The organism is Rhizobium leguminosarum (genome assembly GCF_010668065.1).
Lineage (GTDB): Bacteria > Pseudomonadota > Alphaproteobacteria > Rhizobiales > Rhizobiaceae > Rhizobium > Rhizobium leguminosarum_S.
In genome coordinates this window covers 1-55,634 of record NZ_WUEN01000006.1, presented here as the reverse complement: position 1 = coordinate 55,634, position 55,634 = coordinate 1, and the positions used below count along the sequence as shown (strand labels likewise).

Below are 55,634 nucleotides of genomic sequence, written 5' to 3'. Positions count from 1 at the left end.
CGCGATATGTAACGCGCGTCGACAACCGTCACGATCGCATCGAGCTCAAGCCTTGCCGATAGAACCTCGTCGAGAATGAACGACTGTATGACCGGGGCGGGGTCGGCGAGCCCCGACGTCTCGATTATGAAACGGTCGATTGGTCGTCCAGATGCGAGCAGGCTGCGGATGGCGGCGATAAGATCGTCACGGACCGTGCAGCAAATGCAACCATTGTTGAGCTCGACGATTTCATCCTTCGTCTGAACGACGAGCTGTCCATCTATCCCGACCTCCCCATACTCGTTGACGATGACGGCGACACGCTCAGTGCTTCCCAAAGTCAAGATCCGGTTCAGCAGGGTTGTCTTTCCCGCGCCCAGAAACCCCGTCAGGATTGTCGTTTTCAACTTCGACATTGCCGCTTGCTCCGTGTTTGCATAGCTTCGCCGTCCCGCTTAACGCGAGTTCGATCTCAGCCAATTCTCAATTTTGAGGTCCTATTACTTGCGAGCCGCTACGCTTGCTTAAGCCGCATTACAGGTAAAACCCGCCAATTGCGCAATAGGGCCAAGGCATGCATTTCCGGCCAAAATAGCAGCAGAAACCGCCAAAATTTCGCACTTTACCGCGGCTGCTGCTTAAATAAACCGCATGCTTAAAACGTAGGCAGTGTATGATTTTATTGTAGTCAATTTCAATGAGCTCCCGTTTTTATCCAGGAATGGTCCCCAGATTCGCAAAATTCCATTTACCCGCTTTAGCAGACCGTTGGCGCAACAGGCCGGGGTCCTGGTGTGGCGCGTGTGGCCAAGCCTAAACGTGTCGCCCGATCATCGGCCCGTAGATCTCGGGCGCACTTGCGATGCACGGGGGCGATCTCAGCGGTTCAGCTTGTCCTGATGATGATAATCTGTAAGCTACGATTTCTTCGGGCTGTCATGCCCGTCCAGTGATAGAAAAGTCCGGACAAGTGCCCGGACTTTCGATGCGGTTTTCAAGGCAGTGGGGCGGGAGCCATATTCACCGCAGTCCCCTGCGCGGGGCGCCCCTAGGTGTAAACATTATGTGTTCAGATCGCGCCCCCGCGTTTCCGGAAGGAGAAGTGCGCCAATCACTGCCGTCAAACCGGCAAAGGCTACCGTGTACCAGAGACCGCCGAAGATATTTCCTGTCGTGAGCACAACTGCCGTTGCCACGAAAGGCGCAAATCCACCGATCCATCCATTGCCGAGTTGCAGGGCAACCGAAACACCGCTGTACCGTATCCGAACGGGAAAGAGTTCGACCAGAAGCGCCCCGAGCGGTCCGTAGACCATTGTCGCCAGGAAGACCAAGGCAAAAAGCACGAGGACGACCATGGGACCATTCGGCTGGACCGGGGCATTTGCCGCCGGCATCCCCACTCCCGTCAGGGTGGCAACGAGATCGCCCTCATTCAGGGTTTTAGCCTCGCCACCGTTGATCTGGATTCGGAGAGGTTCTGCGTCGACCTTCACGGTGTAAGGAACGGCACGCCCAGTCAGCAGCGCCTTCACCTTCTGGCATTCCGTCGTTGCCTGCGGCCGGAACAATTGTCCGATAAAGGACTGGTCGTGGTTGCAGTCATTGCCCACCAGTACCACGGACGTTTTGGCGCGGAACTCTGTCAGCACAGGATTGCCATAGGTCGCCAGTGCTTGGAAAAGCGGCATGATCAGCAGGGCCGACAAGGCGCATCCCGTCACGACGATCCACTTGCGTCCGATCCTGTCGGAAAGCCAACCGAAGAACAGAAAGAACGGGGTGCCGAGCGTAAGGGCAACGAGCATGTAGAAGTTTGCCTGATCCTGGGTCAGCTTTAGTATGGTCGTCATGAAATACAGGCTGTAGAAATGGCCCGTGTACCAGATGACCGCCTGCCCCGCGACGACGCCGAAGATTGCCACCAGCACAAGGCGCAGGTTCTTGCGGTCACCCAAGGTCTCGGCGATCGGGTTCTTCGAACCTTTCCCCTGCGCCTTCATTTCCTGGAAGACCGGCGACTCGTGCAGCTTCAGGCGGATATAGAGCGACAGGATCAAAAGCAGGATTGAACCAATGAAGGGTATCCGCCATCCCCAACTCGCAAAATCCTCCGCCGACAACGAGGACCGGCAAAGAACGATCACGATCAGCGACAAGAATAAACCAAGCGTTGCGGTGATCTGAATCCAGCTTGTCGTGAGCCCCCGCCGATCGCGGTCGGAATGCTCCGCAACGTAGGTCACCGCGCCCCCAAACTCGCCGCCAACCGCCAAACCCTGCAGCAGGCGCAGCCCGACCAGCAAAGCCGGTGCCGCCCAGCCAATGGAATCGTATGTCGGCAGCAGACCGATGGCCGCCGTGGCAAGACCCATGACCAGCATGGTTACAAGGAAGGTTTTCTTCCGGCCAACAAGGTCACCGAGCCTGCCAAAGACGATTGCACCAAAAGGCCGAAGGACGAAGCCCGCGCCGAAGGTCGCCAGCGCTGCGAGCAAGGCGGCCGTCTCGTTGCCCTTCGGGAAGAACAGCGTACTGAAGAAGGCGGCAAGGGAGCCGTAGATAAAGAAGTCGTACCATTCGAAAACGGTTCCGAGCGCGGCCGCAAAAACGGTCCGTTTCGTGTTGCGGTCCAGATCGTGCGCTTTTGGCTTGATCTGTGAAGTCATCTCTTGAACAGACATGTGAGCCTCCCACTCAAACGGTTTGACGCGAGAGGCCTGTGCCGCTCGACCGAGAAAAACGACTATCGCAGTCCTTGAGAAAGCTCTCGAGGACATGGTTGAAGACCTGCGGCTGCTCGAGCATCGGGAAATGACCCGCGTCCGCTATAACCTCAAGCCGGCTTTCCGGAATACCCTCTGCGAGAACAACGGATTCTCCGGGTGGCGTGATGATGTCCTCAGTGCCGACCACGACCAGCGTGGGGACGCCGATATCGTGAAGATTGGCCCGGCTGTCCGACGCATTGAGTGAGGCGATCGCCTCCCGTGCAACAAAAGCCGGCGTTTGGGCAACCTCTTGTCTGGCAAATTCGACAAGGTCTCTGCCGGCTGTACGGCCGAACGAGCGCTCGATGACATTCTGGCTCGCCTGGACAACGCCGAGGTCATCGATGGCCTTGAGAACATTGTCGACATTGACATCCGCGCCAAGTCCGTGGGGCGTTGCCCCGACAAGCACAAGCGCGAGGACACGCTCGGGGTGGGACAGGGTAAAGGTCTGCGCCACCGTTCCTCCCATTGAGAGGCCGACGAGAATGGCTTCGTCGATTTCGAGTGCACGATAGACCGCCAGGATATCATTTGCGAAGGCCGCGATTGTGTAGCTGCGTCCCTCCGGTCGTGGCGATACACCGTGTCCTGGAAGATCGATGCGGATGACCCTGTAACGGGACGAGAACGCCTCAATTTGCTCCCGCCAGAATTGGGCTGTGGTCGTGAACCCGTGCACGAACACAAGCGGCAAACCGGCGCCCGACACGTGCACAACCGTATCGCCGATTGTCATGGTTTCGATATGCATTATTTCTGCTCCCCTTTAGGTTTTTACACCGTAAGCATCGCAAGGGGCGGGCCAGTTGGCGGTTTTGGAGGGTCGCCATTGCTCAACGAGCTGGAAACATGAGCAAATTTCGAAGGTTCCTCGCCGCTCGACAAACACTTGCCCGTCAGTCTCTCGCATATACCGTCACCTAATAGAGACACATATTGTCTCGCTTTAGAGACGATTAGTCGGTAGAGTGATCGCGACGTAATTTCATCGGGGTTCCAACCAGGTCAGGCTGAGATGACGCTTCCGGAGTGGTTCGCAGGTTCATCGGAAGAAGCCGGGTTTCTCCGTCTCGTGCTCGATCATGTCTCAGACTGCCTCGTCGCCGTCGATACAGCCGGGACAATCGTCCTGATCAATGAGCCCTACTGCAAGCTGCTCGGGGGTGAGGCCGATGACTTCCTCGGGCGCCACATAACCGATGTGGTTGGGCCACAGACCAAGCTTCATTTCGTTGCACGCGGGATCGGCACCCATGTCGGTTATCCGCTCGAGGTTCGTGGCCATAAACTGGTAACGAAGCAAGTTCCCGTGCACCGGGACGGCAAGATCATCGGCGCGGTCGGGCTTGCCCTCTTCTCTGACTATGATGCCTTGAAGAAGACCTACAGCCGCATATCGAAAGCAGAACTCGCCATTCCGCAACGTCCCAGAGCGTGGCAATCGAAGTTCAGGCTGAATGACATCATCGGCATGGGCGAGTTGATGGATTCCTATCGTGACGCCATCAAGGTTGCCGCTGCGTATGATTTGCCTGTGATGATTTGTGGCGAGACCGGCGCGGGCAAGGAACTGGCCGCGCATGCCCTTCATGCACTGTCGGACAGGCGTAGTGGACCCTTTGTGTGGGTCAACTGCGCGTCCATTCCCAGCGAGCTGATTGAAGCCGAGCTCTTTGGATACGAAGGCGGTGCTTTCACGGGCGCTCGCAGCCAGGGCAAACCGGGCAAGTTTGAGCTTGCCACAGGCGGCGTGCTTTTCCTGGACGAGATCGGCGACATGCCGCTCGCCCTTCAGGGCAGTTTGCTGCGCGTTCTGCAGATGAACGAAATCGTACGTGTCGGCGGTACCAATCCGGTCAGTATCGACTTGGGTATCGTCTGCGCGACCAATAAAGCTCTTCTTGACCTGGTGAAGGTGGGCCGCTTTCGTGAGGACCTGTATCACCGGCTGAATGTTTTGCCGATCACCGTCCCTCCCCTGCGGCATAGGGGCGATATCCCACACCTTGCCGAGTGCTTGCTTGCGCGCATCGCAGGTCGGCTGGGTAAGTCCACACCAAACCTGACCGATCACGATCGCAATCTGTTGATCGGATACGCGTGGCCGGGAAACGTGCGCGAGCTCGAAAACGCGCTGACGCGAATGATCATTACCGGGACACTCGCCATTTCTGTCCAGGAGGTTTCCTCAACCCCGGCTGAGCCAGACGCGACGCAGCCACTCAAAGACAGGATACGATCCCAAACGGACGCGGAGATCCGTGCCGCTCTGAAACAAACGCGCGGTAACAGGAGCCGTGCGGCTGAATTGCTCGGTATCAGCCGGGCCCACCTCTATCGCCTTCTCAAGGAGCCGGACGTAAAATAGCTTGCCTTCAAGGAAGTCGCCCCGTTTTCAGCTGCAAACAATTCCCCCCGCTTTGGCTCGCGTGGTTGGGCAAGACAAACGCTCAGCCGAAATCCAGAGCCTCCAGGATGTCTTCGATAAGATCCTCGGCATCCTCCAGGCCGACGGAGCAGCGGATGACGTCATCTCCAAGCGCGTCGCAAAGGCCGCCTCCTGAAAGGGACAGGTGGCGGGTGCTGGTGAGGCGGGCCGAATGGCATATGAGGCTGCCGACCTCTGCCAGATTGACGCCCGACTGTATAAGCCGCAGTCTGCTGATCATCGCCGTGGCACCATCCCTGCCCGCACCAAGGCCGAAAGCCAAGATTCCCGAGCCACCTGACATCTGCCTGCGAGCGATGGAATGGTTCGGGTGAGATGGAAGAAAGGGATATCTTACCCACGCCACTGCCGGATGGGTTTCCAATGTCAGTGCGATCGCATGGGCGGCGGAACTGTGCCGGTCCATCCTGAGAGCAAGTGTTTTCACGCCACGAAGGATGAGGAACGAAGCCTGCGGTGAGATCACGGTCGCCTCAGGAAAACGAAGGCTGGTTTCCCGCAGTTTTTGAACGGGTGCGGTGTCTCCCAGCAGGGCGCCGCCGAGTGTGTCGCCATGACCGTTGATGTATTTGGTAAGCGATTGCAGGACAATATCGGCGCCGTGCTCAATCGGGCGCTGCAAGGCTGGCGAAGCGAATGTGCTGTCAACGACGATCTTGAGGCCGCAGGAGCGACCGCATTTTGCGATTGCAGCAATGTCGAGAATGTCGCCGAGAGGATTTGTCGGCGTATCAAAATAAATGAGACGCGTTCGAGGTGTCACCGCACGGTAGATGTTTGCCGGAAGCGACAGATCAACCGGGACCATTGTGATGCCGGCCCGCGTTAGCGTCTTCTCCATCAGAGCGGCCATATCGGTACAAACTTGCCTGTGGACAATCATCTCGTCGCCTTCGGAGAGAAGCGCCAGTGCGAGCATATTGAAGGCGGCCAACCCTGATGAAAGCACCAAGCCGGCCTCGGCTCCTTCGAGGCGAGCCAATGTCTTCTCGAGCATGTCCGTCGCAGAGTGGGCGTTGTTGTCTGCACCGCTGATTTCTCTGACCAATTGAGCGGGACGGTTAAATGACAGGTCGACTGGTTGGTGGATAGCACGCGTCGAGAATCCGAGTTCGTCGAACTCCGGATCGGCCGCATCTAACTCATCGCGATCTCGCATGAACTTGTACCTCATCGGTGGACTAGACCAATCAATCTCTGTTCCAGACGGTGTTCGAATATCGGCTGCTGCGGCCATCCGGTCGGCGCGCATTGGGGTGCGCCAGTGGAGATGAGCGTGACCATCCATGTGGCGTTAGGCTCACGGCGTTCGACTTCAGGAGACGGCCGGTGCATGCGGCAACGTTTTTGCTCCGCCAACCCAAAAGTGCTTCGGTCCGACCTCAAGCAGCAGCAGTTGTCTTTACAGGCCCGTTCTCACGCGCGGACGCTGCAGCTCCGCGACAGTCATTACAAAGCGGAGCTCCTCCTTGCCACAATTCATGTAAGCATGTTTGTCCTCCGTCCGTGCCAAAACCGAAGAGCCCGCTTTAACGAGGTGCTCGCTATCAGCCAGTTTCAAGGTAAGCGCGCCGGTTTCCACATTCAGCAGTTCGAGTGTTCCGGCCGAATGGCCGGGCGATTCGAAAACCTCACCGGGAAACAGCGTCCAGCGCCAAAGCTCGATTTCATCCGGCCCGTGGGTTCCAACCAGAAGAGTGGCACTCCCGCCCTTCGGACCACGCCAGAGGATCGAGGCATCCTCGGGTGGAACGATGCGCACAGGCACGTTAACTGCGACCCCGACGAAATCGGCGACAGAAACGCCCAATGCGGTCGCTGCCCGGCAGAGCGTCGCAATGCTCGGGTTTGCGCTGCCCTTTTCGATTTCGACCAGCATGCCTTTGCTGACACCGGATTTGCGCGACAATTCATCGAGTGTCAGGCCATTCTGTTTCCTGAACAATTTGAGGTTCTGGGACACGGTTGCACTGACGCGCTCGACGTCGGTGACCGCTTCGGTCGATATATTGACTTTCTTTTCCATGGTCGGTATTATAGACTAAATTGGTCAATGGGAGCTAGAGGGCATGTTGGAATTTCCGGTCATCGACAAAGAAATCGCAAACATCGCACCAGACTTTCGCGCGATCAGCGTCTTCGTTGATATCAAGGATGACACGCGCGGCACCATAGCCAGAAATGTGCTGGAAGAGGCTTGTGATTTTGTCCGAGCTGGAGGGCCAGCCTGGAGTGAAGCACATCTGGCAAGTTGGGCCGAGGCATATAGCCGGTTTGGAGCAAAACCAAATCGCACACCCTGTTCTGCGCAGGCGCTGAAGAAGCGGGTGGAGAAAGACGGCAGTATCCCTTCGATCAACCCGATCGTCGATCTCTACAACGCAGTCAGCTTGCGTTTTGCCATACCGGTCGGTGGAGAAAACTTCGACGCCTATGTCGGCAAGCCACGGCTGTCTTTTGCAGACGGAACCGAAGTGTTCGACACGGTTATGAACGGAGAGGCGGTCATCGAAAACCCTACCAAGGGTGAAGTCATCTGGCGCGACGATATCGGTGTCACGTGCCGGCGCTGGAACTGGCGGCAAGGTACCCGGACCCGACTGGAGACGCTGGGTGGCCGGATGTGGTTCATTTTGGAAAGTTTGGCGACAATGCCTGAGGAGGCGCTAGAGGAGGCGGCCAACATGCTGGTGAACGGTTTAAGGCAGCTGGCACCAGGCTGTGAGGTCTACAGACACAAGATTATGGCCGGCTAACGCGCCGGCGGTAAATCCGAGACAATGGCAGGTGAGGAACGTGCGCCGTTTAGGCGGCGCGTGCCGACGTTCGCGTCCATTTTTTACACTCGCAACCACGAATGATGGCGCTGTCAGATACGGCGATGGCGAAGCTTTGCCCGCGGAGGAGTGGGCCAACCCTCGCAAGTCAATGGAGGTGAAATGTACATCGAAACAGTCAAGCCAGCTTTGCTAGTGAGCGACGTTCACAAGAGCTACGGCGCACACAAGGTGCTGAAGGGCATCTCCCTTTCAGCGGAGAAGGGCGACGTGGTCTCGATCATCGGATCTTCGGGCTCAGGAAAGAGCACGTTCCTGCGCTGCATCAACTTCCTCGAAATTCCGGACCAAGGAACCTTCCAGATCAACGGCGAAGACGTGATCTTCCGCAAGGGCCGTGACGGCAAATGCCACCCCGCCAACTGGCGGCAGATCGAGAGGCTGAGGAGTGGCCTCGGCATGGTCTTCCAGAGCTTCAATCTCTGGCCGCACATGACCATTCTCCAGAACGTCATCGAGGCCCCGATCCACATCCTGCGTATCGAGCGTAAAGCGGCGATCGAAAAGGCCGAGGCGCTACTGGCCAAAGTCGGTCTTTACGACAAGAAGGACACCTACCCCGCCTTCCTTTCCGGCGGCCAGCAGCAACGTGCGTCGATTGCCCGCGCGCTCTGCGTCGATCCGGCGGTGATGCTGTTTGATGAACCGACCTCGGCACTCGATCCGGAACTCGTCGGCGAAGTGCTCAAGGTCATCCGTGGGCTGGCCGAGGAAGGTCGCACCATGGTGATGGTCACCCACGAGATGAAGTTCGCACGCGACGTTTCCACCCGCGTCATGTTTTTGCACCAGGGCCAGGTCGAGGAACTCGGCCCTCCGGCCCAGGTCATTGGTGCACCCACCAGCGCACGCTGCAAGGAGTTTGTTGCAGCCGGTTCGCACTAACCACCACCATCCCAACAGAAAAAGGGGAACCCTAAGATGAAGCATTTGGGAAAAGCTCTAGCTGTCGCAGCATTCATGCTGGCGACGAGCGCCCAAGCGGAAATCCGCTTCGGCGTCGTCAATGAGGCCTATGCGCCCTACACGACAAAGGACGCTTCGGGAAAAGCGATTGGCTGGGAGATCGATCTGATGGATGCGATCTGCAAAGAGCTTAAGGAGAAGTGCACGATCGTCGACGTTGCCTGGGACGGCCTCATTCCGGCTCTGGAGAGCAAGAAGATCGACGTAATCTGGTCTTCGATGTCGATCACCGACGAGCGCAAGAAGCGCATCGATTTCACGGACAAATATTACTCGGCTCTCGCCGGCATGATTGGCGCCAAGGATGGCGTCATGGGCGCGACCACCGAGCAGCTGAAAGGAAAGACCGTCGGCATCGCCGTGTCGACGACCCAGTCGGCTTACTTCAAGAAGCATTTCGCCGAAATTGCGACCGAGAAAAGTTATGCGACCGTCGATGAATCATTCCAGGACCTCGCGTCGGGCCGCGTCGACTACATCTTTGCCGACACGGGACCGCTGAAGGAACTCCTGAAAGCCGACCTCGGCAAGGAATGCTGCGAATACAAGGGCAGTGTCGAGGCAGATGATGCGGTTCTTGGGGCTGGCGTCGGCGGCGGTATCCGCAAGGGCGACGACGAGCTTCGCGAAAAGCTGAATGGCGCGATCAAAGCTGTCAGGGCGAACGGCACCTATGCCGAGTTCAGCAAGAAGTATTTCGACTACGACCCCTATTGAGTCCACGGGCGAGGCGGATTTGTCACCAGCCGTTGGTGGCAAATCTGCCGGTCCTGTTCTGGAAGGCTTCCCATGAGTTCCTCAAGTTCCATTTTGGACATGCTGTCGATTTCCCCTCCCGGCTGGGGCGGCGTATTGATCACCGGCGCGTTCGCGACCCTGTTTATCTCGTTTGGTGCCTATCTGTTTGGAATGGTGCTGGGCTTGTTCGGCGCACTCGGCAAGTTGAGTGGGTTTGCCCCACTGCAATATGCTCTCAATGTCTATACGACGATCGTCCGTGCCGTGCCGGAGCTCATCCTGATCGTCTCGCTCTACTATGCGGGAACGGATGGGCTGAACCGGATTCTTGCGATGGCGGACCTTGGCCCAGTCGAGGTCAATGGCCTGGTCGCGGCAATCGCGGTGCTGGGCTTTGTTCAGGGGGCCTACATGACCGAGGTTTTGCGGGGCGCGATCCTCGCCATTCCTGTTGGACAGCTTGAAGCCGCCAAGGCCTTTGGGATGCGGCCAGGCTTACGCTTCCGCCGCATCGTCTTACCGGCTCTCATCCCCAATGCACTGCCCGGCTTTGCCAACCTGTGGATGTCCGTGATCAAGGACAGCGCCCTGATTGCCGTCGTTGGCTATCAGGAACTGGCTCTTGCGGCACGCGTCGCCGCGAGCAACACCAAGCAGTACATGGTCTTCTTCCTGGCTGCGGCGGCACTTTATCTCGTCATCACGATTCTATCGAACCTGCTGTTCTCTGCGCTCGAAGCCTACTTTCGTCGCGGCCAACGACCTGTAGCGTAGGAGGCGGACATGGATTTCGGTTGGATATTCGAGTACCAGGACTTGCTGCTCTATGGCGCCTTCCTGACATGCCTGCTGCTGACGATTTCGGTCACGCTGGGATTTGCGCTCGCCATCCTCCTGGCGATTGCCCAGGTCGGCCGTGGTTCCATCGCCCGTTGGCTCTCCAAGTCGTACTGCACATTCTTTCGCGGAACGCCTTTGCTCATCCAGCTTTGGCTCATCTACTACGGTCTGGGCTCGTATCTGCCGCATATCCCTGGATTGCGGAGCAGCTTTCTTTGGCCGGTCTTGCGAGAGGGGCTATTTTTTGCGGCGCTGGCCCTGACGCTCAACTTCGCTGCTTACCAGGGGGAGATTCTTCGGGGAGCCATGCTGGCGGTCCCGAAAGGCGAACTTGAGGCTGCACGCGCCGTTGGCATGTCACCCTGGATGATCCTGCGCCGGATCTGGTTGCCGAGAGCGATCCGGATTGGACTGCCAACATTTGCTGGCGAGGTCGTCCTGCAACTCAAGGCAACGCCGATCGTATTCTCTGTAACTGTGATGGATCTCTACGGTGCTGCCTACAAAATCCGCCAGGATACGCTCCTTGTCTACGAGCCACTCCTCCTCGTCACTGTCTTTTACGTCAGCCTGACTTTCCTGATCACACAAGGGTTCCAGAAGCTGGAAACCGCCATCCCGGTCAGGCGCTGAGGCACTCCCCAACCACTCACTTCAACAAAGAGGCCAATTATGTCGAGACCAGACAAACACGACCTATCGACGCTCTCCTTCAATACGCTGTCGGTGCACGGCGGTAACGAAATCGACAAGACATCGGGCGCTATTCGCACACCGATCGTGATGGCGAATTCGTACGAACTTCCCTACGACCCTTCTACAATGGACTGGTCGGACACCGAGAGCCCCTCCTATACGCGCAATTCCGGCCACAATCAGATCGGCCTGCAGCGCAAGCTCGCGGCCATAGAGGGCGGCGAGGATGCAGCCGTCTTCGCAACGGGCGTTGCGGCGCTTCATGCCGTGTTCTTTACGTTTTTGAAGAGCGGCGACCACGTGATTGTCGGTGACGTCACCTATGAGGCCGTGTGGCGACTGTTTTCAGAGCTTTTGCCGCAGCGTTACAATATCGAAGCCACCTTCGTTGATATGGGCAACATGGATGCCGTCCGAGCCGCCGTGCGCCCGAACACCAAGCTGATCCATACAGAGACAATCGCCAATCCAACGACCAAGGTTGCCGATATCGCGACGCTGGCCTCAATCGCAAAACAAGCGGGCGCGCTCCTGTCGGTGGACTCGACCTTCACCCCTCCCCCGTTCTTCCGCCCGCTCGCACTTGGTGCAGATCTCGTCATCCATTCGCTGACGAAATACATCAACGGTCATGGCGACGCGATGGGCGGGGTCGTCATCGGCTCGAAGCCGCTTATCCATCACATCAAGGCAGACGCGCTCGTCGATCTCGGCGGCACGATTTCCCCGTTCAACGCCTGGCTGATCATGCGAGGCTCAGTGACTTTGCCGCTGCGCCTGAAGCAGCAGTTTTCATCGGCAGAGATCGTCGCCCGGTCCCTCGCAGCCGACAAGCGCGTCGCCTATGTCACCTATCCCGGTCTAGACAGCCATGACCAGCACGCGCTTGCCAGAACGCAGTTTGCTGGCAAGGGCTATGGAGCGGTCATGGCTTTTGCCGTCGATGGCGATCCAGATGCGCAGAACCGGTTCGTCGCACATCTCAAGGTCATCACGTCCGCCGTCTCGCTTGGTCACGACGAGAGCCTGATCGTCCATGTCGGCGGCAGTGGCCGAGGCGGTTCCGATCGTTATCCGCCGAACTTCCAGAAATACGGGCATCTGCGGCTTTCGATCGGTCTGGAAGACACCGAGGATCTGATTGCCGACATCAATAACGCCCTCGACGAGACGTTCGGGCAAAGCTGAACACGAAGTCGAGTTGGATATGAATTGCCGCTCGCCGGGCAATTCATGTCGCTGTCAAAGCCTGATGCGCGGCAGACCCGGAGGTCCGCCAGGAAGGATGTTATGTACTGGATAATCCTGTTCGTCGCCGGCCTGCTTGAGGTCGTCTGGGCGTTCTACATGAAGAGATCCGTCGGTTTCACGCTGCTCATCCCGTCGGCAATCACCGTCATTGCGATGATTGCCAGCGGCGTGCTGCTGTCCTTTTCGATGAAGGTGCTGCCGCTCGGCACCGCCTACACGGTTTGGACAGGGATCGGTGCGGTTGGCTCCTTTCTGCTCGGAATGGCGATCCTTGGAGAGCCCGCGTCACCCATGCGTCTGGCAGCGGGCGCCTTGATCGTGTCGGGGATTCTCATGATGAAGCTCGCCAGCACCTGATCTACGTCCGGCAGCAGATTGAGCAAAGTGCGCTGCTCTTTGGTCCGTTTGCCTGGTTCCTGCAGAGCAATCCGCATCCCATGCTTACCCTCATAGACTTCACTGGAGGATCGTTATGACAGTTTACAATATTGCTCTCATCGGATTTGGCGGCGTCAATCGCGCCCTGGCCGAACTCATTGCCGCCAAGAACCAGCTCTGGGAGCGCGATCTTGGATTCCGCCTGAATATTGTCGCTGTGAGCGATCTCTATCTTGGCTCCGTGATTTCGCCGAACGGTCTTGATGCGAGGACCCTGGTCGAGGCGAAGTTCGAAAAGGGCGGCTTTGGACAGCTTTCCGGGGGAAGTGCCGAAGCCGACAACGAGACCATTATCAAGACCGCACCCGCAGACATTGTCGTCGAGGCAACGTTCACCAATCCCAAGGACGGCGAACCTGCTGTCTCGCATTGCCGCTGGGCGCTTGAGACTGGCAAACACGTGGTTACCACCAACAAGGGCCCGGTCGCCATTGAGGCCCAGGCGCTCAAGGCGCTGGCAAAGGCCAACGGTGTACGCTTCGAGTACGAGGGCGCCGTGATGAGCGGTACTCCGGTCATTCGCATGGCTGAGAAGACGCTTGCCGGCGCCGAATTGAAGGGCTTCGAAGGAATTTTGAACGGCACATCCAACTTCGTCCTCGGTCGCATGGAAGCGGGTTTGGATTTCGCATCCGCTGTGAAGGAAGCCCAAGAACTCGGCTATGCCGAGGCCGATCCCACCGCCGATGTCGAAGGTTTCGACGTGCGTCTGAAGGTCGTCATCCTGGCAAACGAACTGCTTGGTGCAAATCTCAAGCCCGAGGATGTAAGCTGCAAGGGTATCTCCGGTCTTTCACCTTCCGACATCGAGGATGCAGCACAGGCAAACAGCCGCTGGAAGCTGGTTGGATCGGCTGTCCGCAATGACGATGGCAGCGTGACCGGCAGTGTTGCACCGAGGCGGATTAGCCTCGATCATCCCCTCGCAGGCGTCAATGGTGCCACCAATGCGGTGTCGCTCGACACCGAACTGCTGGGCGCCGTGACGATCACCGGACCTGGCGCCGGCCGCATCGAAACCGCCTATGCGCTTCTTTCCGATATCGTCGCCATTCATTCCGCCGGCGCCTCGGCCATCGTTAAGGAGGCTGCATGATGCACAACCTTGCACTCACCCAAACGAACGCTCCTGCAGAAATTGCTGTTACCAGCCCGTTCGACGGTACGCTGGTCGGAACGGTCGTGGAAACCTGTGCTACAAGCGTGAACGTGGCTCTGGAGCGGGCAAGGCGCGGGGCGCAGATTGCCCGAACGCTGCCGCGTCACAAGCGAGCGGTGATCCTTGAAAAGGCCGCTGCGGCCATCGAAGCCGCGCGCGAGGACTTCGCGCTTCTCATCGTCAAGGAGGCGGGCAAGACGATTACGCAGGCCCGCAAAGAGACAACCCGGTGCGTCAATACGCTCAAGCTGTCTGCGGACGAGGCCAAACGCAATGCGGGCGAAGTCATCCCGTTCGACGCCTACGCAGGCTCGGAGTCTCGCCAAGGTTGGTACACGAGAGAACCGCTAGGCATCATTGCCGCCATCACGCCCTACAACGACCCGCTCAACCTTGTTGCCCACAAGCTTGGTCCGGCAATTGCCGGCGGCAATGCAGTGCTTTTGAAGCCGTCCGAACTTACCCCTCTCTCTGCCATCAAGCTCGTCGAGGTCCTGGTCGAATGCGGTCTACCCGAGGAAATCATAACGGTCGCGATTGGCGGCCCTGAGCTTGGAAAGGCTCTGGTTGCAGCGAGAGACGTTCGCATGATCTCCTTCACCGGTGGCTTTGCCACCGGCGAGGCGATTGCCAAAACAGCAGGCCTCAAGAAGCTTGCCATGGACCTCGGCGGCAATGCTCCTGTCATCGTCATGGAGAATTGCAACTTCGATGCCGCCGTCGAGGCCTGCGTATCTGGAGCCTACTGGGCGGCCGGTCAGAACTGTATTGGCACGCAGCGAATTTTGATCCAGCGGCCGATCTATGAGCAATTCAAGGCGACGTTCGTCGCAGAAACCAGGAAGCTCAAGACCGGCAATCCTTTGGAAGCCGACACTGATGTCGGCCCGATGATCTCGCAAAAGGCGGTCGAAAGAGCGGCCGCAATGGTCGAACGGGCGCTCGCTGCCGGTGCGACATTGCTTTGGGGCCATAAGCCGACTGGCAACCTCTATCCGCCGACGGTCCTGGAGAATGTTCCAGCCTCCTGTGACGCCTGGGGCGAGGAAGTGTTCGCGCCAATCGTCATTCTTCAACCCTTCGATGGGCTGGCGGATGCGATCGATCTGGCAAACAGCCCCGAATACAGCCTTCACGCCGGCATTTTTACAAACGACCTGGAAGGGGCGCTTGAGGCTGCAAGCAAGCTCGAGGCTGGAGGCGTCATGATCAACGACTCGTCCGACTACCGATTCGATGCAATGCCGTTTGGCGGCTTCAAATATGGAAGCATGGGCCGCGAGGGCGTCCGGTTTGCCTATGAGGACATGACCCAGCCGAAAGTCGTGTGCATCAACCGGCTGAAGATGTAACGCCAGGCCGGCTCAAATCCATCGGCAACTCAGGGAGTAAAAATGTTCAAGGGTTCTATTACCGCGCTTGTCACGCCTTTTGCTGATGGTCGTGTCGATGAGGTTGCATTGCGCGACCTCGTCGAGTGGCAGATCGAAGAAGGATCCTTCGGTCTCGTTCCATGCGGGACAACGGGGGAAAGTCCGACGCTCAGCCATTCCGAGCATAAGCAGGTGGTCGAGATCACGATCGCGGCCGCCAAGGGCCGTGTGCCCGTCATCGCGGGCGCCGGATCAAACAGCACGGCCGAAGCAATCGACTTCGTTCGCCATGCGCAGGACGCCCGCGCCGACGGTGTGCTGATTGTCGCGCCCTATTACAACAAGCCAACCCAGGAAGGGATCTACCAGCATTTCAAGGCGATCGATGCTGCGGCCACCGTTCCGATTATCGTCTACAATATCCCCGGCCGCAGCGTCATCGATATTCAGGTCGAAACGTTGGCCCGGATATTTGAAGACTGCCCAAACGTGAAGGGCGTCAAGGATGCGACGGGAAACCTGTTGCGCCCGTCCCTCGAGCGTATGGCCTGCGGGCACTCGTTCAATCTCCTGACCGGTGAAGACGGCACGGCGCTCGGCTACATGGCGCATGGTGGACATGGCTGCATCTCGGTCACGGCGAATGTCGCACCCGGCCTTTGCGCTGACTTCCAGCAGGCCTGCCTGAACGGCGACTTCGCCGCCGCCTTGAAGCTTCAGGACCGTCTGATGCCCCTGCACCGGGCGCTTTTTCTCGAAACCAACCCTGCTGGGCCGAAATATGCCTTGCAGCGTCTCGGTCGCATACGTGGGGATCTGCGGCTACCACTCGTTACGATCAGTCCTTCCGTTCAAGAAGAGATCGATAGCGCCATGCGCCATGCGGGGATCCTGGTTTGATGGACAAGACAAAGCTTGCTGAGCGTATCGAGTCAGATCTTATCGGGCCGCTCGCTATTCCCCGACACGTCCTTTACGGCGTCCATACACGGCGCGCGGAACAGAATTTTGACGTATCGGGCCTGCGCCTGAGGGATTTTCCTGAGCTCATCCAGTCGATGGCGATGGTGAAAAAGGCTTCTGCTCTCGCCAACATGGAGCTCGGGCTTCTTTCTGCCGAAAAGGCCGAAGCGATCTCTCAAGCATCCGACGAACTCATCGCGCTCAATGATATCGATGAGAACTTTCCCGTCGACATGATGCAGGGAGGGGCCGGCACCTCGACCAACATGAACGTGAACGAGGTTCTGACAAACCTCGCTCTTTTGAAGATGGGCGCCGACGTCGGTGAGTATTCGAGGCTGCACCCAAATGACGACGTCAATCTGTCCCAGTCGACGAACGACGTCTACCCAACAGCTATCCGGCTGACGATCTTGCGAGCGTGCGAAGGGCTTATCGCAGCTGAGGTCGCGCTTCGCGACGCCTTTCGCGGCAAGGCCATGCAATATGCAAGCGCTCTAAAGGTCGGTCGGACACAGTTGCAAGATGCCGTGCCGATGACCGCAGGGCAGGAATTTGAAGCCTTCGCTGAACTCATTGACGAGGATATCGTCCAGGTCCAGTACGCCTCTAAGCTTCTCAAAGAGATAAACCTCGGCGGCTCGGCGATCGGCACGGCAATCAACGTACCCTCAGGCTTCGCGCAGTTGGCCTGCAGTCACCTGTCCCGAATATCTAGCTATCCGTTAGTCCCTGCCCGCAACTTCATCGAAGCGACATCGGACACAGGCGGTTTCGTCTCCTTTTCAGGCGTGCTCAAGCGAATTGCGGTTAAACTGAGCAAGATCTGCAATGACCTCCGGCTCCTGAGCAGTGGACCCCGCGGCGGTCTGGGTGAGATCCGCTTGCCGCCTGTTCAAGCCGGCTCGTCCATCATGCCTGGCAAGGTCAATCCCGTCATCCCGGAGATGATGAACCAGATCAGCTTTCAGGTCATCGGCAATGATCTGACGGTGACGCTCGCCGCAAGTGCCGGCCAGCTACAGCTGAATGCCATGGAACCCGTCATCGTTTTGAACATCCTTCAATCGATGCGCATGCTGACCAGAGGCATGGTGGTCTTGAAGGAACGCTGCATCGATGGCATCGAAGTCGACGTCGATCGTTGCAAGGCGTTGCTCGACCAATCTCTCGTTCTTGCCACGCCATTGGCGACGCTGATCGGATACAGCAAAGCGGCATACCTCTCCAAGAAGGCGCTGGTCGAGAAGAGAAACTTGCGAGATGTCGTCGAAGAAGAAAGCGTTCTGACCGAAAGTCAGGCTCATCAGATTTTTGGAGACGCCGCGGAATTTGCCAATGTTTCGAAGATTATGCGCGGTTGAACGGAGGAAAGAATGGCCGTTTTCACGGAAATATCCGACGAGGACCGAAACTCGATCGCGGCGGCCTATGGCATGACCTCCCTGTCATCGGTGATCGGTATTGCCGACGGCGACAGGGAAACAACCTATCTTTTCCGGACGGCGGAGGGTGAGTTCATCGTCACACTGTTCGAAAACGGCGCCGAGCCGCTGGATCTCGAGCGGGCGTTCGCAACGATGGAGACGCTGAACAACAGCGGTATTCCCTGCCCGAAACCAACGCGCACGATTGATGGCGATGCGACCTTCCGGGCGGCCGGCCGTCTCGTTGCCGTCGTGAGTTTCGTATCAGGTTCGTCGACAAACGATCCAACGCCAGGAAAGTGTAAAAGCCTTGGCAGCCTGATGGCGCGGATCCACATGACCCTGCAAGGAGGCAAAAAGCGTTCTCTAAATGAGCTGCCGGCCGGTCCTCTGCATGGAGCCTTGATACCTTCCAACGTCTTCTTCCTTGGAGACGACGTCAGTGGGGTTATCAACTTTCGGCTTCGGCACGATGATGTGCTGATTTCAGAGATTGCCGACGTTCTCGTCGGCTGGGCGAGCCTGCCGAGCGGAGCGTTGGAGGAACAAAAAGCTCGGGCCATTCTGGCCGGCTATGAAAGTGTGAGGCTGCTAACTGAGGCAGAGACAGCGGCTCTTCCCGCCTTTGTCCTGGCGTCCGCCGCCAGTCGCTATGCCCGTGCAAACGACAAGACTTACCTCCTTGATGCTGCGATTCGCGCCTTTGAATCTGTGATTGGTGCAGTTGTCGGGAAAACGGAGCCCTCCCCGGCATGAAGTATCTTCTCGACCGCGTCGATGAACAAATCCTATGCGCCTTGAAATCGAACGGGCGTGCTTCTCATGCCGAGCTGTCCGGTCAGGTCAATTTGTCGCGCAATGCTGTTCGCGTTCGAATAGAACGGCTTGAACGCGAAGGCTTTATCAAGGGCTATACAATTGTCACTGGCGAAGGCGGGAACGACAGTCCCATCACCACCGCATTGATGTTTGTCTACCGCCAGGACCGAATGAGGGGCGGCGAGGTCATTCACGCTTTGCGGAAAATTCCGGAGGTCGTCGCTTGCGATGTGATGACGGGCGATTTTGATCTGCTGGTACGGGTCGAATCCGTGGAAGCCGATCGCATACGCCAAATCTGGCAACAAATTTCAGCCCTTCCCGGCGTAAGGGATACCCTCACGGCATTTGCACTCTCCTCTGTCATTCGGAAGTGAGCTGTCGGTTCCGAACTCATCATGTGTGGACAGCACTGTTTCTCCAGTGCTCCTAGCCATCACGGAGCGATGCAGCGAATACAAGCGTGGATCGGCGGGCTGGAAGACATCGACGATTGCCCGGAGCCTCACGTAAAGGCAGCCCGCAAATGGTTGAGAGCATGTACAACATCCGGTACTGCGGAGTCCGGTATCGGCCTCACTGGCCGCGGCGGCTCGAAATCTCCGATGCCAAGAAGCGCCACGAGCCTGTACATCACTCTGAAACTGCCAAACCGCTTGAACAACGACCAGAGGGGCTCGAACGCTTTTTCCAATCTCTCGACCTCCTCGGCATTGCCGGCCCGCGCCGCCGTCGCAAGCGCGAGCGCTTCAGCGGGAAGCACCCCCGCGACGACGCTATACCAGGCATCGGCGCCAGCAAGCAAAGCGGAGGAAGCTCCCCAGTCACCGCTATATCCGATCGAAAACCCGGTCGGTGACTTGCCGCGCAGATCTGCAAGTTCGGTCTTGAAGTCCTCGTTCGCCGGCAACGGCATCTTGATCGCGGCGATGTTTGGAACTGTGGCGAGCCTGGCGATCAGTGCACTGCTGAACGTAAACCTGGTCGTGCTCGGATTGTTGTAGATGCAAAGCGGAAGACCGCCACTCTCGGTGACGGCTGCGAAATGCTCAAATACCTCGTCATCCTTCAGCGGAACATACGAGACGGGCGCCAGAAGAAGGCCATCTGCCCCCGCCCCCTTCGCATCGCGTGCCAGAGCCTGCGCCTCGTCAGTGCGAAGCGCACCAACACCGACGATTACCGGAATTCGCCCACCGACGGTTTTGACAGCTGTTTCAACGGCACGCCTGCGCTCATCGCGCGTCAGGAAGGCATAGGCGCCCGTGCTTCCGAGAAGGCCGATGGACTGAGCACCCGCATCAACTATGCGCTGCAAGAGCGCCGCAAGCACGGCTGGATCAACGCGCCCGGACGCGTCGGCCGGAGTAATTGGAAAAGCAGATAGGCCTTCGAAGAGAGACATGAATGTTGCCTTGGTTATGTGCGGGAAAGCAGGAGACGGATGCCGGCTGCGCCGAAGAAGATCGCAAGCGTCCCCTCGATCCAGCAGCGAGCCCGGCTGTAGAAGCGCACCATAGGCGCTGTTGAAAAGACTATAGCATAACCACAAAAGATCGTTACGCTCAGGACAGCACATCCAAAGAGGATTGCTGCCACGGTGTAGGAGGACGCACCCGGGCCAAGGCCAAGCGCCACCAGGGCGATCCAGGCGAGAATTGATTTCGGGTTGGTCAGATGCATCAGCAAGCCGCGTCGGTAGAGTGACGAAGTCGTCTCGGGGGTGTTCGTTCCTGCTGTCTCGACCGGTTTTTCGCCAGCGGTGAGAGCGGCTTTGGCTGCCCTGAACGCCAGGTATAGAAGATAGAGCCCGCCGAAGATTTTCAGGATGATCAGGGCTTCGGCATACCGGGTCAGGATTGCGGAGATTCCGGTGGCAGCCATCGCGCCCCAGAAGATCGAGCCGCTTACGACACCGGCAGCCAGCACGAGCGCTGCGCGCCGTCCTTGGTCCATCGCCACGCCCATGATGCGCATGTTGCTTGGACCGGGACTTCCAGCCGCTATCACATAGGCTGTGTAAACGAGAAGAAGGTGCTGAAACTCCGGGCCCATGCGCATGTCCTTTGTTGATCCAGGGTCCGACCGATGCGCAACCGCCAATTGGGGCGACCATTCTGATTTCGATGGACAATCCGAAGACCGCGCGATTGCGATCGTCAATCAGAGCCCGCGATGGAGTTAGGAAATGCAAGCCGTTCGATCAGGCACTATCAAAAAGCTGAGGCTTAGGCTAATTAAAGAAACTTACCTCTCTTAAGGCAAACTTACATGCTCGACTACTCCGCATTGCGGGCCTTGGCGGCCGTCGTGCAGACTGGAAGCTTTGAAAAAGCGGCAGGCACGCTCAACGTCACACCATCCGCAATTTCGCAGCGCGTCAAAAACCTCGAAGAGCGAATGGGGATCGCGCTGGTCGTCAGAGGAAATCCGTGCGTTGCTACGGAGCAGGGTCAGTGGGTATGTAGGCACTTGGAAAATGTTGGGCTGCTTGAACGAGACCTCTACGAGCACCTACCGTCGCTCGCGCCGGCCACCGAGTTCATTGAACGGGTGACTGTGCACCTCGCAACAAATGCCGATAGTCTCGCAACTTGGTTTCTCGGGCCCTTTCGGCATTCGCCAAGTCCTCAAATTATCTCCTGGACGTTGTTATTGATGACGAAGGCGACACGGCGGATTGGTTAGAGCGCGGGCGGGTGATTGCAGCTGTGACAGGCAGCGAAAGGCTGGTTCCTGGATGCCGGCGCACCGCCCTCGGTTCGCTGCGTTACCGTGCTACGGCAAGCCCGGAGTTTGTAGAACGCCATTTTTCAGGAGGCGTTAGCGCCGAGGCGTTGCGGACTGCACCGGCCCTAACGTTCAACCAGAAAGACAAGCTTCAGGACCGTTGGATTGCCCAGATACTCGGTGAAGAGATTGCTTGTCCGACGCATTTTCTCCCCTCGACACAGGCTTTCATTGACGCAAGCGTCGAAGGCATGGGGTGGGGCATGAACCCGGAGCATCTTGCCCGCCCTCATCTACAGAAGGGAAGGCTGGTGGAGCTAATCCCTAATAAGGCTCTCGACGTCTCACTTTTCTGGCAGGTCAACAAACTTGCTGCAGAACGGTTTGCGACGCTCACCGACCTTGTCATGGCAGCCGCCAAGCAGCACCTCGTCGATTGAACAGAGCTCAACGTTAGGCGCGCATTCCCAGACATAATGCTCGAGAGAGCTTTGCGCGTCCTTGCCTGGGACGATTGCCTCCTCAGGATATTGGTAGGTCAGTTCCTCGAGCGAGAACTGGCAGCGATCGGCGATTTCCATCGTCCGGGCCAATGCGTCCGGGTAACGGGGAAACAGCCGCTGCATCTCCTCGGGGCGGCTTGAGGAATCTATCCGCATGACCGGCGGCCGAACGACCAGATGCGGCTACACGAGTTGTCGAACATGGCCACACACTTCAAGGTGAAGACCGTTGTGACGAATGACGTTCTTTTCCACGAACCGTCGCGCCGTCAGCTGCGGGACGTCGTCACCTGTATTCGCACCAGAACCACGATCGATCACGTCGGTTTCGAGAGGGAGCGGTGCACGACATTGCCGTGGTCGGATGTTCAGTGGCAACAGCACCAATATCAACATTCTGTTGCAATCAAAACATTATGTTGATATCCAATAAGTGTTTGAAGACCTCATCCGGAGGGGGAGTGAATATGAAGTTCTCGATCATGGGCTTCGTGGCCGCGGCCTTCATGGCCAGCGCCGGCATGGCGAAGGCGCAGGAAACGGTACCGCTGACATCGAAGACGCTCGACGCCGTCAAGGTGCGGGGTCAGTTGTCCTGTGGCGTCATCGGCGTTAGCCCGGGATTCTCGTTGCCCGACAGCCAGGGCGTGATGCGCGGCATTGATGCCGATCAGTGCAGAGCGGTCGCCGCGGCCACGCTCGGCGATGCCGAGAAGGTCAAATGGGTCGTGCTTACGCCGCAACAGCGTTTCACTGCGCTCCAGTCCGGTGAGGTCGACGTGGTCTATGCGAATGTCACGTGGACGATGACGCGGGAAAGCCAGCTCGGTCTGCAATTCCCCAATATCTATTACTACGATGGCATCGGCTTCATGGTGAAGAAGTCGCTCGGCATCGCCGATGCCTCGGGACTCGATGGCGGCAGCCTCTGCATGCTGACCGGCGGCACGACCGAACTTTCGGTTCAGGAATATTTCTCGCTTCACAAAATGACCTACACGCCCGTCCTTTTCTCGGAAGGCGAGGAGGCTCGCAAGGCGCTGCTCGCCGACCGCTGCGATGCCTACGTCTCGGATGCCTCGGACCTCGCGGCTTCGAAGGCAGCGCGTGGCGAAGCTGGAAACGACCTGCTCATCCTGCCAGAACGCATCACTGCGGAGCCTTTGGGGGGCGTCGTGCGCAAGGGTGACGAGCGCTGGTTCGACATCGTTCGCTGGACGCATTACGCGATGGTGAATGCTGAAGTGCTGGGTATCGACAGCAAGAATCTCGACAAGTCGCTTGCATCGGAAAATCCCGCCGTCCGCCGCTTCCTCGGCCTAGAGGGCGAACTCGGCCAGACCCTCGGCCTGTCGAACGACTTCACCCAGAAGATCATCAAGCAGGTCGGCAATTTCGGTGAGGTTTGGGATCGCAACATCGTGGGCGTCGACCGCGGCATGAACGATGTCTGGACCAAGGGCGGTCTGCAGTACTCCCCGCCGTTCCGTTGAAGCCGAATGGGTGGCGCGGCCTTCGCCGTGCCACCGTCTTCTCCCGATCCACCGAAGCTGGCGACATGAAATACGCAAGCCGTGACGTAGTCAGTTCGATCGTCGTCCAAATGCTCCTGATCCTGGCGGTCGGGGGTATTGGTTGGTTCCTAGTCGCGACAACGCTTGGGAACCTCGAGTCCCGAGGGGTGTCGACCGGGTTCGCCTTCCTCTGGCGCATTGTCAGCATGCCGATCGCCAACAGCTGGATCGAGTTCACGCCGGGCGTGCACACTTATGCCCGTGCGCTGCTGATCGGGCTTCTGAACACGCTGACCGTCTCAGCTGCCGTGATCATCGTGTCCACCGCCGTCGGAACCTTCTTTGGCATCGCGCGTCTGTCGCCCAATCTGCTGCTAGCGAAATCCTGCGGTGCCTATGTCGAGGCCGTGCGTAATGTTCCGGTGCTGCTGCAGCTCGTCTTCTGGTACCAGCTGATCCTGCAACTGCCGGCGCCGCGCGCTGCCTTCAAGCTCGCGGAAGGGTTCTTCATTTCCAACCGAGGCATACGCTATCCCTCGGTTGGAGACGGGACAGCGGTCGGCATCGCCGGGTTGACGCTTCTGGTCGTCATCATCGCCTTCATCTTCGCAGCAGGGCTGCAGCGCAAGGGCAAGATACGGTTCGGTCGATTGCTGTCCCTTCCCATATTCCTGATCCTCGCCATCTGCCTGCCGGTCGCCGCGGTCTTGCTGTCAGGGCAAGTCACCGTGCCCGATGTGCCGGTCCTGAAAGGACTCAATTTCCGGGGCGGCGCAACATTGACGCCGGAATTGTCGGCGCTGGTGATCGGCCTCTCGGTCTATACCTCCGCCTTCGTCGCCGAGATCGTTCGGGCTGGCATTCTCGGCGTTCCCTCCGGCCAGCGCGAGGCTGCAATGGCGCTCGGCCTTGGCCCGATCGTCACGCTGCGCAAGGTCATCATGCCGCAGGCGCTCAGGATTATCATTCCGCCGCTGAGCAGCGAATATCTCGGCGTGATCAAGAACAGCTCGCTTGCCGTGGCGGTTGGCTATCCCGATCTTTTCGCCATCGTGAATTCGATGATCAGCGATACCGGGCAGGCGGTGGAAGGGGTCACCATCATCATCCTGGCCTTCCTGACGATCAGCCTCGCCGTCAGCGCGCTGATGAACTGGTATAACCGCTCCGTCGCCCTGGTGACTCGATGAGCCATTTTATCGTGACCGTCGAGAAGTCCGCTCTACCAAGGCCAGTAGATCCGTCCGACCGCGGCGTTGCCGGCTGGCTGAGACGGCACCTTTTCAGTTCCTGGCTATCGACAGCGATTACCTTGATTATGCTCTTGGTGCTGGGCAAGCTTGCGTGGTTGTTCCTGGACTGGGCCGTGTTCCGTGCGGTCTGGTCGGCGCCGTCTCTTGATACGCAGGCCTGCCGCTCCGCCGATGCCGGAGCGTGCTGGGCGTTGATCCGTGAGAAGTACCGGTTCATCCTGTTCGGCCTCTATCCGCATGCCGAACAATGGCGGGCGGCGCTGAGCGTTCTGATTTTCATCTCGCTTTATCCACTCTCCGCCGACCGTCGACTGTGGGGATGGACGCTTGTCATGCTCTGGGTCGCCGGTTTGGCGACCGTCTTCGTCCTGATGTATGGCGGGGTCATGGGCCTTGCCTATGTCCCCGAGGATCAATGGGGCGGGCTACCGGTCACACTCATGCTCGCGACCTTCGGCATCGCGCTCGCATTGCCCCTTGCGGTCGTCGTGGCGCTGGGGCGCTCCTCGGCCAATCCGACCGTCAGGACGATGTGCGTCATTTATGTCGAGCTGATCCGCGGCATACCACTAATCAGCGTGCTGTTCATGGCCAGCGTCATGTTTCCGCTTTTCCTTCCCGACGGGATGAACTTCTCCAAGCTGTTGCGCGCCCAACTCGGCATCGTCCTCTTCATGGGCGCCTATCTGTCGGAGACGATCCGCGGCGGATTGCAGGCCGTGCCAGCGGGACAATCCGAGGCCGCCCAATCGCTCGGTCTGGGATACTGGAAGACGATGTATTTCGTCGTCATGCCGCAGGCGCTCACGCTCGTCCTGCCGCCGATCATCAGCCTCTGCATCGGCCTGTTCAAGAGCACGTCGCTCGTTATGATCATTGGCATCTTCGATCTCCTCAATGCGGGCAAGCGCGCAATCGCCGAACCCGCATGGCAAGGCTTCGGCGCCGAGGCCTATGTTTTCGTGGGCGCCATCTATTTCGCTTTCTGCTTCTCGATGGCGCGCTTCGGCTCCGGGCTGGAAAAGCGGCTTCGTCGGGACAGATAAGAGCATTTGGCATGGATGAAACGACAATGCTTGATATTGACGCGGTGAGGTCGACTTTCCCCTACCTCCGCCAGCGGGTCTACCTCAACACCGCTGCGACCGGCATCATGCCCCTTAATATCGGCGAGGCTGTCGGGCGCACGCTCGACGGCATGTTCAGCCGTGGCTACGACGCCGCCGAGGAATGGCAGAGCGTGGCTGGTAGCGTGAAAGCGAAACTCGCGCGGCTCATGGGAGTGGAAAGCCAGGATATCGGCTTCGCGTCGAGCACTTCAGAAGTCCTGAACCTCGTCGCATGGTCCGTGCCTGTCCGCGCCAACGATCAGGTCGTCGTCTGCCAGGACGAATTTCCCACGGTGCTCGCCGTGGCCAATACGCTAAGCGGGCGCGGCGCCGAACTCGTGACCGTCGCGGTGGATTCGGAGACCAATCGGACAGCGGCGCTGGCCACCTCGATCAAGCGTGGCGGCGTCGTGCTCGTGTCACATGTCCATTGGGAAACCGGAACCGAAGTCGATCTGCAGGTCCTCTTCGAGGTCTGCCAGGCCAAGAGGGCGTTTCTCGTGGTGGACGGGATTCACGGCCTCGGCGCCGTGCCTGTATCGGCGCGGTTTGCAGATGTTTACGCGGCATCGACATTCAAATGGCTACTCTCCGGCTTTGGCCTAGCGATCTCGGTCACCAGCCTGCGATTCAGGCAATCGCTGGAGCCGGTATTTCGGGGATACTCGAACCCTGCACCGTCTAGGGAACTGCAATACAGCCATTCCAACTATCCCGGGCTCACCACGCTCGATTTCGGACTGGCCTATCTTGAGGGTTTAGGCTGGGACAACATCTTCCGCCGCAATCGATCGCTCTGCAGGCGGCTGGCCGATGGACTAGCAGCACTCGGCGTTCCGCTCGTGAGCCCGGCCGGATCGGCTCCGATCGTGAGCTTTCGTTCCGGGGATGCCGGTCGTCTGGTCGAGGCAATGAATGCGGAGGGCGTGAGCGTGGCCGCCCGAGGCACCAATGTCCGGGCATCCCCGCACTTCTATAATGACGAAGCCGATATCGACGCGTTCATCGATCGTCTCAAAAAATTGGAAAGGAATTGAATTCATGTCCGTCGCAGCACGACTTGCTGAACTCGGGATCACGCTGCCGGATGAATTCGGAGCACTGGCATCCTACGTTCCGTCCCGTCGCTCCGGAAACCTGGTTTTCATTGCCGGGCAGGGGCCGATTGCCGGCGGCAAAGCGGTGATGCGCGGCAAGCTTGGCCGGGAATTCACTGTCGCGGAGGGTATGGAAGCGGCGCGAATGTCCATTGTCAATGGGCTCGCAGTTATCAATCGCGAGATCGGCGATCTCGACAGGGTCACGCAGATCGTAAAACTCAATGGCTATGTCAATTCCACCGACGATTTCGAGGACCAACACCTGGTCATCAATGGTGCGTCGGAATTGCTGGTCGAGATCTTCGGCGAGACCGGTCGGCATGCCCGTGCCGCGGTCGGTACGAATACGCTTCCCTTCGGCGTTCCCGTCGAAATCGAGATGGTGGTAGAAGTAAAGCTGTGACCGTGCCGCGTGCCCACTGAATTGCCGTTGCACGCAGTCAAGAGCTTGCTAGACAGATTTGTGACTTATCGCGGAGAAGATCGAATTCAATGGCAGTTGAACGCATGCGGCCTTCTACCGACGCTGAACGCAGACTCGTGATCGATGCGCTGGCAAGTGTCGTCGCCGGTCTTGCCAAATGTTTCGGGCCAAATACCGAGATCGTACTGCATGATCTCGCCAAGCCCGAGGAGTCCATTGTCGCTATCGCCAATGGCAAGCTGAGCGGCCGGACCGTCGGCAGTTCCATCATCAGCGGCCCCTTCGGCGATGTGGGCCTGAAGAAGCTGATCGCCGGCGATATGAATGAAGTCAATGAACCTCGGACGATCGTCGATGGTTACAAGACCAGGACGCGGACTGGGCTGGAACTCGAATCCACGAGCATCCTTTTGAGAGACAACGAAGGCACGGCCTATGCTGCCATCTGCGTGAATGCAGATCGAAGTAAGATGCGAGAACTCAAAGCGTTGATTCTGGAACTCGCCAACGAACAGCAGCAGGCGGATGATCCTGGCGAGGGCGGCGCGCTTTCGGTCGAGGAGATCGTTACCGAGATCATCGACACCAGCATCAAGGCCACGGGCAAGACCGTCGGCCAGATGCAGAAGGAAGACAAGATGGAAGCGGTCCGCAACATGAGCCTTCGCGGCCTGTTCATGATCCGCTCCAGCGTCGACGTCGCCGCCGCCAGCCTCGGGATTTCGAGGTTCACTGTCTATAGCTATCTCGAGCAGATCAAGTCCGCCTCCAAATAGGTCGAGGCGAGCGTTGGCTCACGCTGAACGTAATCTACCGAAATGGCCCCAGATCGTTGCGGCCGCCCACGACAACGATTTTGCGGAGTGTGCCGTCGGCCTCCGGGCTCCATCTCAGTGCCCTTGCCCGGGGAATGCCGGCGGACCAGATCGCCGAAGTGCCCGCCGTCAGCCGATCACGGCGTCACAGCCCAGATATTGTCTCTGTGAGCCGTGAGCGCAATCCCGCGAGCCGGGCCAATGCTGGGTATGGCGCTCCTCCACGGCCCGCATCGCAGAAGGGGTGCCATCAACCAAATAACCTGAGACCCTGATCTGCGCGGGAACAACACGCGCTCACGACCGCATTCACGTAGCGCCTTCGCGCCCGTTTCTCGCAGAAGGGTCGCGGAGGCCGGTTTTCACATGGCTAGTAGCGCTCATCCAACTTGCTCGACCGTCTTCGAACCTCACGCCTTGACAGGAATCGACCCTGCGAAGCACAGTCCCCGACCAGCGAGTCACTTCAAGGCGATGAACGTCGCAGGGTCGAGCTGGGAAATCCGAACGGCAACTTGTGTGATCGCAGCGTCCCCGACCAATTGCTGGATTTCCCTGGCAAGATCCATGAGTTTCTGACGCGTCCGTTCTGCTTTCGGCAGGAGGAAAAGCTCGAGGTTCACCGCCGGAAGGTTTGCCATCGCGTAGACTGGAATGACAGCAAACTGGCAGGCGTTGATGTTGACGTCCAGCCTTTCGCATAACAATTTACTCAGCGGCACCAGAGCGGCCTCAATCTTCAGATGAAACTGCTCTGGCAGTGATCGATCCACGTAAATCTTCATGTTTGGCATCTCGGCCGCCTCACGGTGGGTTAAGGACAAAATCGAATGGCGAACGCCAGACGGTTTCACCGCCGAGCACACGCTCATACGGCGCGATCAACGTGGCTTTGACACCGAAGACGGCGTCGGATGAAAGATAGTTATCGTCGCCGACGAACGTATGGGTTACCAGTTTCTGGAAGCCGGCGGCCGTGACGATGTAGTGCATATGTGCAGGCCGATAGGGATGCCGGCCAAGATGCTTCAGCATCTGGCCCACAGGCCCATCTGCGGGAATGGGGTATGAGACGGGCTTGATTCCGACGAAGCTATAGCGTCCGTCGGAGCCGGTCACGAAGGTTCCGCGGTTGTTCCATTTAGGCTGGATGTCAGGTTGCTGCACATCGTAAAAGCCCTCGGCATTGTCTGACCAAACATCGATGATTGCACCCTCGATCGGATGTCCGTCCAGATCGACCACAGTGCCTTCGAAGACACAGCTCTCGCCCTTCCCGTCACGCGTGATGCGATCGCCCATCGCAAGACGGGGAGCCCCGGCGACATGGAACGGTCCAAGCACGGTGTTTTCCGTTGCGCCCGGTTGCCTGCGGTTGTTGATCGCATCCACCAACATGGATACGCCTAGCGTGTCGGATAGCAGGATAAATTCCTGGCGTTCTTGCGAACAAATCTTGCCGGTCTCCGTCAGAAACCGAATTGCGGTTTCCCATTCCTGTTGCGAAATCTTCGCCTCCTTGATGAAGGCATGCAGATGCTTCACAAGCAAGGTCATGACCTCCCTCACGCGAGGATCGATGTCGAAGGCCATGCGCCCGTTTACCGCCTCGACGGAAGCTTCTTCGGTGAAATAATTTGTCATACCTGTTCCTTTCGAGTGAGAATTGGCTTGCCTTCATCCCGAAGCCTACCTGCTAAAAAGGCGCGGACCTGGTTCCTGATGTGGATCACTCTGGCCTCCGGGTTCACGACGAAGCCGGCCTCGCCCCTTCCCATGCCATCTGAAGCATCTCTCGGATTGCCGTAGCTTCCAGAGGCCGGGGGTTCCAGTAAGGGTTTCGCATGGCAATATCTGTGGCTTTGTCCAGATCCTCGGCGGCCAGTCCGAAATCTTGGAGCCTGGTCGGGGCGCCTATGCCGAGCGCGAAATCGTAAAGCCCAGGCGCCGCGCGATCCGTCCCCAATAAAGCGGCAACAGGTTCCAGCAGGTGCGGTACCGCCGCCTCCGTATACGCCACTGTATGAGGAAGAAGGATAGCGTGCGTTTCCGAATGCGGCAGGTCGAAGCTGCCGCCCAGCGTGTGGCAGATCTTGTGATGCAGTGCCATTCCGACCGCACCCAAAACAACGCCACAGAGCCAGGAGCCGTAGAGGGCATCGGTGCGGGCCGCGGGATTTCGGGGATCACCCACGATGGCAGGCAGTGCCTCGTGCAAGGCGGCTATGCCCTCCATCGCCATCATTGAGGACACCGGGTTGCGATCCTGGGCGTACAGCCCTTCCACGGCATGGGCCATGGCGTTGAGGCCGCTGCTAACTGTCATTTTGACAGGCAGGTTGTAAGTCAGTTCCGGATCGTAGATCACTGTTTCGGGCAGAATTGATGCATCACGCACAGTGGTCTTGATGCCGTTTTCTGTCTGCCCGAGGATCGGGGTCACTTCCGATCCGGCATAGGTTGTGGCGATGACTAACTGGGGCGTATCAGTCCGGTAGGCGATGGCCTTGCCCAGCCCGATCGTTGAACCTCCGCCCAAGGAAATGACGCAGTCCGCACCGGCGTCAGCAAAGACCCGAAGCGCTTCGATCGTCACGTCGACGGGCGTGTGCATCATGGCACCGCTGAAGACCCCCACACAGACGGATCCCAACTGTTCGACAAGCCTTTGCGCGTCCTTTTCCTGGAACGGTGTCGACAGGACAAGGGCCTTATGCCGACCAAGGCCACGCAATTCTTCGGCCACCTGAGAGATCGCCCCCACACCGAACACGATGCGAGGAATAGTGCCTTTGTAGATAAACGGCTCGCGCATGGTCTTCTCCTCCTGGATGCAAACGGTGCAACTGCCGTCGCTGCCGGGTCAGCCCATGCGCTCGGAGGCATAGCTTCCCGGGCTCGGCGGGAAGACGACGGTGCGATTTCCATTGATAAAGGTCCGATGGTGGATGTGAGCGTGGATGGCGCGGGCGAGCACCTGTGCCTCCACGTCACGACCCAGGGAGACATAGTCTTCGGCCGACTGCGCATGCGTGATGCGCACGATGTCCTGCTCGATGATCGGCCCTTCGTCTAGATCGGCAGTGACGTAATGTGCCGTCGCGCCGATGAGCTTCACGCCGCGCATATAGGCCTGCTTGTAGGGATTGGCGCCCTTGAAGCTCGGCAGAAAGGAATGATGGATATTGATGATCCGCCCGGACATTTTCTGGCACATCTCGTCGGAGAGGATCTGCATGTAACGGGCGAGTACGATCAGCTCAGTGCCGGTGCTCTCGGCCAGCGCCATGATGCGTCCCTCCGCCTCCGCCTTGTTGGCCTTGGTCACTGGAATGTGGTGGAAGGGGATGTCGTGATTGACCACCAGCTTCTGGTAATCGAAATGGTTTGACACCACGCCAACGATGTCGATCGGCAGCGCACCGATCTTCCAGCGATACAGCAGGTCGTTGAGGCAATGGCCGAAACGCGACACCATGAGAAGCACTTTCATGCGCTCCTGCGCATCGAAAATATCCCATTCCATGCCGAATTTGTCCGCTACCGTCATGAAGCCTTCCGACAGCTCGGGCCGCAACACGCCTTCTTCGGAGATGAAGCTGACGCGCATGAAGAACTTGCCGGTGTCCCGGTCATCGAACTGCGAGCTGTCGACGATGTTGCAACCCCTGTCCGCAAGGAAGCCGGAAATCGCCGCGACAACGCCACGTGTGGTTTGGCAGGCAACCGTCAAGACATAGTTCTTCATTCTATCCCCGTATCTGTTAGGGCTCTTCAATAGATGCTCATCGGGCTTTCCCGACAAATGCTTCAGCCCGCTGAGCTCATGGAAGGCCATCGTGCCTAGTCTGCCGTCCGCGCCGGTTATTGGGCGGAAAGACCGATATACCGGTCGAGTTCGGTGCGATTGGCGGCCAGTTTTGTCGCCTCTTCCTCAAAGACGATCTTGCCTTGGTCGAGCGCAATGACGCGCTCTGCAAACTTGAGTGCCAGGCCGACATGCTGTTCCACCAGAACGATCGTGTGGCCCTGATCGGCCAGCTTGTGGAACACTTCCATAAGCATTTCGCAGATAACCGGTGCCAGCCCCTCCAGCGGCTCATCCAGCAAAATGATTTCCGGCTTTCCCAGAAGAGCACGGGCAATCGACAGCATTTGCTGTTCGCCTCCGGAAAGCTGGCGCCCGCCGTTGGAACGACGCTCCTTCAGCCGAGGAAACAGATCGTAAGCCTCTTCCAGAGTCGATCCATTCCGAAGTCCCGCAACCAGGTTCTCCTCGACCGTCAACGATCCGAAAATGTCGCGGGTCTGCGGCACGATGCCAATCCCCAGTCTCGCCCTCTGATGCGAGGCGAGCGTATCGATCGCCGCCCCCCTGAGTTTGATGCTTCCGGCGTGTTGCCGTGTCTGGCCCATGATCGTGGAGAGCAAGGTGGTTTTACCGACGCCGTTTCTCCCAACGATCGCCAGCCACTCGCCTTTTGGAACGCGGATCGAAACATTGCGGATGATATGGGTATCACCATAGCCGGCCACGACACCGTCCAGTTCGAGGAGAATGTCAGACATGGCCCGCTCCCAGGTAGAGTTCGCGAACCTGCTTGTTGGCGACAACCTCGTCGGGCGTTCCCTCCATCAGGATCGCGCCATTCACCAGCACGATGATACGGTCTGCGACCTCGAACACTAACTGCATGTCATGCTCGATGATGAGGACCGACAGATCCTGGGGAAGCCGCTTGATGGCCTCCACGATGAAGTGGCTTTCGGTAGAGGGTACCCCTGCCGCCGGTTCATCGAGAATGAGAACCTTCGGCTTCACCGCCAGCGTCAGCGCCAATTCCACCAGCCGCTGCTGCCCATAAGCCAGTCCACGCACCGGCTTGTCGGCCAGCGACAGGATATTGAGATCCTGCATCAACCGGGCGATCTCAGCCTCGATATCGCTCCACCCGTCCGCCCGACGAAAGAACTGATGCGTGCGGCCTTCCCGCTCCAGTATCGGCAGCCGCAGATTTTCGCGAACGGTCAGGTCGCGAAACAGATTGGTTATCTGGAAGGTTTTCGCGACGCCTGCCCTCACCCGAGCCGATTCGCTCAGGGATCCTATATCCTGGCCGTTCAGCACGATCTTGCCCGATGTCGGCTTCAGGACACCGGTCAGGAGATTTGCGAAAGTCGTCTTGCCGGCACCATTTGGCCCGATCAGTGCGGTGCGCGAGCCTCGCGGCAACGTGAGAGTCAGGTCCCGGGCGACCTGCAGGCCTCCGAAATTTTTCGAAAGCCCAACAATGGAAAGCCCGTCGTTCATGACGTCCTCCTGAGCAATCGCGCCAAGCGACCTGGAAGAGCAACTAGACCCTTTGGGAGCACGAAGACCACGATGAGAAGCATGAAGCCGATCACGAAGAGCCAGTTCAAGGGATCGATGCTTGCCGCGACATGATGGACCACCATGAAGAGCAATGTCCCGATCAGCGCGCCATACAGCCGCCCGGCTCCTCCCAGGATCAGCATCACCATAACGTCGGCAGACAAGGAGAAATTGAACACTTCGATGCCAACCAGGCCTGTCACCTGGGCCGCAAGGGCGCCGGCAATTCCGGCAATAGCGCCAGCGATAACGTAGACCGTCACCTTTCGGCGATAGACCGGCGTACCGATTGCGCGCATCCGGCTGGCGCTGCCTTCAATTCCTCTAAGAGCGAGCCCAAACGGGGAGCCGATCAGAACCTGACAGAGCAGTAAAACGGCCGCAAGAATGGACACGCTGTAGATGAAGGCGACCTGTCCAACAAAATCGAATTCGTACAGCCCCAGCAGCGGTCCAACCGTGATGCCGGCCAGGCCGTCGGCGCCGCCCGTTAGCCAACGTGCCTGGGATGCGGTCTCCTGAAGAACCATGGTCACGGCTATCGAAATCATCAACAGAGTTATGCCGTGGGTGCGAAGCAGGACAAGCCCGGAAATCCACGCCATCACTGCGCCCGCCACGGCACCGACCAGGAGCCCGAGCAGCGGGTCGGGCGACAGGTGAAGCGAAATTAGTCCCGCGGCATAGGCGCCGCATCCATACATGGCCGCGTGACCAAGTGTTGCTATTCCCGCCTGCCCGAGAATGAGGTCGAATGACACGACGAAGATCATCATGATGACGATCCGGGTTAGAAACGACAGGTCGTACGGGAATATCAGAAAGGCAAGGCTCGCACCGACCACGACGGAAATGGACGGGATGAGGAAGCTCAGGGCGGTCGGCGCGCGCCTCGGCGACGTCGAAAGGACGGGGTCCATCATTGCGCTTTCCCCATCAGACCGTTGGGCCGAAGCGCGAGCAACACCACAATCGCCACGAAAAAGAAGATGGTACCAATGCCCGGCAATAGATAGCGACCAGCCGTATCGAGAATCCCAAGGCTAATCGAAGCAAGGAAGGAGCCGGAAATGCTGCCAAGTCCACCCACAGACACAACAATCAGGAATAGCACCATATAACGAAGCGGATAGTAGGCCTCGATCGGAAGCAGTTCCGCACCGAGTATACCTCCTACCGCCGCGAGACCGGCGCCGGTGGCGAATGCAACGAGATAGACGAGCGGCGTGTTGATGCCGAGCGAAGCGGCCGCAATCCTGTTGTCGACAGCTGCGCGCAAGTAGATGCCGAACCTTGTTTTTTCCATCAGCAACCAGAGACCGGCCAGCACAAGCAAACCGGAAATGATAACGACCAGCCGGTGGAACGGTAGCGTCCTGAACCCGAGATCGATCGGTGTCGTGAAAATCGCCGGGGCGCCAAGCGGCAGGATCGTGGAGCCCAGGAACAGATTGACGGTTGCGATCATGATGAAGACGATTCCAATGGTCGCCAACACCTGGCCCAACTCGTTGAAGCCATAGATGTGGCGATAGAGCAGCCGCTCGAGAAGCACGGAAACGAGGACAACCGCGAGAACGGCGACGAGGAACGCCGGAATGAACGCTACGTCCAGACGTGTGGTGAGCAGATGAACGGCTGCGCCGCCAAGCAGGGCAAACCCGCCGTGCGCAAGGTTGATAATGCGCATGAGCCCCATCGTGATCGAAAGCCCGACGGAAATCATGAACAATATCATCCCGTAGGCGACGCCATCGACGACGATACTTAGAATGAGGGACATTCTCTAACCTGAGATTTGCGAGGTCGGGCGTTGCGTGGCGGAAAACTCCCGCCACGCTCACCGTGGATCAGGGATTGAAGCCGAGGTCCGGTACGTTCGGGACAGTCGCGAACTCCCGATTGACCAGTTTGCCGTCCGCGCCTTTTTCAACACGCCGAAGATAGACATTCTGCACCACCGTCCGTGAGACCGGATCCATCTTCACCGGCCCGCGTGGGCTTTCCCATTCCATGCCCTTGGCCGCCTCGATGGCTTTTGTGCCGTCAGACCCTGCAGCCTTGATCATCCGGTAGATCAACTCCACGCCGTCATAGGCGCCGATTGATGCCATGTTGGCGCGCGAGCCCGGATGAAGTTCCTGCAGTTTCGCGACAAAGCTTTTGTTCAGCGCAGAATCGTGGACATCGGAGTAGTGGTATGCGGTCACCAGGCCGATAGCTTGGTCTCCAAGCGCATCAAGTGTGGTCTCGTCGGTCTCGCCACCGCCAAGGAAAGAAACGCCAGCAGCTTTCAGGCCATTTTCATTATAGGCCTTGGTGAAAGCGAACGTCGCTGGGCCCACCGGCAGGAAAGTGAAGACGGTATCGGCACCGGAACTCTTGATACGCTGCATGAATGGCGCGAAATCATTGGTCTGAAGCGGCATTCGGATCTTTTCGAGAACCGCCCCGCCGTCTTTCTCAAAAGAGGCGGAGAAGGCCGTTTCTGCATCAATGCCGGGATTGTAATCCGAAACGGCAGTCACGACTTTCTTGGAGCCATTTTTGGCCGCCCACTCGGCTGCCGGTTGAGCGAGCTGCGTCAACGTAAAACTGGTGCGCAGAAAGAAGTCCGACTGCTTGTTGATCGATGATGTCGCGGCATTGAAAATCACCGCCGGCACCTTTGCCTGCTTTGTCAGGGGAGCGACCGCAACGGCATTGGGGGTGAAGTCAAATCCACCAAGATACTTCACGCCGTCGCGGACAAGAAGTTCCTGGGCCGCTGCCTTGCTGGCGTCGGCGTTGGGTCCGCCAACGTCCTTGTAGATGAACTGAATTTTGTGACCGCCAACCTCGTCTCCGTGCTGCGCGACATAGACATCGATCGCTTCGCGGAATTGCTTGCCCCAGATTGCGTTTGGCCCGGAGAATGTAGCGATAACGCCGACCTTGATTGTCTCGGCCTGAGCGAGCGTGCCGGTCACGAAAAACGCAGCCGATGCGACGAGATACAACGTCGATTTCGAAAATGTCATATTTTTTCCCTCCCAACCGGAAAAGCGTCCGGGCGCCTTGACGCTGAAGCGCCACTTCCTCCGCTAGTATTGGTACGGAAACCGTACTAATACGTCAAGTTTTCTCCGCATTCATGGACCGCCTATCTGTGTTGTCCGAGTCGGAAATGCTCCAGTCTAGTCAGGCGTCCTGACAATCACATCGGCGCCTTAGGAAGGTCGCGTCCGGTACTCTTGCAACCAGTCCACTGTTTTGTGTAGTCCTCCAAACGGATAGAAATGCAGACGAACATCGCCATATTCGGCGTTGCTCAAGCCGGTAGCATACTCATTGACCAGAGCGTCTGGCCCCGCGCTCGACAACAACTGAGTGATCGATAGACCGTACTTCTTGAGGACGGATGTGGATGCGGAAACGCCGCAAACCGCTGCAAATTTCAATAGCGTTCTGACGCTTGCCGGGCCAGGAATACCGATGTGGATCGGGACTTCGATACCCAATCGACGCAGTTCACCTATCCAGGCAAGTACGGGTTCCGATGCGAACGCAAACTGAGTGAAAATCGACCACTCGATATTTGCTGCTTCCATGATCAGTCGCTTTTCCAGCAGCGCACTGGTGAGCATGGCAGCGTTCTGGACCGGGTGTCCTTCCGGATGCCCGGCTATCGAGACATTGCTGATCCCATGCTGTTCGAGGATACCGCTACGTAAGATCGTAGCGGTATCCAAGAACGGGCCCTTGGGAGGGTCGGCATCGCCCGCGACTAGGAGCAATCGGCTCACCTGGGCGTCATTGACAAGCGCCGACAGCATTGCCGATAGCATGGATTCCGACCCCAGACGTCTGGCGGCAATGTGAGGCAAGGGTACGTATCCCGCCTGTCGGACCATTTTGGCCGCCCTAATCCGGTCGGCATCGCTTTCCGTTGACAGAAACGGAATCGAGATGATCGTGCCTTTGGGGATCGCGCCAGACATGGCCGCCAGCTGTGCGGTATCTTTTGTCGTCACTTCCACCGAAAAGTCATCCAGTACATCGCTCTGGTCTCGGAGATGTATTGCTTGCGACATAGCCATAAAAACCCATCCCGCCTGCGAGACAGGCGAATTCTCATTGAGCAAGAAGAATGTGAACGTTCCGAGTAGCAGACCGAAGGGTATCCGTAGCCAGAACAACACCGGTGTTCGCTCTGACGAAGATGCGCTAAGCGAATACCGGCAATAGTCAGCTGATCGCAGCGCGCTTCATCTTTTGAACGGAACTTGCATAGGGAACGGGCGCCACGACCGCTCTGACCTTGAACTGCTCGTGCCGTTCGACATGCGGCTTCCGGGACCCGCCACGAGGCTCTCCCCAGGTGAGCGTCACTTCCGTCCCGGGAGTCGCGTTTTGGACGTCGAGCATGGCGAGAGACAGCATTTCGCCTTCGTTGTTGCTGTAACCGCAATGGCAGGAGTGACCGACGAGCATGCCATCCCGACTCCGCACCTCATCGAACTGGGGCCAGCCATAATAGGCGACCGGCAAGTCTATAGCCTTGTATCGTGGCCCGTCTCCGAGGCAAGACGCAAAGATTGCCGCAACGTCGTCGCGGTTCCATACCAGCGTGACCTTTTGGCGCCGCTCCTCCACGGGCAGGGCTTCCAGGGCTTCGCGCCCAATGAAGTCATGATCGAACTTGAGAATATGGCCGTAGCCGAGATCCCACGGGGTGACGTAGTAATCTTCGATATTATCCGAGACGAAGCTGCCGCCGAGTTGGGCATTCGCTTCCCAACCGTTTCCAGACAGCCATTGGCGAAAATCGCGCAGTTCTTCTCCCGTATAAATGCCCGGCAGGGGGTAAGGCATCCAGCCAAATTCGAAGATCGTACTAAAATAGGTCTTCGTCCCGCCCTGCTTCAGCCCATGCCCCTCACCGGCCCTGATGAGTGCGGCGCGCACCTTTTCCATGTCCTCATACGGTCCGGAAAGTTCTGCCCCGAGATGGCCTGCCATCCCATGCCGCAGGACGAGCACTTCGCATCCGCCGATTTTGACCTTCGCGGTCCTGAAGAATGCAATCTCCGGGGCGCCGCCCTCGACCGCAGCGTTGAAGATCAGGCCGGCATTGGGACCTTCCAACTGGAAACGGTAGAACCAGCGCCTGCCGGTCGGGTTGTAAGGCGTCGGGTCGTCGCGCTCGATCGTCACGTTGTAGCCGCCTTGTTCCGCGTTAAACTGTACCCAGTTCAGGACAGGCATGCCGCTGATCAGCTCGAACGTTTCCTCGGCAAGTCTGTAGACGACGCAGTCGCCGATGACATGGCCGCGTGGCGTGCAAGCGACGAATTGCTTGGCGCGGTCGATCGTAAAATTCGCCAGGCTGTTGATGCCGAGCTTCTCAAGCAGCCGGAACGCATCGGGACCCTTGAGCATCAGTTCCGGCATATGGTGCGACTGGTCGAACAGGATCGCCGTCTCGCGCCAGGCACGCTGCTCGTCTCGCCAGTTTGTGAATTCCGGCGGAATGAACGCAGCGGTGAGCCCGGTACGCGCCCGGTAATGGGGCGCAAGCGTGTCGTTGTAAAAATACTCGACGAGATTGGCTTTCTCGTCGACCAAATCCTGCAGTGATCGCGCGCCGTTTGCCTTTACCATTGCTCGAACATCCTCCTCTTTATGTTCCGCTCTGCTGAGCGATTTGACTATACGTCGACCAGTGGCCTACTAAATCGACTGTTCTTGGTGGCGGCGAGAACCGTGCACGGGATGGTGCAGCGCGTTGGTCCCCATATCGGCCGCAAGAGCCTCTCGTTCATAAAGCCTCCTCCAAGACACCTTATTTAGTACGGTAGCCTGACCATATTTTGTGAAAGCGGCATATGTCAACCAATTTTAGTCGAGGGGCTGGAAAAATACCTGCCACAGGCTTACTCGTGTAAATTGATAGCTTCCGAGGTGGTAAAAAATGATTTTGAAAAATGCGTGGCGCAGGAGCAACATTGGCCGTCGGATGAACGAGGCGGTCAGGATATTCGAGAACAGGATCATCGAAAATCTGAAAGCCAAAGGGCATTCCGAACTTACCGCCGCACATATTAATCTAACCCGAAACCTCGACGAAGACGGGACAAGGCTCACGGAACTGGCGAGACGCGCCTCTCTCACAAAGCAATCGATGAGTGAACTGGTCGATCAGGTGGAACGAACCGGCCTCATTGAAAAACGCCAAGATCCTGACGACGGCAGGGCAAAGCTCGTATGCTTCACAGACAGCGGCTTCGTTTGGCTGGAGGCCTTTCATCAAAGCCTGGAGGTGGCGGAAAGTGAAATGCGTGACCAGCTCGGGCCGGCAATGGTCGATCTCATGGTGGAAGCACTCGGGAAATATGTAGAGTGTCAAATCAACAAAGAGAGTGATCAAGCCGATTGACATTGGTCCGGTTTCCTTACTATTTTCGCGCCAGCGGATTTGGGAGGTTTTGCCGTGACTCACGAAGTTTACGATGTCGCCATCGCGGGCGGTGGTCCGTTCGGACTGATGCTGGCCAACGAACTTGGCCGCCGAGGCGTTTCAACCATTCTTTTTGACGAGAAACCTTCGACGGCTTTCAATCCCCAAGCCAATGCCACTCAGGCAAGGACGATGGAGCATTTTCGCCGCCTGGGATTTGCGGATGAGATCCGTGCACTCGGCATGCCTGAAGATTTTCCAACCGATATCGCATATTTCACGCGATATGCTCACCGTGAATTGGCGCGCTTTCGCCTTCCCTCTGCCAAAGAGGCGCGCGAGAAGATCCTGACAATGACAGGATCCTGGAGCGCGGCCGAATTGCCCCACCGTGTCTCTCAGAAGTTTGTCGAGCGAGTTCTGCGTAAGCATGCCGAAGCCCTATCTATGGTTTCGGTCAACTACGGGTGGCGGATATCCCAGTTCGAAGACGTTGGTGACACCGTGACCATGACCGCAAGTCAGGTCGGCTCCGAGAGCACGCGCTCCGTAACGGCCAAATATCTTATCGGAGGAGACGGGGCGAAAAGCTTCATACGTCGGACACTTGGCATTCGATATCAGGGCGATGGCGGTGCAGTCAGAGATTTCTTCGGCGGGAAAATGTTTGCCCTCTATCTTCGCTGCCCGCAGTTCTATGACGTTGTTCCCTTTGCACCCGCCTGGATGAACGTGGCGTTCAATCCTGAGCGCCGGGCGTTTATGGCAGCCGTCGACGGCAAAGGCGAGTTTGCTTTTCACACCCAACTAAAGGAAGGCGAGAGCGAAGACGATATATCCGACGCGCAAGCGCTGAAGATGTTCCAGACGGTGGTCGGGTATCCCGTTGAGGGGGAAATTCTTTCTCGCGGCACCTGGACGGCCGGGTTTGCCCTGGTCGCCGAGAAGTTTCGGGCTGGGCGGATATTCCTCGGCGGTGACGCGGTTCATCTTTTTACGCCAGCCGGTGGCTTGGGGTACAATACGGCGGTGGATGACGCGGTCAATCTAGGTTGGAAACTCGCTTCTGTTGTGAAAGGAAATGCACCGTCATTCCTTCTCGATACCTATGAACTGGAGCGACGCCCGGTGGCCGTCCGAAACACAGGCTTCGCTCGGGCTTTCGCCGAATCCATCGGAAACTACGTCCCGAACCCCGACATCGAGGCGGACTCGGATCTCGGATCGGATTTGCGACGGGAAGCCGGCTCCTATCTGGAGGCACATGGGCGGTCCGAGTTCAACATACCCGGCGTGACGTTCGGCGCTCGCTACGACCATTCGCCGGTGATCCTCGCCGAAGGGGAAGGACAGGCCCCGGACCTGCCGGATGTCTACGTTCCAAATGCCGCGCCAGGGGGCAGAGCGCCCCATGTTTGGTTGAGCTCTCAAACGTCATTGTTCGACCGATTTGGGTTTGAATGGACCCTCCTGCGGCTTCGCCCCTCCTCCTCGCCAGGAACCGAGTTCGTTGCAGCCGCCAGAATGGCCGGAATGGATCTCACCGTCGTCGATATAGAAGAGGATCAACTCCCAGCAATTTATCGCGAGCCGCTTGTGCTCATTCGGCCAGACCAGGTCATCGCTTGGCGCGGAGATGGCGATGGCGACGCTGTTCATATCATCGAGACTGTCCTGGGCCATATCCCAGCAAAGCGATGAAGAGGCGTAACCGCGGCGGTGATTGCAGTTCACCGACCTTAGTTCTCTTTGGGTACTGGTTGAGGTGATCAGTCGATGCGCCATGCCTGCTCTTGAAAGGATCAGAACGCCCGACCCGCTATTTCGGCTCCGTGGGATAACGTTGATTTATGGAAATCAAGGTTATCGTGTCGGTACGTGCAGCGATCATCGCCCGGCAACAATGAAGCCCGGTACCGGGCGCCTTTGAAGCGATGTTCGGCGGTTGTTGATAGGCAGGGTTGTAGTATCCGGCCCGGGCCGCGGCTACTCCCTGAGGTTGATGTCGAAGTAGCAAGCTGTCTTGGTTGATCTCCTCAAGTGGAACACCGTCCGCTAATTCGATCAAAGCCATCCTTGGCTCTCCATGACGAGCGAGTGTGAAGGCACCGAGATCGGTTATGACGAGGTCGGCAATGCGTTTACCGGTGAGCGGTAGGTTGCACTCCTTAAGCAGCACATCGGCACGCGCGGACCGTTCAACAGCGAATCCTGCAGGATCAATCCATTGGACAACGTCACCAGCAACAATTGGAAGAACGTCATAGCTCTGCCGCCGACCGTCTACCCCGGTATACTGGCCAAGAACGTTGCGGACTGCAATATCTGCATTCTGGGCTGCGCCGTGGCGCCCCAGTTGCCAAGCCCGAAAGTTTTGCGGATCGATAAGTGCCCCGGAATCTTTGGCGATCAAACTTGCATCCATCCAGGCTTCGAATTCCGGCCTAAGAGCTTGTGCGCCCTCGCGAGTGCCGGCGATGCCTTGAGCAAGAGCGAATGCAACAAACGGATCCAGAGCCCCCCAACGGAGCAGCTCCCTAAACCAGAAGCCAATCCATGGAAGCCGCGTCGTTGCGCGCCACGTCGCAAGCGAGGGTGACTCAAGCTCACCAGCGTTCGCGGACCATAACTGCGACAACGAAGCTCCAACCGCCACACCGAGACGAAATTCGAGATTGTCGGCGACGAACCTCGGCCATATGCGAAATGCTTCGGGAGCCGGGTCTACCGCTACTGGTCGTTTCATCCACCAACTAAGTACGTCTCCCCAATCGAGTTGAGATCTCAGGCTTGGGACTTGTGTGCTGAAAGCGGCCGTTACACTTCGGCGGATCGATGATTTTGCTCGCCGCAAGTCAGCTCGCGGGACTCGCGTTACTGATTGCAGTCAGCCAATCGTCCGAAGGGTCGCACGAGCGGGAAATTTCAGCAACACCGTTAGTGGGTCAATATTTCATAGACGTCGCTCACCAGAATTCTGGTATCCGCGCCATAGCCGATAAGCGCCGTCAAGATAGCTTCCGCGACGATTTCCGTCTGGGTGTCTCTGGTAACAATCTCTAGCCTGACGGCGGATTTGTCGTCAGCGACATGCTCTACACCTCGATAACGTGTCACTCTGCGGTTTCGCGGCGCAAAATCCTTAACATCGGACAGCACGAACTCGAGTAAGCTTAGATCCAGCAATGCCTCGCGCACATCGCCGACGCGTGAAGGGGGGAAAATCGCTTCAATCTTTTTCATGGCGTTCACTTTATCCGCATAAGGGAAATGACTAGGAAATTGCAGTTAGTTTGGGTCCGATCCTTTGCTTGCAACTGCAGGATCTGCCGCAGTTGATTCCAGCTAGCGAATGTTGCTCGCACGCGGAGATTGCCCCGTCGTCCGCGGGTAAACCTCGTTAAGAATATCAGCGAGCCGGGCTGCCGCCTCGTGATGCAGGCCCGATAGGATTTCCCCGCCAAACGTGGCGGGCGCTTCGTGATGGTCGTCCCATACCATCCACTTCTCTGTCGGCATCAAAATGACATCAAATCTCAATGTTGAATTGTTCATCGCGGTTTCTTCCAAGCCAAGTCACCAGCACACCTGACCTTTAATCCGGCCTTCGGCTGCGCGATCGCCTATCATGTAAAAAGGACTCAAGCCGTCTCTCGGCATGTGATCATGTCTGCGATGCGCTATGGCGCTGTTTCAGTTCCCCGCCTGCTTGTTGCAAATGACACGATGTTCGAAAATGTGGCAGCCTGTCTGCACGCCGAAGGATCACTTGGCCATTGTCCTTTGCATTGGACCAAGCGAGCTTACGGGCACGGCGGGCGGAACAGCTCCGCACATCACTGGATGTGCACTACATATGAAATGGTTTTCCGTCTTAGAGAAACACTCCGATAGCCAGCGCGCCTAAAATTTGGACTCGACGTGCACATTATTTGTGCGTCGCGAACGCTTATTAAGCACATGTCGGAGAAGACCATGAGAGTGAACCACCGGACATCCCTCGGGCGACTGCAGCAAATCTTTGCTGCTTTGGTGCGTCGAAAGAGGCTTCGAGAGGCGATAAGGGACCTTCAATCACTAGACGACAACATGCTCAACGATATCGGAATTGGCCGTGGTGACATTGAGTGGATAGTGGACGGTGGGCGGCGCAACAGCCGCAGCCTTTGAAGGCACTGCACGTTTTCCACTGATTCTAAAGCGCTGAACTGACGTCCATGATGTAATGACCGCTGGCAGCTAGAGGCTGGTCCTGTGACACATAATCGATTGCCCATCCGCACGAGATGTCGGAATGATCAGTTTTGCCCGGAGGCTGTCTTTGTCGCTTCAGAGGGTGCAAAAGCTATTGTGAAATAGCTTGAGGGACTCGCGAAAGTATCCATTCTTCATTACAGAAATCTGCATGATCAGCCATGGCTCAAAATGCCTGCCCCGTTGATCTTGCCTCCAGCGCGGCAAGTGCGCGCTGGAGGTAACCCTCGATATCGGCGACGCTCTTGCCCTCCAGCAAAGCGATTTCGGCGACGGTCCTTGAAATCATCCTTCGACTACTGCTTCAGCGTCAGCCTGTCCCAAGGCATTCAAAATCATTTGTACACTCCAACAATGGGAGCCGGCGTTCTCCGGCGATGGTCAACCGGACGGTAACCACGAAAAATTGCGACGCGCCCGTAGAAGGTGGCTTGAACCGCGTCAGCATCGTCATCTGGGTGCGCGTCTGTGGATCTGCAACCGCACCAAGCATATAAACATCGACCCCGCTGAGCATCATATAGGTTGCCACATCCCCTCGTGTTCGAGAGACCAGGTGATGATCGTTGTAATCGCGAACCAGGTCGAGGTTATGCCATACAGGCCAGCATCCGGGCGCCAGACCTCGACCTTCATGAGCTAGAGAGATTCCGGCCTTGGTCATTAAGTTTGCGGAGCGTCTGGTCGTGCCGGTACATTCCAGCGAACGACTTGGTGATCCAGACGGCGATTGTTGTTGCGCTCGGGATAGACCGCTTTGTTACGAATGACGTACGGCGCTCCATACCAGCAATGATCGTGAAATGTAGGATGCTGAAACTGCCTTTCCTGAATAGGGGCATGGCCTCGGTTTCGGAGCGCTTGCCTCTCGACGGCCCCCTGCACCTCACAGTTCGCAGTTCCTCGGTCAAGGTGATCACTTTCACCGCGGTCGAATAGCTGCTTCCTCGAACTAGTAGCCAACCAATGACTAGGAAGACGATGACATGAGTAATACTATCCCGAAAGCCTCTCAAGAGTCGGAGTCCATGCCAGCTCCGGAGTGGACGCCCTGCCTCCCAACAGAACATGCCCACGTGATCAGCAGCGACGAGGAAGCGATTGCGATTGCCGAGAATTTGCGCTTGCGTTTTCTTGCCGACGCCGGCCCAAGGGACAAAAATAGAACGCTTCCGTTCGAGGAGGTCGACCTTTTTTCGCAGAGCGGTCTTTGGGGGATCACAATCCCGAAAAACTATGGCGGCGCAGGAGTTTCGCAAACCACGATCGCCAAGGTTTTCACACTCCTTGCTTCAGCCGATGCCTCGCTGGCGCAAATGCCGCAGAGTAACTTTGAAATTATCGACGTCATTCGACTCACCGGAAGCGAAGAGCAGAAGAGAGATCTCTTCGGCAAGGTGCTCGCCGGCCAGAGATTGGGGAACGCGTTTTCGGAATTTAAGGGCAAGAATGTCGAAGATTTTGAGACCCGATTGCTCCGTGACGGAGATGAGTTTCTCGTCTCAGGACAGAAATTTTACTCGACCGGCGCGCTCTTCGCTCACCTAGTCCCGATCGTGGCATTGGATGAAGGTGGCCATGTCGTCGTTGCCGTGGCTGACCGAACCGCGAACGGACTAACAGTTGTAGACGATTGGTCAGGCTTCGGCCAGCGCACGACCGCCAGCGGCACGGTGCTGCTGGATCGCGTGCGCGTTGCTGCCTCTAGAGTATTGCCTGCCCACATCGTATACGAAAAGCCGAGCGCCGTCGGTCCGCAGAGTCAAATCATCCATGCGGCGATCGATCTCGGAATTGCCAAGTATGCTATCGATGTCACAATCGATCTCATCAAGACCTATGCGCGTCCTTGGATCGATAGCGGACGGGAGCGCGCAAGTGATGATCCCTATACGATCGCTGCTGTTGGGGACCTGAAAATCAAGTACAACGCTGCCGAAGCAATGCTTGAACGCAGCGGACGACAGCTTGATGCCACGATCGCCAATGTTGATGAAAGGACGATCGGCTTGGCCAAAATCGCAATTGCGGAAGCGAAGGTTTTGTCCACGGAACTTGTCCTCCTTGCGTCGAATAAGCTGTTCGAACTCGTAGGAGCGCGCTCGACCCTCGAGAAGTTGAATTTGGACCGCCTTTGGCGCGATGCGCGAACACACACCCTCCATGACCCGGTTCGCTGGAAATTCCATGCGATCGGACAATACTACTTAAATGATATCGAGCCTCCGATACATTCCTGGATCTAAGCAAGTACACTGGGGCCGGCCAGAGTGTCCGCAGCCTCTGGAGGGGAGCGCGCCGGACGGTGGTCGCTAGCCAGACCGTGAAGTGGCCGGTGCCGGAATGTGTGATGTTCGCCGCTCTCTGCTCACGCGGGCCTGGGCGGGAGGGCGGAAGCGCTCAGCGTAACTGCCGCCGCTCGTTATGCTGCTGACGGTCCCGTTCGCGACCCGTGCATGGATTCCGGTCACGGAGCTGTAGTCGTGGTGGCACCCTTCGTCGTGCCGGCCAGCGTCGGTTGGATGGAGGACTACAACCGAAATAGACCTCATCGCCCGGGATACGCCAACGGAATTCGCAATAAGGATGGCTGCGGAAAACGAAGCTGCATGAGGCAAGACTGAAAACGAAAGACTCTCGTGAAATTCGGAGGCGACTTGGATCTCAGGTCACAACATATAGCCAAGGGCGACCATGGGACAGAGACAAGGACGGCGGCTCACTGTCGGGTTGCTTTTCTTAGCTTGGAACCATGGGCGCGGCGATTCACCCGACTGGATCATCAGCCAGCCAAGGCCTGTATTTCTGCCAGCCGTTGAGCGCATTCCTACTGTTGTCGAGTACCATGATCTTCGCGGCTGGCTTCGACGACCAGAACCGCGTGGCCTTTGCCGCTGGGTGCCTTGGCGATGGCAATACGAATTGCCTTTGACGACCCGCCCATCGGGCAAGCCAGCTAGGACCGCCATGCACGGCAAACATCGAGGCAAGTGCCATATCGGCGACCAGTTTGGGCCTACACATTCTCCCGGCGATCGGCATAGTAGCTCCTCGTGGACAGATCGCATTAGGGCTGCCGAACGAGTTCAAGCGCTCAGAAGCCAGGCTGCATCGCAGCCTGGCTCATCCACAAATCGCGTCAGACAGGCAGCAACACGAATGTGTCGCCGGCCCGTCGGGATATATCAGGCCGTCGGCTGCTTGGTCTTCCTGAGATAAGGCAGAACCGTATCGAAGGAGCCGAAACGCGTGATCGCGTCTTCGTTGGAAACCGCGGCGGTGATGATAACGTCCTCGCCCTGGTTCCAGTTCGCCGGTGTGGCCACCTGGTGCTTGGCCGTCAGCTGGATGGAATCGATGGCGCGCAGGATCTCATTGAAATTGCGGCCCGTCGTCATCGGATAGGTCAGGATCAGCTTGATCTTCTTATCGGGACCGATGATGAAGACCGAACGCACCGTCGCATTGTCGGCAGGCGTGCGGCCTTCCGAGCTCTCGCCGGCGCCGGCCGGCAGCATGTCGTAGAGCTTAGCGACCTTAAGGTCCTTGTCACCGATCAGCGGATATTCGACGTCGAAGCCGGTGGCGGTCTTGATGTCGTTCTTCCACTTAGCGTGGCTATCCACTGGATCGACGGAGATGCCGATGACCTTGGCGCCACGCTTGGAAAATTCCCCGGCCAGGCCGGCCATAGCGCCGAGCTCGGTCGTGCAAACCGGCGTGAAATTCTTCGGATGCGAGAACAGGACGGCCCAGCCGTTGCCGATCCACTCATGGAAGCTGATCGGTCCCTGGGTGGTGTCGGCGGTAAAATCGGGAGCGATATCGTTGATACGCAAGCTCATATGTTTATCCTTTTCCAACTATACATGCGACAGCCGTGTGGTTGAGAAAATCACCGTGTATTGGTGCTTGTCAGCCCACCTCTGGATGCCGCAGGAAATGTATCGAACACCCATGTTACCGAAGTATTTCTAAAACGAGGTCGTTCTCCGTTCGCTCCTTCCGAGCCGGAAGCAGTGGGGGCCCCGTCACCAGTGACCCGACGGCGATCCGGATTGTAGAAGACCGTCTGGCGGAGCCGGAGCCACTCAGGGCACAGGCCATCCCGACAACGGCAGCCACTCGATATACGTCGGGACCGACTTGGTAATTATGGAGAAGACCGCGAGGGAAAACATCGCAACGATGCCGAAAAGCACCGCCGCTGCGATCCCACAGCGCCATAATTCCGCTTCCTCGTCTGAGTTTCGCTCCGCCGGGTGGGGGCACCGTTCAGCGTGCTGTTTGACGGGGACCCTAGTGCCGGCTGTCTCGCTCAGCAGCGTTTTCGAGCCGCCCCATCTTTGCTCTTTCGGCGGAGGTCGCTGATTGCTCACGGACCCGTCGCTGCCAGTGCCCCGGACCGGTTCGCCGACCAGTCGGAGGCAGGCTATGGCACTTTCACCAGTGGGACCGTCCGGGTGGTCTCGCATCCATGTGTCTCCTCTGTTCCGGAGCACTACAGTCACCAGGTTCCGTTTCGCCAAGATTTCGGGGCACAGCGCTATTCCTAAAGGTGTAACATTTGTTTGCTTCAGCTTCGATTTTCGGAAGGTGCAGCAAGCGCAGCAATATTGCCTGTAGGCGGCGATTCTTGGCTGACAGAGAGGCGAACCATGCCCAGCAAAGGCTTGAGCCTAGCAGGACGGACACGAAGCGTTTTTGATGCCCGAACATCGCTATGAGCATTCTGTCGGAGCGCCGACTTGACGGTGATGACCTCGCGACATTGCGAGCTCCCCACTGCAGCAAAATTTCAAATGCAACATCCGCTACAGCCTTGGACACGAACGCGAAACGCGGCGACGCGAGTCTGCTATCCGCAGCTTATTGCGATTTATGGAAATTGGAGACGATGTCGTGAAAGTGAGCACTTGATTACAGCATCTTATTTGAAGAGAAAAGTACGCAGCATCAACATCTTCAGGGGATGCATTTCACGTCTGTCGAACTTAAGCGGGCTTGGATTTGCAGGCCCTGCTGCGCTCTACTTTTCTCCATATTATCCGCTTCCCCAGGACCTCGTTTCAGGCGATTTCGACGGATATGACACGGTGGCGGACGAAGAAATTCCAGTACTGCCGCCAAAGTAACAGCCCGGCGGGGTACTCGGAATTCCTTTGCGCCCACGAAATGTGGCAACAACTGGCCAAGTGCAGCACAGGCTAAAAGCTGAAACGCAAGGCGTCTCTGAAAACCGGGGGAAACGGTTTCAGATCAAGGAACACTGCACTAACGCGTTGGCTGCCGTCACGATCTAGAACGGCAATCTCGCATTTTCCTTGACTTCCTTCATAACGAAGAAGGTCCGCGTCTGTCGAATGCCGGGGAGCGCAATCAGCTTTTGACCGTGGAGCTTATTGAAATCGGCCATGTCCCGTACCCTTATCTTCAACAGGTAGTCGAAATCACCCGCTACGAGGTTGCACTCGAGCACCTCCTTCATCACCATTACGGCACCCTCGAACTCTGCGAAGCTCTCCGGTGTTGAGCGATCTAGCACCACTCCGACCATGACCAGTGCGCCTAGCCCGATGGCCGTCGGCGCGACTTCGGCGCGTACGCCTGTGATGAAACCTTCCTCGAACAGCCGTTGGGTGCGTCGATGACAAGTGGCGGCGCTGACATTGACCCTTTCAGCCAAGTCAGCGTTGGTGAGGCGACCTTCAGATTGCAGCGCACGCAGAATTTTGAGATCGATCCGGTCGAGAGACTCTTCGGAAGATTCTTTCATTTTTTGTTTAACTTGCATGCTTATTCGCCAACAATTTCACATAACATAGCTTATCTTTGGTCACAAAAAAAGCAACTAAGAAAGCACCTTTCGCGCGTTATGTCCTAGTTTATGCCACGAATTAAGGAGGTCCGAAATCATGTCGCCTTTCAGATCGATGATTCTCGCCGCGGAGTTGCGAACTCGAAATATGCGGGGACGGAGCGATTTTGCAAACTGTTGTCAGGGTCTGAGATCAGCGGCGCGTAAAACTAACCGTGATGCTCGAAGCCCGCGCCCTGTTCTTGAATCTTACAGCGGAGCTCGGTGAATATAAGGAGTGTTTAAGACCAGCAATTCGCACTTGCGGCCCGAGCAGCGGATGAATCATTACACCACTCAGGTCTGTAAAGCCTGGCGCAGCGTAATCGATCTCAATCGCGCGGCGCCACGCGCGTCTCTCGTGTCAAATGAAATCGATATCGGAAAGGCGGCCGTGGGCAGGGCGCCAGGAACCTCTGCGCAAATGGCAGGGCCAGAAGTTATCCTCACTGTACGGAGCCATCGATCATGTTGAAAATTTCATATCCGCTTTGGGCAACCCTGCTTGTCTCACGTCAGGTTCTCAGCCCCTCGAGTGGAGCGCCGCCGGTGCAACAACAGCGAGCGGCTTGGTGGTCGCCCATGGAGGAGAATTCCGGTGAGCCATATGGCTGTAGAGCGCGTCCCTTAGATGCCTCACGTGTTCGTTGAGCGTCGCAAGTTGCGCCGGTGTTTGAGCGGAGGCAGCCAATAGCGCATCGCCGAGACATGCAGCGCGCGATGCCAGGGCTCGTCCCTTGCTCGTCAGGGCGACGAAGACCTGCCGCTCGTTTGCCGGATTGCGAGTCCTTTTGAGCAGATTGGCAGCCTCGAGCCGCTTGAGTATCGGCGTTATCGTGCTGGATTCGAGTGCGAGTTTCTCGGCAATTTCTCCAACGGACTGGTTGTCGGATCGCCACAGGACGTTCAGAGCGAGGTATTGCGGATAAGTAAGCCCGAGTTCATCGAGCAAGGTCTTGTAGAGGCGTTGGATCGCCATGCCAGCCGAGTAAATCGCGTAGCAAAGTTGGTCGTCGAGCGGGACCGGTTTGTCGTTCGTAATCTTGTGCATGCGTGCTCCTTCAAACCGGAGTATATGCATTTCAATCGCGAAAAACAATATCGCGATAAATAATGACTTGACAGGCTTTTCCTGTGAAGCTAGATAACTTATCGCCATAAATGTTATTGCGATATAAAAGGAGAAGGATCATGAAATTCGCATTGATTGGGGCCCTCGCTGCGGCCGGCGCTCTTCTTGTCATCAACTCGGCAAGCGCACAGACGATTCCGGACACCCAAGCTGTAAAAAACGTAGTCCTTGTTCATGGTGCATTCGCAGACGGCAGCGGCTGGCGTTCTGTGTATGACAATCTCACCGAGCGCGGCTACAAAGTCACTATTGTGCAAAACCCGCTCACCTCACTTGCTGACGACGTTGCAGCCACCAATCGGGCTCTGGAACGACAGACGGGACCAGCTATTCTCGTTGGACATTCCTGGGGCGGAACTGTCATCACAGAAGCTGGCGTTGATCCGAAGGTCGCCGGTCTTGTTTATGTATCTGCCCTGTCTCCCGATGCCGGCGAGACGACCGGCCAGCAATATGAGGGCTTCGCACCGCAGACCGACTTCGTAATCGAAACCACCAAGGATGGTTTTGGATATGTAAAGCCTGAGAATTTCAAGATTGCTTTCGCCAGCGATGTGAGCGATGCAGATGTTGCGTTCATGCGGGACTCGCAGATTCCGATCAATATGTCAGTTTTCGGCACAAAGCTCACCAATGCTGCCTGGCGGACGAAGCCAAGCTGGGCGGTGATTGCGACCGAAGACAAAGCCTTTGACCAGAAGATGCTGATACATATGGCGGAGCGCATCGGCGCGAAGGTAACCAAAGTATCCGCCAGCCACGCGCTGTTCATGACGCAACCAAAAGCCATCGCTGATACGATTGACGAGGCAGCCAAGGCCGTCTCGAAGTAAGCGTGAAATTCTGTGGGGCGGCGCAAGCCGCCCGTCTATCGCCGATGTCGTCAACACCTGATGACTGAGTGGTGGTGTATAATCATGCCAGGTTCTCAACTATATCTGTAATAGATCAGCGAATATTTGAAATACTGGTGATATCGACTGCAATAAATTTGGCGATGTAGAAACATTGAGGTTGTCGAAGGAGTACTCACGCGGTGGTTCGTTCGAAAATGTCGTTGTCAATGGCACAACGGTGGAAGTACGGGTCGATTTCAGCGCTACAAGCCAAGCTCGGGAAGCGGCGACACCTCGGAATACAATTCAAACTCTTCGGATGAGGCGGCCGACATCGATACAATGACTGCGGGCGGTTCACAATTATCAACCAATGTCTCATAGGCGCGGGAGTCCGATGCAACCAAATGTTCATGGTATTTTCCATCAACCGACAGGATCGGTCCAGTACATCATCTGGGATCCTGCCAGCCGTGCGTGCGCCATCATCGATCCGGTGCTCGACTTCGACAGAGGCTCGGCGACATTCAGCGGCACCAGCGCAGACGAGCTACTTCGCTTTGTCGGGAGACATGAGCTGAAAGTGGAATTGATCGTCGATACCCACCCGCATGCCGATCATATGTCGGCGGCGGCGTATCTTTCAGACCGCACTGGCTCGCCGACGGCAATCGGCGAACGAGTGGCAATCGTTCAGCAGATGTGGCGGGAGCGCTATGATCTACCGGAACTGCCTGTCGATGGACGGCAATGGCACCGGTTGCTTCGACATGGTGACACGATCACCATTGGCAGTGTCGACCTCGCGGTGGCCTATGCACCGGGGCATACACTCGCATCGATTATTCTGTACAATGAAGACGTAGCGTTCGTAAACGATACCGTTTTCTTGCCGGACGTCGGGACAGCTCGAGCCGACTTCCCAGGAGGAAGCGCCGAAGAACTCTGGCAGACAATCTCCACCATCGTAGCGCTTCCCAAACAGGTGCGATTAATGGTCGGGCATGACTATCCGCCGCAAGGTCGGACTGCTGCCTGGGAATGCTCGATCGACGAGCAGCGGGAAAATATCCACTTAGCGGGGCGCTCTGCGGTAGATTTCGTCGCATGGCGTCAATCGAGAGACGCCACATTGCCGCTTCCCGACCTTATGCTGCTCGCACTGCAGGTCAACCTGAACGGTGGCCGGCCCCCGCTGAAAGCGCCAGATGGGAGGCGGTTTTTGAAGGTGCCGGTTGATTACACGCATCTGTAAACGCTCACCGAGGCTGGCCTTTCGCGAAGCTCGGTGTCTCACTTAGGAAGACACGGCGTGCCGACCTTCGCCGGACGGCTCGTTAGCGATGAAGGAGGACAAGATGTTTTGTGCGCCAGTATGCACTTCATCCCGGTGACCACGCTCATACCAGATCAAGCCAACCTTGTACTCAGGCAGCTTTTTTCCTGCAAGCGCCAAGCTATCGAGCTCGTAGCGCTCGATTAAGGCACTTTGCCGTTGTCACGGGTACCACCAGAACTGCGTCGGTTTGTTGCGGTAGCACCGCGGCAGTATGTATGTCGGGCACCTTGAGCGTTCGATTGCTCGGTGAGACCGTCAAACGCATCCGCCACGTTGGCGTTATCCGTTGCGTTGATACGAAGTGACGTGAATTGCGCCAGCTCGCTGATCGAATTCATGACCCTTTCCCATATGCCCCCTGCGGCATAGGCATACTGTGGGAATTCCTGGCAGTGTTCGCCGAAAAAAACCGACAGGGTCATCATTCGCATTTCCAAGCACCAGATCGACCTCGCCATTTTCCCGTTTAACCAATGCATTTGGCAGGCCTATTACCGGACGCAAAGAGGTACCGAGCGAAGCTTTCCGAAAGTAGGCCGTCATTTGCCAGCGAGCAGCAACGCCTGGTGGTCCGGCATCGCCAAGGTAAATCGTTCCGGTCCTTTTGGAAGTCTTTTTATAAATGGTCGTCGTATGGTCTCGCGACATGTGGCATAGGCTTTAATGGAAACGTTAAGGACGAATTTTGTAACCGAAACGTAACACAGACCTTTCAAATCAGAAATTAGCCTGACGCACTGTCATGCAATACTTGAAAGGAAGTTCGAATGGATACGTCGGTTAATTTGCTGCCCAAAGGCCCTGGCGATGGCTGTGAATGGTTGGAGGTTACTCCCGGTGAGCGATTTACGATCCGTACCTCTGTTTCGGAGACCGGAGGCTTGTACACGATGATCGAGGTGACTGCCGAGTCACGTAACGGTGTACCCGTCCACACCCATGCTAACGAGGAGGAGCACTTCATTGTTCTTGAAGGCAGCGTTCATCTCATCAATGGTAGCCAGAGCTTAGCGTTGTCAGTTGGGGACTCTGCAACAGTCAAGAGGGGGACTCCACACGCGTGGTGCAATCTTTCGGATAGTACCGCCCGGATGTTGATCATTTTTTCGCCAGGACATATGGAGGAGGCATTCAGGCTTATCGGTTCACTGAACGGTGGCGATATGGCAGCCATCGCAGAGTCAGCCAAAAGTGGCGGCTCTACGATCGTTGGCCCCCCGCCTTTCGATAACATTTATTCTGTAATGTCACCTCGGCCGAGACCCTAAGCGCCGCAATGTGTCGGCTATTGGAAACCAATCTGATAGCCGCATTGGCGTCGAATGGGTGCATTTAGCCGACATTCAAATGCTCATCGCTGGCATAACTTCATAGTAAGCTGTATCCCAATGGACACCTTTCTAGAAACGAGCGCTCCAAGCGTTGCCCTTCATGCAACCGGAAGTCACTCCTTCTCCTCTAATGGGCAGATCCTCGGTTTGCGGCTTGGAAAACCGTATGAAGCACTTCCGACGTTTCGCCGCTCGATACGACCGCACAGCAATCCATTTCGAAGGTTTCATCTATCTCCCCGCCTCAATGATCTGGCTGCGGTGAATATCGATTCGTCCTAAAGCTGTCTCGAAGTATGCACGACAAAGCGAACAAGCGGGACGCGCAAGCCGTGCCCCTTGTTGCCATAGGCCGCTAATGCTGACGGCCTATGGAAAAGCGATCTTCATGCGGCAGATTGGCCATGGCATTTCATGGGCAATCTGCCGCTTGCGCCGCGGGCGTTGTTGGATTGCAGCCAATTGCCCGACACCTGGCTTGAAGCAAGGCAATCGGTGCGTTCAGTTTTTCATGTCATCCGGCCTGCCTGTTGAGAAGCGGAATTTCCGAGATCGTCTTCAGAACCTGCGAAGCGATCTGGTAGGGGCAGCCCTGCGAGTTCGGGCGGCGATCTTCCAGATAGCCCTTGTAGTCGTTCTTGACGAAGGAGTGCGGCACGCGGATCGAGGCACCACGGTCGGCAACACCGTAGGAGAACTTGTTCCACGGAGCTGTCTCGTGCTTGCCGGTCAGGCGCTTGTCGTTGTCAGGACCGTAGACGTTGATGTGGTCCATCAGGTTCTTTTCGAACTGCGCCATCAGCGCTTCGAAATAGGCCTTGCCGCCGACTTCGCGCATGTACTTGGTCGAGAAGTTGCAATGCATGCCCGAGCCGTTCCAGTCGGTGTCGCCGAGCGGCTTGCAGTGATACT

At 57.4% G+C, this 55,634-nt stretch carries 53 protein-coding genes and 5 pseudogenes (1 of these 58 running past the window's edge); 30 read left to right on the top strand and 28 right to left on the bottom strand.

What is annotated here, in order from left to right; all coding sequences use genetic code 11:
- The 3 genes from GR198_RS18280 to GR198_RS18270 form a co-directional block, all read right to left on the bottom strand.
- Window positions 1-398, bottom strand: the 5' portion of a protein-coding gene (locus GR198_RS18280) for a CobW family GTP-binding protein (protein WP_018484465.1). Its footprint begins 577 nt before the window's first position; only the first 398 of its 975 coding nucleotides appear in the window; it begins with the start codon at window positions 396-398; its stop codon lies beyond the left edge, outside the window.
- A 645-nt stretch (window positions 399-1,043) separates the two neighbouring features.
- Entirely contained in the window at window positions 1,044-2,666 is a 1,623-nt protein-coding gene (locus GR198_RS18275; RefSeq protein ID WP_131714182.1) for an MFS transporter, read from the bottom strand.
- A gap of 13 nt (window positions 2,667-2,679) precedes the next feature.
- A complete protein-coding gene (locus GR198_RS18270; RefSeq protein ID WP_018484467.1) occupies window positions 2,680-3,507 on the bottom strand; it encodes an alpha/beta fold hydrolase in 828 nt (275 codons plus the stop codon).
- A 264-nt stretch (window positions 3,508-3,771) separates the two neighbouring features.
- Here GR198_RS18270 and GR198_RS18265 point away from each other — a divergent pair, with 264 nt between their 5' ends.
- A complete protein-coding gene (locus GR198_RS18265) occupies window positions 3,772-5,124 on the top strand; it encodes a sigma-54 interaction domain-containing protein (protein WP_018484468.1) in 1,353 nt (450 codons plus the stop codon).
- Between the two features lie 82 nt (window positions 5,125-5,206).
- On the opposite strand, the gene GR198_RS18260 is transcribed toward GR198_RS18265, so the two are convergent.
- Window positions 5,207-6,364: a trans-sulfuration enzyme family protein gene (locus GR198_RS18260; protein WP_246711108.1), complete on the bottom strand. Its 1,158-nt coding sequence runs from the start codon at window positions 6,362-6,364 to the stop codon at window positions 5,207-5,209.
- Window positions 6,365-6,607: 243 nt separating this feature from the next.
- Window positions 6,608-7,231: a helix-turn-helix domain-containing protein gene (locus tag GR198_RS18255; RefSeq protein ID WP_018484470.1), complete on the bottom strand. Its 624-nt coding sequence runs from the start codon at window positions 7,229-7,231 to the stop codon at window positions 6,608-6,610.
- Between the two features lie 43 nt (window positions 7,232-7,274).
- On the opposite strand from GR198_RS18255, the gene GR198_RS18250 reads away from it, so the two are divergent.
- The 13 genes from GR198_RS18250 (at window position 7,275) to GR198_RS18190 (ending at window position 19,089) form a co-directional block, all read left to right on the top strand.
- Window positions 7,275-7,961: a B3/B4 domain-containing protein gene (locus GR198_RS18250; protein ID WP_204337162.1), complete on the top strand. Its 687-nt coding sequence runs from the start codon at window positions 7,275-7,277 to the stop codon at window positions 7,959-7,961.
- Window positions 7,962-8,144: 183 nt separating this feature from the next.
- The gene (locus GR198_RS18245; protein ID WP_164069354.1) at window positions 8,145-8,927 is read left to right on the top strand and encodes an ABC transporter ATP-binding protein; all 783 of its coding nucleotides are present in this window, start codon (window positions 8,145-8,147) and stop codon (window positions 8,925-8,927) included.
- A 36-nt stretch (window positions 8,928-8,963) separates the two neighbouring features.
- Complete coding sequence (locus tag GR198_RS18240; RefSeq protein WP_018484473.1) at window positions 8,964-9,725, top strand: transporter substrate-binding domain-containing protein; 762 nt, start codon at window positions 8,964-8,966, stop codon at window positions 9,723-9,725.
- A gap of 72 nt (window positions 9,726-9,797) precedes the next feature.
- Complete coding sequence (locus GR198_RS18235; protein WP_018484474.1) at window positions 9,798-10,520, top strand: ABC transporter permease; 723 nt, start codon at window positions 9,798-9,800, stop codon at window positions 10,518-10,520.
- 9 nt (window positions 10,521-10,529) lie between these two features.
- A complete protein-coding gene (locus GR198_RS18230) occupies window positions 10,530-11,219 on the top strand; it encodes an ABC transporter permease (protein WP_018484475.1) in 690 nt (229 codons plus the stop codon).
- 39 nt (window positions 11,220-11,258) lie between these two features.
- On the top strand, window positions 11,259-12,470 hold the full coding sequence (locus GR198_RS18225; RefSeq protein ID WP_018484476.1) for a trans-sulfuration enzyme family protein: 1,212 nt from the start codon (window positions 11,259-11,261) through the stop codon (window positions 12,468-12,470).
- 102 nt (window positions 12,471-12,572) lie between these two features.
- Window positions 12,573-12,890: a DMT family transporter gene (locus GR198_RS18220; RefSeq protein ID WP_018484477.1), complete on the top strand. Its 318-nt coding sequence runs from the start codon at window positions 12,573-12,575 to the stop codon at window positions 12,888-12,890.
- Window positions 12,891-13,005: 115 nt separating this feature from the next.
- The gene (locus GR198_RS18215) at window positions 13,006-14,067 is read left to right on the top strand and encodes a homoserine dehydrogenase (protein ID WP_164024059.1); all 1,062 of its coding nucleotides are present in this window, start codon (window positions 13,006-13,008) and stop codon (window positions 14,065-14,067) included.
- Window positions 14,064-15,482 (top strand): aldehyde dehydrogenase family protein, encoded by a 1,419-nt coding sequence (locus tag GR198_RS18210; protein ID WP_018484479.1) that lies wholly within the window; start codon window positions 14,064-14,066, stop codon window positions 15,480-15,482. Before GR198_RS18215 ends, GR198_RS18210 begins: the two co-directional genes overlap by 4 nt.
- Window positions 15,483-15,524: 42 nt before the next feature.
- On the top strand, window positions 15,525-16,403 hold the full coding sequence (gene dapA, locus GR198_RS18205; RefSeq protein WP_131588242.1) for a 4-hydroxy-tetrahydrodipicolinate synthase: 879 nt from the start codon (window positions 15,525-15,527) through the stop codon (window positions 16,401-16,403).
- A complete protein-coding gene (locus GR198_RS18200; protein WP_131588243.1) occupies window positions 16,403-17,830 on the top strand; it encodes an aspartate ammonia-lyase in 1,428 nt (475 codons plus the stop codon). The genes dapA and GR198_RS18200 overlap by 1 nt, the downstream gene beginning before the upstream one ends.
- Before the next feature lie 12 nt (window positions 17,831-17,842).
- The gene (locus GR198_RS18195; RefSeq protein WP_018484482.1) at window positions 17,843-18,649 is read left to right on the top strand and encodes a phosphotransferase; all 807 of its coding nucleotides are present in this window, start codon (window positions 17,843-17,845) and stop codon (window positions 18,647-18,649) included.
- A complete protein-coding gene (locus tag GR198_RS18190) occupies window positions 18,646-19,089 on the top strand; it encodes an Lrp/AsnC family transcriptional regulator (protein WP_018484483.1) in 444 nt (147 codons plus the stop codon). Before GR198_RS18195 ends, GR198_RS18190 begins: the two co-directional genes overlap by 4 nt.
- Before the next feature lie 128 nt (window positions 19,090-19,217).
- Here the strand turns inward: GR198_RS18190 and GR198_RS18185 are convergent, their stop codons facing one another.
- Both GR198_RS18185 and GR198_RS18180 read right to left on the bottom strand, forming a co-directional pair.
- Entirely contained in the window at window positions 19,218-20,117 is a 900-nt protein-coding gene (locus tag GR198_RS18185) for a dihydrodipicolinate synthase family protein (protein ID WP_131588245.1), read from the bottom strand.
- Between the two features lie 14 nt (window positions 20,118-20,131).
- Window positions 20,132-20,767 (bottom strand): LysE family translocator, encoded by a 636-nt coding sequence (locus GR198_RS18180; RefSeq protein WP_026237015.1) that lies wholly within the window; start codon window positions 20,765-20,767, stop codon window positions 20,132-20,134.
- A gap of 216 nt (window positions 20,768-20,983) precedes the next feature.
- Here GR198_RS18180 and GR198_RS18175 point away from each other — a divergent pair.
- A pseudogene (locus tag GR198_RS18175) lies at window positions 20,984-21,882 on the top strand (LysR family transcriptional regulator ArgP).
- A 12-nt stretch (window positions 21,883-21,894) separates the two neighbouring features.
- Here the strand turns inward: GR198_RS18175 and GR198_RS18170 are convergent.
- A pseudogene (locus GR198_RS18170) lies at window positions 21,895-22,102 on the bottom strand (PHP domain-containing protein); the annotation flags it as partial.
- A gap of 2 nt (window positions 22,103-22,104) precedes the next feature.
- Between GR198_RS18170 and GR198_RS35860 the strand changes: the two are divergent.
- From GR198_RS35860 to GR198_RS18135, 7 genes and pseudogenes are all read left to right on the top strand, one after another.
- A pseudogene (locus GR198_RS35860) lies at window positions 22,105-22,287 on the top strand (PHP domain-containing protein); the annotation flags it as partial.
- Window positions 22,288-22,412: 125 nt separating this feature from the next.
- Entirely contained in the window at window positions 22,413-23,438 is a 1,026-nt protein-coding gene (locus GR198_RS18160; RefSeq protein ID WP_018484489.1) for an amino acid ABC transporter substrate-binding protein, read from the top strand.
- 65 nt (window positions 23,439-23,503) lie between these two features.
- On the top strand, window positions 23,504-24,649 hold the full coding sequence (locus GR198_RS18155) for an amino acid ABC transporter permease (RefSeq protein ID WP_032982984.1): 1,146 nt from the start codon (window positions 23,504-23,506) through the stop codon (window positions 24,647-24,649).
- A 128-nt stretch (window positions 24,650-24,777) separates the two neighbouring features.
- A complete protein-coding gene (locus GR198_RS18150) occupies window positions 24,778-25,758 on the top strand; it encodes an amino acid ABC transporter permease (RefSeq protein WP_246711112.1) in 981 nt (326 codons plus the stop codon).
- Window positions 25,759-25,769: 11 nt separating this feature from the next.
- Window positions 25,770-26,858 (top strand): aminotransferase class V-fold PLP-dependent enzyme, encoded by a 1,089-nt coding sequence (locus GR198_RS18145; RefSeq protein ID WP_018484492.1) that lies wholly within the window; start codon window positions 25,770-25,772, stop codon window positions 26,856-26,858.
- A 4-nt stretch (window positions 26,859-26,862) separates the two neighbouring features.
- On the top strand, window positions 26,863-27,324 hold the full coding sequence (locus tag GR198_RS18140) for a RidA family protein (RefSeq protein WP_018484493.1): 462 nt from the start codon (window positions 26,863-26,865) through the stop codon (window positions 27,322-27,324).
- Between the two features lie 89 nt (window positions 27,325-27,413).
- Window positions 27,414-28,121, top strand: coding sequence for a helix-turn-helix transcriptional regulator (locus tag GR198_RS18135; protein ID WP_080642921.1), 708 nt, complete (start codon window positions 27,414-27,416; stop codon window positions 28,119-28,121).
- A 500-nt stretch (window positions 28,122-28,621) separates the two neighbouring features.
- On the opposite strand, the gene GR198_RS18130 is transcribed toward GR198_RS18135, so the two are convergent.
- The 11 genes from GR198_RS18130 to GR198_RS18080 all read right to left on the bottom strand — a co-directional run bounded on the left by GR198_RS18130 (window position 28,622) and on the right by GR198_RS18080 (window position 39,177).
- The gene (locus GR198_RS18130) at window positions 28,622-28,945 is read right to left on the bottom strand and encodes a hypothetical protein (protein ID WP_018484495.1); all 324 of its coding nucleotides are present in this window, start codon (window positions 28,943-28,945) and stop codon (window positions 28,622-28,624) included.
- 19 nt (window positions 28,946-28,964) lie between these two features.
- A complete protein-coding gene (locus GR198_RS18125) occupies window positions 28,965-29,804 on the bottom strand; it encodes a dioxygenase family protein (RefSeq protein ID WP_018484496.1) in 840 nt (279 codons plus the stop codon).
- Window positions 29,805-29,907: 103 nt separating this feature from the next.
- Window positions 29,908-30,975: a maleylacetate reductase gene (locus GR198_RS18120; protein WP_164069352.1), complete on the bottom strand. Its 1,068-nt coding sequence runs from the start codon at window positions 30,973-30,975 to the stop codon at window positions 29,908-29,910.
- A gap of 48 nt (window positions 30,976-31,023) precedes the next feature.
- On the bottom strand, window positions 31,024-31,908 hold the full coding sequence (gene purU / locus GR198_RS18115; RefSeq protein ID WP_164069351.1) for a formyltetrahydrofolate deformylase: 885 nt from the start codon (window positions 31,906-31,908) through the stop codon (window positions 31,024-31,026).
- Between the two features lie 116 nt (window positions 31,909-32,024).
- On the bottom strand, window positions 32,025-32,729 hold the full coding sequence (locus GR198_RS18110) for an ABC transporter ATP-binding protein (RefSeq protein WP_164069432.1): 705 nt from the start codon (window positions 32,727-32,729) through the stop codon (window positions 32,025-32,027).
- Entirely contained in the window at window positions 32,722-33,471 is a 750-nt protein-coding gene (locus tag GR198_RS18105; protein ID WP_018484500.1) for an ABC transporter ATP-binding protein, read from the bottom strand. The genes GR198_RS18110 and GR198_RS18105 overlap by 8 nt, the downstream gene beginning before the upstream one ends.
- Window positions 33,468-34,457, bottom strand: coding sequence for a branched-chain amino acid ABC transporter permease (locus GR198_RS18100; protein WP_131624343.1), 990 nt, complete (start codon window positions 34,455-34,457; stop codon window positions 33,468-33,470). Before GR198_RS18100 ends, GR198_RS18105 begins: the two co-directional genes overlap by 4 nt.
- Window positions 34,454-35,317, bottom strand: coding sequence for a branched-chain amino acid ABC transporter permease (locus tag GR198_RS18095; RefSeq protein ID WP_018484502.1), 864 nt, complete (start codon window positions 35,315-35,317; stop codon window positions 34,454-34,456). The genes GR198_RS18100 and GR198_RS18095 overlap by 4 nt, the downstream gene beginning before the upstream one ends.
- A 67-nt stretch (window positions 35,318-35,384) precedes the next feature.
- The gene (locus GR198_RS18090; protein WP_164069350.1) at window positions 35,385-36,554 is read right to left on the bottom strand and encodes an ABC transporter substrate-binding protein; all 1,170 of its coding nucleotides are present in this window, start codon (window positions 36,552-36,554) and stop codon (window positions 35,385-35,387) included.
- 189 nt (window positions 36,555-36,743) lie between these two features.
- The gene (locus GR198_RS18085) at window positions 36,744-37,613 is read right to left on the bottom strand and encodes a methylenetetrahydrofolate reductase (protein ID WP_018484504.1); all 870 of its coding nucleotides are present in this window, start codon (window positions 37,611-37,613) and stop codon (window positions 36,744-36,746) included.
- Between the two features lie 148 nt (window positions 37,614-37,761).
- On the bottom strand, window positions 37,762-39,177 hold the full coding sequence (locus GR198_RS18080) for an aminomethyl transferase family protein (protein WP_164024069.1): 1,416 nt from the start codon (window positions 39,175-39,177) through the stop codon (window positions 37,762-37,764).
- A gap of 355 nt (window positions 39,178-39,532) precedes the next feature.
- On the opposite strand from GR198_RS18080, the gene GR198_RS18075 reads away from it, so the two are divergent.
- Complete coding sequence (locus GR198_RS18075; protein ID WP_164024101.1) at window positions 39,533-39,952, top strand: MarR family winged helix-turn-helix transcriptional regulator; 420 nt, start codon at window positions 39,533-39,535, stop codon at window positions 39,950-39,952.
- A gap of 54 nt (window positions 39,953-40,006) precedes the next feature.
- Window positions 40,007-41,674: an FAD-dependent oxidoreductase gene (locus GR198_RS18070; protein WP_164069349.1), complete on the top strand. Its 1,668-nt coding sequence runs from the start codon at window positions 40,007-40,009 to the stop codon at window positions 41,672-41,674.
- A gap of 118 nt (window positions 41,675-41,792) precedes the next feature.
- On the opposite strand, the gene GR198_RS35425 is transcribed toward GR198_RS18070, so the two are convergent.
- From GR198_RS35425 to GR198_RS18055, 3 genes are all read right to left on the bottom strand, one after another.
- Complete coding sequence (locus GR198_RS35425; protein ID WP_204337161.1) at window positions 41,793-42,398, bottom strand: hypothetical protein; 606 nt, start codon at window positions 42,396-42,398, stop codon at window positions 41,793-41,795.
- A gap of 512 nt (window positions 42,399-42,910) precedes the next feature.
- A complete protein-coding gene (locus GR198_RS18060) occupies window positions 42,911-43,216 on the bottom strand; it encodes a P-II family nitrogen regulator (protein ID WP_130786805.1) in 306 nt (101 codons plus the stop codon).
- A gap of 102 nt (window positions 43,217-43,318) precedes the next feature.
- The gene (locus GR198_RS18055) at window positions 43,319-43,528 is read right to left on the bottom strand and encodes a hypothetical protein (protein ID WP_164024077.1); all 210 of its coding nucleotides are present in this window, start codon (window positions 43,526-43,528) and stop codon (window positions 43,319-43,321) included.
- Between the two features lie 405 nt (window positions 43,529-43,933).
- Between GR198_RS18055 and GR198_RS36125 the strand changes: the two genes are divergently transcribed.
- A complete protein-coding gene (locus GR198_RS36125; RefSeq protein ID WP_312876455.1) occupies window positions 43,934-44,143 on the top strand; it encodes a DUF1127 domain-containing protein in 210 nt (69 codons plus the stop codon).
- Between the two features lie 250 nt (window positions 44,144-44,393).
- On the opposite strand, the gene GR198_RS36120 is transcribed toward GR198_RS36125, so the two are convergent.
- Window positions 44,394-44,516 carry a hypothetical protein gene (locus GR198_RS36120; RefSeq protein WP_261322560.1) on the bottom strand — a complete coding sequence of 41 codons (123 nt, stop codon included), beginning with the start codon at window positions 44,514-44,516 and terminating at the stop codon, window positions 44,394-44,396.
- Window positions 44,517-45,213: 697 nt separating this feature from the next.
- Here GR198_RS36120 and GR198_RS18045 point away from each other — a divergent pair.
- Window positions 45,214-46,473 (top strand): SfnB family sulfur acquisition oxidoreductase, encoded by a 1,260-nt coding sequence (locus GR198_RS18045; RefSeq protein WP_164069348.1) that lies wholly within the window; start codon window positions 45,214-45,216, stop codon window positions 46,471-46,473.
- A 939-nt stretch (window positions 46,474-47,412) separates the two neighbouring features.
- Here the strand turns inward: GR198_RS18045 and GR198_RS18040 are convergent.
- Entirely contained in the window at window positions 47,413-48,072 is a 660-nt protein-coding gene (locus GR198_RS18040) for a peroxiredoxin (protein WP_164024082.1), read from the bottom strand.
- 903 nt (window positions 48,073-48,975) lie between these two features.
- Here GR198_RS18040 and GR198_RS18035 point away from each other — a divergent pair.
- Window positions 48,976-49,362, top strand: coding sequence for a hypothetical protein (locus tag GR198_RS18035; RefSeq protein ID WP_164024084.1), 387 nt, complete (start codon window positions 48,976-48,978; stop codon window positions 49,360-49,362).
- A gap of 164 nt (window positions 49,363-49,526) precedes the next feature.
- Here the strand turns inward: GR198_RS18035 and GR198_RS18030 are convergent, their stop codons facing one another.
- Window positions 49,527-50,003: an Lrp/AsnC family transcriptional regulator gene (locus GR198_RS18030; RefSeq protein ID WP_112907824.1), complete on the bottom strand. Its 477-nt coding sequence runs from the start codon at window positions 50,001-50,003 to the stop codon at window positions 49,527-49,529.
- Window positions 50,004-50,670: 667 nt separating this feature from the next.
- Window positions 50,671-51,135 (bottom strand): annotated as a pseudogene (locus GR198_RS18025) (MarR family winged helix-turn-helix transcriptional regulator); the annotation flags it as partial.
- A gap of 140 nt (window positions 51,136-51,275) precedes the next feature.
- Here GR198_RS18025 and GR198_RS18020 point away from each other — a divergent pair.
- Both GR198_RS18020 and GR198_RS18015 read left to right on the top strand, forming a co-directional pair.
- Window positions 51,276-52,049, top strand: a complete 774-nt coding sequence (locus GR198_RS18020; RefSeq protein WP_164024086.1) for an alpha/beta fold hydrolase — start codon at window positions 51,276-51,278, stop codon at window positions 52,047-52,049.
- A 400-nt stretch (window positions 52,050-52,449) separates the two neighbouring features.
- A complete protein-coding gene (locus GR198_RS18015; RefSeq protein WP_246705879.1) occupies window positions 52,450-53,307 on the top strand; it encodes an MBL fold metallo-hydrolase in 858 nt (285 codons plus the stop codon).
- 224 nt (window positions 53,308-53,531) lie between these two features.
- Here the strand turns inward: GR198_RS18015 and GR198_RS18010 are convergent, their stop codons facing one another.
- Window positions 53,532-53,816 carry a hypothetical protein gene (locus GR198_RS18010; protein WP_164024088.1) on the bottom strand — a complete coding sequence of 95 codons (285 nt, stop codon included), beginning with the start codon at window positions 53,814-53,816 and terminating at the stop codon, window positions 53,532-53,534.
- 342 nt (window positions 53,817-54,158) lie between these two features.
- Between GR198_RS18010 and GR198_RS36345 the strand changes: the two genes are divergently transcribed.
- Window positions 54,159-54,659 carry a cupin domain-containing protein gene (locus tag GR198_RS36345; protein ID WP_164024090.1) on the top strand — a complete coding sequence of 167 codons (501 nt, stop codon included), beginning with the start codon at window positions 54,159-54,161 and terminating at the stop codon, window positions 54,657-54,659.
- A gap of 577 nt (window positions 54,660-55,236) precedes the next feature.
- On the opposite strand, the pseudogene GR198_RS17995 reads toward GR198_RS36345, so the two are convergent.
- Window positions 55,237-55,634, bottom strand: a pseudogene (locus tag GR198_RS17995) (glutamine synthetase); the annotation flags it as partial.

Excerpts from the sequence above, each read along its gene's own strand:
- GR198_RS18275 (WP_131714182.1), bottom strand. The coding sequence starts at position 2,666 with ATGTCTGTTCAAGAGATGACTTCACAGATCAAGCCAAAAGCGCACGAT.
- GR198_RS18270 (WP_018484467.1), bottom strand. The coding sequence starts at position 3,507 with ATGCATATCGAAACCATGACAATCGGCGATACGGTTGTGCACGTGTCG.
- GR198_RS18265 (WP_018484468.1), top strand. The coding sequence starts at position 3,772 with ATGACGCTTCCGGAGTGGTTCGCAGGTTCATCGGAAGAAGCCGGGTTT.
- GR198_RS18260 (WP_246711108.1), bottom strand. The coding sequence starts at position 6,364 with ATGCGAGATCGCGATGAGTTAGATGCGGCCGATCCGGAGTTCGACGAA.
- GR198_RS18255 (WP_018484470.1), bottom strand. The coding sequence starts at position 7,231 with ATGGAAAAGAAAGTCAATATATCGACCGAAGCGGTCACCGACGTCGAG.
- GR198_RS18250 (WP_204337162.1), top strand. The coding sequence starts at position 7,275 with ATGTTGGAATTTCCGGTCATCGACAAAGAAATCGCAAACATCGCACCA.
- GR198_RS18245 (WP_164069354.1), top strand. The coding sequence starts at position 8,145 with ATGTACATCGAAACAGTCAAGCCAGCTTTGCTAGTGAGCGACGTTCAC.
- GR198_RS18240 (WP_018484473.1), top strand. The coding sequence starts at position 8,964 with ATGAAGCATTTGGGAAAAGCTCTAGCTGTCGCAGCATTCATGCTGGCG.
- GR198_RS18235 (WP_018484474.1), top strand. The coding sequence starts at position 9,798 with ATGAGTTCCTCAAGTTCCATTTTGGACATGCTGTCGATTTCCCCTCCC.
- GR198_RS18230 (WP_018484475.1), top strand. The coding sequence starts at position 10,530 with ATGGATTTCGGTTGGATATTCGAGTACCAGGACTTGCTGCTCTATGGC.
- GR198_RS18225 (WP_018484476.1), top strand. The coding sequence starts at position 11,259 with ATGTCGAGACCAGACAAACACGACCTATCGACGCTCTCCTTCAATACG.
- GR198_RS18220 (WP_018484477.1), top strand. The coding sequence starts at position 12,573 with ATGTACTGGATAATCCTGTTCGTCGCCGGCCTGCTTGAGGTCGTCTGG.
- GR198_RS18215 (WP_164024059.1), top strand. The coding sequence starts at position 13,006 with ATGACAGTTTACAATATTGCTCTCATCGGATTTGGCGGCGTCAATCGC.
- GR198_RS18210 (WP_018484479.1), top strand. The coding sequence starts at position 14,064 with ATGATGCACAACCTTGCACTCACCCAAACGAACGCTCCTGCAGAAATT.
- dapA (WP_131588242.1), top strand. The coding sequence starts at position 15,525 with ATGTTCAAGGGTTCTATTACCGCGCTTGTCACGCCTTTTGCTGATGGT.
- GR198_RS18200 (WP_131588243.1), top strand. The coding sequence starts at position 16,403 with ATGGACAAGACAAAGCTTGCTGAGCGTATCGAGTCAGATCTTATCGGG.
- GR198_RS18195 (WP_018484482.1), top strand. The coding sequence starts at position 17,843 with ATGGCCGTTTTCACGGAAATATCCGACGAGGACCGAAACTCGATCGCG.
- GR198_RS18190 (WP_018484483.1), top strand. The coding sequence starts at position 18,646 with ATGAAGTATCTTCTCGACCGCGTCGATGAACAAATCCTATGCGCCTTG.
- GR198_RS18185 (WP_131588245.1), bottom strand. The coding sequence starts at position 20,117 with ATGTCTCTCTTCGAAGGCCTATCTGCTTTTCCAATTACTCCGGCCGAC.
- GR198_RS18180 (WP_026237015.1), bottom strand. The coding sequence starts at position 20,767 with ATGGGCCCGGAGTTTCAGCACCTTCTTCTCGTTTACACAGCCTATGTG.
- GR198_RS18160 (WP_018484489.1), top strand. The coding sequence starts at position 22,413 with ATGAAGTTCTCGATCATGGGCTTCGTGGCCGCGGCCTTCATGGCCAGC.
- GR198_RS18155 (WP_032982984.1), top strand. The coding sequence starts at position 23,504 with ATGAAATACGCAAGCCGTGACGTAGTCAGTTCGATCGTCGTCCAAATG.
- GR198_RS18150 (WP_246711112.1), top strand. The coding sequence starts at position 24,778 with ATGCTCTTGGTGCTGGGCAAGCTTGCGTGGTTGTTCCTGGACTGGGCC.
- GR198_RS18145 (WP_018484492.1), top strand. The coding sequence starts at position 25,770 with ATGGATGAAACGACAATGCTTGATATTGACGCGGTGAGGTCGACTTTC.
- GR198_RS18140 (WP_018484493.1), top strand. The coding sequence starts at position 26,863 with ATGTCCGTCGCAGCACGACTTGCTGAACTCGGGATCACGCTGCCGGAT.
- GR198_RS18135 (WP_080642921.1), top strand. The coding sequence starts at position 27,414 with ATGGCAGTTGAACGCATGCGGCCTTCTACCGACGCTGAACGCAGACTC.
- GR198_RS18130 (WP_018484495.1), bottom strand. The coding sequence starts at position 28,945 with ATGAAGATTTACGTGGATCGATCACTGCCAGAGCAGTTTCATCTGAAG.
- GR198_RS18125 (WP_018484496.1), bottom strand. The coding sequence starts at position 29,804 with ATGACAAATTATTTCACCGAAGAAGCTTCCGTCGAGGCGGTAAACGGG.
- GR198_RS18120 (WP_164069352.1), bottom strand. The coding sequence starts at position 30,975 with ATGCGCGAGCCGTTTATCTACAAAGGCACTATTCCTCGCATCGTGTTC.
- purU (WP_164069351.1), bottom strand. The coding sequence starts at position 31,908 with ATGAAGAACTATGTCTTGACGGTTGCCTGCCAAACCACACGTGGCGTT.
- GR198_RS18110 (WP_164069432.1), bottom strand. The coding sequence starts at position 32,729 with ATGTCTGACATTCTCCTCGAACTGGACGGTGTCGTGGCCGGCTATGGT.
- GR198_RS18105 (WP_018484500.1), bottom strand. The coding sequence starts at position 33,471 with ATGAACGACGGGCTTTCCATTGTTGGGCTTTCGAAAAATTTCGGAGGC.
- GR198_RS18100 (WP_131624343.1), bottom strand. The coding sequence starts at position 34,457 with ATGATGGACCCCGTCCTTTCGACGTCGCCGAGGCGCGCGCCGACCGCC.
- GR198_RS18095 (WP_018484502.1), bottom strand. The coding sequence starts at position 35,317 with ATGTCCCTCATTCTAAGTATCGTCGTCGATGGCGTCGCCTACGGGATG.
- GR198_RS18090 (WP_164069350.1), bottom strand. The coding sequence starts at position 36,554 with ATGACATTTTCGAAATCGACGTTGTATCTCGTCGCATCGGCTGCGTTT.
- GR198_RS18085 (WP_018484504.1), bottom strand. The coding sequence starts at position 37,613 with ATGGCTATGTCGCAAGCAATACATCTCCGAGACCAGAGCGATGTACTG.
- GR198_RS18080 (WP_164024069.1), bottom strand. The coding sequence starts at position 39,177 with ATGGTAAAGGCAAACGGCGCGCGATCACTGCAGGATTTGGTCGACGAG.
- GR198_RS18075 (WP_164024101.1), top strand. The coding sequence starts at position 39,533 with ATGAACGAGGCGGTCAGGATATTCGAGAACAGGATCATCGAAAATCTG.
- GR198_RS35425 (WP_204337161.1), bottom strand. The coding sequence starts at position 42,398 with ATGGATGCAAGTTTGATCGCCAAAGATTCCGGGGCACTTATCGATCCG.
- GR198_RS18060 (WP_130786805.1), bottom strand. The coding sequence starts at position 43,216 with ATGAAAAAGATTGAAGCGATTTTCCCCCCTTCACGCGTCGGCGATGTG.
- GR198_RS18055 (WP_164024077.1), bottom strand. The coding sequence starts at position 43,528 with ATGAACAATTCAACATTGAGATTTGATGTCATTTTGATGCCGACAGAG.
- GR198_RS36125 (WP_312876455.1), top strand. The coding sequence starts at position 43,934 with ATGTCGGAGAAGACCATGAGAGTGAACCACCGGACATCCCTCGGGCGA.
- GR198_RS36120 (WP_261322560.1), bottom strand. The coding sequence starts at position 44,516 with ATGATTTCAAGGACCGTCGCCGAAATCGCTTTGCTGGAGGGCAAGAGC.
- GR198_RS18045 (WP_164069348.1), top strand. The coding sequence starts at position 45,214 with ATGAGTAATACTATCCCGAAAGCCTCTCAAGAGTCGGAGTCCATGCCA.
- GR198_RS18040 (WP_164024082.1), bottom strand. The coding sequence starts at position 48,072 with ATGAGCTTGCGTATCAACGATATCGCTCCCGATTTTACCGCCGACACC.
- GR198_RS18030 (WP_112907824.1), bottom strand. The coding sequence starts at position 50,003 with ATGAAAGAATCTTCCGAAGAGTCTCTCGACCGGATCGATCTCAAAATT.
- GR198_RS18020 (WP_164024086.1), top strand. The coding sequence starts at position 51,276 with ATGAAATTCGCATTGATTGGGGCCCTCGCTGCGGCCGGCGCTCTTCTT.
- GR198_RS18015 (WP_246705879.1), top strand. The coding sequence starts at position 52,450 with ATGCAACCAAATGTTCATGGTATTTTCCATCAACCGACAGGATCGGTC.
- GR198_RS18010 (WP_164024088.1), bottom strand. The coding sequence starts at position 53,816 with ATGATGACCCTGTCGGTTTTTTTCGGCGAACACTGCCAGGAATTCCCA.
- GR198_RS36345 (WP_164024090.1), top strand. The coding sequence starts at position 54,159 with ATGGATACGTCGGTTAATTTGCTGCCCAAAGGCCCTGGCGATGGCTGT.